This window comes from Nocardia abscessus NBRC 100374 (genome assembly GCF_000308455.1).
GTDB lineage: Bacteria > Actinomycetota > Actinomycetes > Mycobacteriales > Mycobacteriaceae > Nocardia > Nocardia abscessus.
In genome coordinates this window covers 1-57,671 of record NZ_BAFP01000062.1, presented here as the reverse complement: position 1 = coordinate 57,671, position 57,671 = coordinate 1, and the positions used below count along the sequence as shown (strand labels likewise).

Annotated in this window: 51 protein-coding genes (1 of these 51 running past the window's edge); 24 read left to right on the top strand and 27 right to left on the bottom strand. The window is 68.3% G+C overall.

Annotated features, from left to right (window positions below; genetic code table 11):
* On the top strand, window positions 1–352 hold the 3' portion of the coding sequence (locus ON19_RS11765; RefSeq protein ID WP_043690110.1) for a DinB family protein. It extends 170 nt beyond the left edge of the window; the window shows 352 of its 522 coding nt (coding positions 171–522); its start codon lies off the left edge, out of view; it ends in the stop codon at window positions 350–352.
* 135 nt (window positions 353–487) lie between these two features.
* On the opposite strand, the gene ON19_RS11760 is transcribed toward ON19_RS11765, so the two are convergent.
* A complete protein-coding gene (locus ON19_RS11760) occupies window positions 488–2,251 on the bottom strand; it encodes a 2-isopropylmalate synthase (RefSeq protein WP_083899308.1) in 1,764 nt (587 codons plus the stop codon).
* A 169-nt stretch (window positions 2,252–2,420) separates the two neighbouring features.
* Here ON19_RS11760 and ON19_RS11755 point away from each other — a divergent pair, with 169 nt between their 5' ends.
* The 3 genes from ON19_RS11755 to ON19_RS11745 all read left to right on the top strand — a co-directional run bounded on the left by ON19_RS11755 (window position 2,421) and on the right by ON19_RS11745 (window position 4,608).
* Entirely contained in the window at window positions 2,421–3,092 is a 672-nt protein-coding gene (locus tag ON19_RS11755) for a FadR/GntR family transcriptional regulator (protein ID WP_043690109.1), read from the top strand.
* Entirely contained in the window at window positions 3,089–3,895 is an 807-nt protein-coding gene (locus ON19_RS11750) for an ABC transporter ATP-binding protein (protein WP_043690107.1), read from the top strand. Before ON19_RS11755 ends, ON19_RS11750 begins: the two co-directional genes overlap by 4 nt.
* Before the next feature lie 215 nt (window positions 3,896–4,110).
* On the top strand, window positions 4,111–4,608 hold the full coding sequence (locus tag ON19_RS11745; protein ID WP_043690105.1) for a hypothetical protein: 498 nt from the start codon (window positions 4,111–4,113) through the stop codon (window positions 4,606–4,608).
* A gap of 122 nt (window positions 4,609–4,730) precedes the next feature.
* On the opposite strand, the gene ON19_RS11740 is transcribed toward ON19_RS11745, so the two are convergent.
* Together ON19_RS11740 and ON19_RS11735 are read right to left on the bottom strand one after the other, a co-directional pair.
* On the bottom strand, window positions 4,731–5,252 hold the full coding sequence (locus ON19_RS11740; protein WP_043690104.1) for an SRPBCC family protein: 522 nt from the start codon (window positions 5,250–5,252) through the stop codon (window positions 4,731–4,733).
* Window positions 5,249–5,614 (bottom strand): hypothetical protein, encoded by a 366-nt coding sequence (locus ON19_RS11735; protein ID WP_043690102.1) that lies wholly within the window; start codon window positions 5,612–5,614, stop codon window positions 5,249–5,251. The genes ON19_RS11740 and ON19_RS11735 overlap by 4 nt, the downstream gene beginning before the upstream one ends.
* A 21-nt stretch (window positions 5,615–5,635) precedes the next feature.
* On the opposite strand from ON19_RS11735, the gene ON19_RS11730 reads away from it, so the two are divergent.
* Window positions 5,636–6,229, top strand: coding sequence for a TetR/AcrR family transcriptional regulator (locus ON19_RS11730; protein WP_043690100.1), 594 nt, complete (start codon window positions 5,636–5,638; stop codon window positions 6,227–6,229).
* A 24-nt stretch (window positions 6,230–6,253) separates the two neighbouring features.
* Here ON19_RS11730 and ON19_RS11725 read toward each other — a convergent pair whose 3' ends face one another.
* Window positions 6,254–6,904 carry an HAD family hydrolase gene (locus ON19_RS11725; RefSeq protein WP_043690098.1) on the bottom strand — a complete coding sequence of 217 codons (651 nt, stop codon included), beginning with the start codon at window positions 6,902–6,904 and terminating at the stop codon, window positions 6,254–6,256.
* Between the two features lie 201 nt (window positions 6,905–7,105).
* Here ON19_RS11725 and ON19_RS11720 point away from each other — a divergent pair, with 201 nt between their 5' ends.
* Window positions 7,106–7,783, top strand: coding sequence for a PaaI family thioesterase (locus ON19_RS11720; RefSeq protein WP_043690095.1), 678 nt, complete (start codon window positions 7,106–7,108; stop codon window positions 7,781–7,783).
* Between the two features lie 216 nt (window positions 7,784–7,999).
* On the opposite strand, the gene ON19_RS11715 is transcribed toward ON19_RS11720, so the two are convergent.
* From ON19_RS11715 to ON19_RS11705, 3 genes are read right to left on the bottom strand one after another with little or no spacing between them, the layout of a single operon-like run.
* The gene (locus ON19_RS11715; RefSeq protein WP_043690093.1) at window positions 8,000–9,169 is read right to left on the bottom strand and encodes a sulfotransferase family protein; all 1,170 of its coding nucleotides are present in this window, start codon (window positions 9,167–9,169) and stop codon (window positions 8,000–8,002) included.
* 3 nt (window positions 9,170–9,172) lie between these two features.
* A complete protein-coding gene (locus tag ON19_RS11710; RefSeq protein WP_043690091.1) occupies window positions 9,173–9,949 on the bottom strand; it encodes an SDR family oxidoreductase in 777 nt (258 codons plus the stop codon).
* Window positions 9,949–11,112 (bottom strand): hypothetical protein, encoded by a 1,164-nt coding sequence (locus ON19_RS11705; protein ID WP_043690089.1) that lies wholly within the window; start codon window positions 11,110–11,112, stop codon window positions 9,949–9,951. The genes ON19_RS11710 and ON19_RS11705 overlap by 1 nt, the downstream gene beginning before the upstream one ends.
* An 84-nt stretch (window positions 11,113–11,196) precedes the next feature.
* Here ON19_RS11705 and ON19_RS11700 point away from each other — a divergent pair, with 84 nt between their 5' ends.
* The 4 genes from ON19_RS11700 (at window position 11,197) to ON19_RS11685 (ending at window position 15,640) form a co-directional block, all read left to right on the top strand.
* Window positions 11,197–12,096: a helix-turn-helix domain-containing protein gene (locus ON19_RS11700; protein WP_043690088.1), complete on the top strand. Its 900-nt coding sequence runs from the start codon at window positions 11,197–11,199 to the stop codon at window positions 12,094–12,096.
* A 9-nt stretch (window positions 12,097–12,105) separates the two neighbouring features.
* Entirely contained in the window at window positions 12,106–13,038 is a 933-nt protein-coding gene (gene cysD / locus ON19_RS11695; RefSeq protein WP_043690087.1) for a sulfate adenylyltransferase subunit CysD, read from the top strand.
* Complete coding sequence (gene cysC, locus ON19_RS11690) at window positions 13,038–14,873, top strand: adenylyl-sulfate kinase (RefSeq protein WP_043690086.1); 1,836 nt, start codon at window positions 13,038–13,040, stop codon at window positions 14,871–14,873. Before cysD ends, cysC begins: the two co-directional genes overlap by 1 nt.
* Before the next feature lie 263 nt (window positions 14,874–15,136).
* On the top strand, window positions 15,137–15,640 hold the full coding sequence (locus ON19_RS11685) for a helix-turn-helix domain-containing protein (protein WP_157229674.1): 504 nt from the start codon (window positions 15,137–15,139) through the stop codon (window positions 15,638–15,640).
* 16 nt (window positions 15,641–15,656) lie between these two features.
* Here the strand turns inward: ON19_RS11685 and ON19_RS11680 are convergent, their stop codons facing one another.
* From ON19_RS11680 to ON19_RS11655, 6 genes are all read right to left on the bottom strand, one after another.
* Window positions 15,657–16,646, bottom strand: a complete 990-nt coding sequence (locus tag ON19_RS11680) for an FAD-dependent oxidoreductase (protein ID WP_157229673.1) — start codon at window positions 16,644–16,646, stop codon at window positions 15,657–15,659.
* Window positions 16,647–16,650: 4 nt separating this feature from the next.
* Window positions 16,651–17,787: a hypothetical protein gene (locus ON19_RS11675; protein ID WP_043690079.1), complete on the bottom strand. Its 1,137-nt coding sequence runs from the start codon at window positions 17,785–17,787 to the stop codon at window positions 16,651–16,653.
* Window positions 17,784–18,212, bottom strand: a complete 429-nt coding sequence (locus ON19_RS11670) for a hypothetical protein (RefSeq protein ID WP_157229672.1) — start codon at window positions 18,210–18,212, stop codon at window positions 17,784–17,786. Before ON19_RS11670 ends, ON19_RS11675 begins: the two co-directional genes overlap by 4 nt.
* A gap of 486 nt (window positions 18,213–18,698) precedes the next feature.
* Window positions 18,699–19,634, bottom strand: a complete 936-nt coding sequence (locus ON19_RS11665) for an NAD-dependent epimerase/dehydratase family protein (RefSeq protein ID WP_043690075.1) — start codon at window positions 19,632–19,634, stop codon at window positions 18,699–18,701.
* A 4-nt stretch (window positions 19,635–19,638) separates the two neighbouring features.
* A complete protein-coding gene (locus tag ON19_RS11660; RefSeq protein WP_043690072.1) occupies window positions 19,639–20,028 on the bottom strand; it encodes a hypothetical protein in 390 nt (129 codons plus the stop codon).
* Window positions 20,029–20,211: 183 nt separating this feature from the next.
* Entirely contained in the window at window positions 20,212–21,153 is a 942-nt protein-coding gene (locus ON19_RS11655; protein ID WP_051168760.1) for a LysR family transcriptional regulator, read from the bottom strand.
* Between the two features lie 75 nt (window positions 21,154–21,228).
* Here ON19_RS11655 and ON19_RS11650 point away from each other — a divergent pair, with 75 nt between their 5' ends.
* Window positions 21,229–22,770, top strand: coding sequence for an MFS transporter (locus tag ON19_RS11650; RefSeq protein ID WP_051168759.1), 1,542 nt, complete (start codon window positions 21,229–21,231; stop codon window positions 22,768–22,770).
* A gap of 96 nt (window positions 22,771–22,866) precedes the next feature.
* Here the strand turns inward: ON19_RS11650 and ON19_RS11645 are convergent, their stop codons facing one another.
* A complete protein-coding gene (locus ON19_RS11645) occupies window positions 22,867–23,217 on the bottom strand; it encodes a hypothetical protein (RefSeq protein WP_157229671.1) in 351 nt (116 codons plus the stop codon).
* Between the two features lie 481 nt (window positions 23,218–23,698).
* Window positions 23,699–24,040 (bottom strand): hypothetical protein, encoded by a 342-nt coding sequence (locus tag ON19_RS11640; RefSeq protein ID WP_043690064.1) that lies wholly within the window; start codon window positions 24,038–24,040, stop codon window positions 23,699–23,701.
* A gap of 198 nt (window positions 24,041–24,238) precedes the next feature.
* Between ON19_RS11640 and ON19_RS11635 the strand changes: the two genes are divergently transcribed.
* Entirely contained in the window at window positions 24,239–25,462 is a 1,224-nt protein-coding gene (locus ON19_RS11635; RefSeq protein ID WP_306307042.1) for a helix-turn-helix domain-containing protein, read from the top strand.
* Between the two features lie 84 nt (window positions 25,463–25,546).
* Here ON19_RS11635 and ON19_RS11630 read toward each other — a convergent pair whose 3' ends face one another.
* The 10 genes from ON19_RS11630 to ON19_RS11585 form a co-directional block, all read right to left on the bottom strand.
* Window positions 25,547–26,128: an NUDIX hydrolase gene (locus ON19_RS11630; RefSeq protein ID WP_043690145.1), complete on the bottom strand. Its 582-nt coding sequence runs from the start codon at window positions 26,126–26,128 to the stop codon at window positions 25,547–25,549.
* Window positions 26,129–26,458: 330 nt separating this feature from the next.
* The gene (locus ON19_RS11625; RefSeq protein WP_051168758.1) at window positions 26,459–28,537 is read right to left on the bottom strand and encodes an AAA family ATPase; all 2,079 of its coding nucleotides are present in this window, start codon (window positions 28,535–28,537) and stop codon (window positions 26,459–26,461) included.
* Entirely contained in the window at window positions 28,534–29,781 is a 1,248-nt protein-coding gene (locus tag ON19_RS11620) for a hypothetical protein (protein ID WP_043690062.1), read from the bottom strand. The genes ON19_RS11625 and ON19_RS11620 overlap by 4 nt, the downstream gene beginning before the upstream one ends.
* Entirely contained in the window at window positions 29,778–30,419 is a 642-nt protein-coding gene (locus tag ON19_RS11615; RefSeq protein WP_043690059.1) for a 4Fe-4S single cluster domain-containing protein, read from the bottom strand. The genes ON19_RS11620 and ON19_RS11615 overlap by 4 nt, the downstream gene beginning before the upstream one ends.
* Window positions 30,416–31,699, bottom strand: a complete 1,284-nt coding sequence (locus ON19_RS11610) for a protein kinase domain-containing protein (RefSeq protein WP_043690057.1) — start codon at window positions 31,697–31,699, stop codon at window positions 30,416–30,418. Before ON19_RS11610 ends, ON19_RS11615 begins: the two co-directional genes overlap by 4 nt.
* Window positions 31,696–32,553, bottom strand: coding sequence for a PP2C family serine/threonine-protein phosphatase (locus ON19_RS11605; protein WP_157229670.1), 858 nt, complete (start codon window positions 32,551–32,553; stop codon window positions 31,696–31,698). Before ON19_RS11605 ends, ON19_RS11610 begins: the two co-directional genes overlap by 4 nt.
* A 17-nt stretch (window positions 32,554–32,570) precedes the next feature.
* Window positions 32,571–33,341, bottom strand: coding sequence for a vWA domain-containing protein (locus ON19_RS11600; protein ID WP_043690053.1), 771 nt, complete (start codon window positions 33,339–33,341; stop codon window positions 32,571–32,573).
* A gap of 38 nt (window positions 33,342–33,379) precedes the next feature.
* On the bottom strand, window positions 33,380–34,288 hold the full coding sequence (locus ON19_RS11595) for a hypothetical protein (RefSeq protein WP_043690050.1): 909 nt from the start codon (window positions 34,286–34,288) through the stop codon (window positions 33,380–33,382).
* Between the two features lie 642 nt (window positions 34,289–34,930).
* The gene (locus ON19_RS11590) at window positions 34,931–35,674 is read right to left on the bottom strand and encodes a hypothetical protein (protein WP_051168757.1); all 744 of its coding nucleotides are present in this window, start codon (window positions 35,672–35,674) and stop codon (window positions 34,931–34,933) included.
* On the bottom strand, window positions 35,671–35,865 hold the full coding sequence (locus ON19_RS11585) for a hypothetical protein (protein WP_157229668.1): 195 nt from the start codon (window positions 35,863–35,865) through the stop codon (window positions 35,671–35,673). The genes ON19_RS11590 and ON19_RS11585 overlap by 4 nt, the downstream gene beginning before the upstream one ends.
* Before the next feature lie 150 nt (window positions 35,866–36,015).
* Between ON19_RS11585 and ON19_RS11580 the strand changes: the two genes are divergently transcribed.
* Window positions 36,016–40,902, top strand: a complete 4,887-nt coding sequence (locus ON19_RS11580) for a CHAT domain-containing protein (protein WP_043690047.1) — start codon at window positions 36,016–36,018, stop codon at window positions 40,900–40,902.
* Window position 40,903: 1 nt separating this feature from the next.
* Here the strand turns inward: ON19_RS11580 and ON19_RS11575 are convergent, their stop codons facing one another.
* Window positions 40,904–42,061: an epoxide hydrolase family protein gene (locus ON19_RS11575; RefSeq protein ID WP_043690044.1), complete on the bottom strand. Its 1,158-nt coding sequence runs from the start codon at window positions 42,059–42,061 to the stop codon at window positions 40,904–40,906.
* Window positions 42,062–42,241: 180 nt separating this feature from the next.
* On the opposite strand from ON19_RS11575, the gene ON19_RS11570 reads away from it, so the two are divergent.
* From ON19_RS11570 to ON19_RS11520, 11 genes are all read left to right on the top strand, one after another.
* Entirely contained in the window at window positions 42,242–45,079 is a 2,838-nt protein-coding gene (locus ON19_RS11570; protein ID WP_043690041.1) for a helix-turn-helix transcriptional regulator, read from the top strand.
* Between the two features lie 208 nt (window positions 45,080–45,287).
* Entirely contained in the window at window positions 45,288–47,081 is a 1,794-nt protein-coding gene (locus tag ON19_RS11565; RefSeq protein WP_043690039.1) for an acyl-CoA dehydrogenase, read from the top strand.
* Window positions 47,082–47,127: 46 nt separating this feature from the next.
* Window positions 47,128–47,739, top strand: coding sequence for a QsdR family transcriptional regulator (locus tag ON19_RS11560; RefSeq protein WP_227954877.1), 612 nt, complete (start codon window positions 47,128–47,130; stop codon window positions 47,737–47,739).
* Window positions 47,736–48,731 carry a 1-aminocyclopropane-1-carboxylate deaminase/D-cysteine desulfhydrase gene (locus ON19_RS11555; protein ID WP_043690034.1) on the top strand — a complete coding sequence of 332 codons (996 nt, stop codon included), beginning with the start codon at window positions 47,736–47,738 and terminating at the stop codon, window positions 48,729–48,731. The genes ON19_RS11560 and ON19_RS11555 overlap by 4 nt, the downstream gene beginning before the upstream one ends.
* A gap of 236 nt (window positions 48,732–48,967) precedes the next feature.
* Window positions 48,968–49,723, top strand: a complete 756-nt coding sequence (locus tag ON19_RS11550) for a GntR family transcriptional regulator (protein WP_043690139.1) — start codon at window positions 48,968–48,970, stop codon at window positions 49,721–49,723.
* On the top strand, window positions 49,724–49,951 hold the full coding sequence (locus tag ON19_RS11545) for a 4Fe-4S dicluster domain-containing protein (protein ID WP_043690033.1): 228 nt from the start codon (window positions 49,724–49,726) through the stop codon (window positions 49,949–49,951). It begins immediately after the preceding gene.
* A 12-nt stretch (window positions 49,952–49,963) separates the two neighbouring features.
* A complete protein-coding gene (locus tag ON19_RS11540) occupies window positions 49,964–51,388 on the top strand; it encodes an ABC transporter substrate-binding protein (protein ID WP_043690027.1) in 1,425 nt (474 codons plus the stop codon).
* On the top strand, window positions 51,385–52,242 hold the full coding sequence (locus ON19_RS11535; RefSeq protein WP_043690025.1) for an ABC transporter permease: 858 nt from the start codon (window positions 51,385–51,387) through the stop codon (window positions 52,240–52,242). The genes ON19_RS11540 and ON19_RS11535 overlap by 4 nt, the downstream gene beginning before the upstream one ends.
* Entirely contained in the window at window positions 52,239–52,979 is a 741-nt protein-coding gene (locus tag ON19_RS11530; protein ID WP_051168755.1) for an ABC transporter ATP-binding protein, read from the top strand. The genes ON19_RS11535 and ON19_RS11530 overlap by 4 nt, the downstream gene beginning before the upstream one ends.
* Entirely contained in the window at window positions 52,976–55,684 is a 2,709-nt protein-coding gene (locus ON19_RS11525; RefSeq protein ID WP_043690023.1) for a fumarate reductase/succinate dehydrogenase flavoprotein subunit, read from the top strand. Before ON19_RS11530 ends, ON19_RS11525 begins: the two co-directional genes overlap by 4 nt.
* 142 nt (window positions 55,685–55,826) lie before the next feature.
* Window positions 55,827–56,972, top strand: a complete 1,146-nt coding sequence (locus tag ON19_RS11520) for a MarP family serine protease (RefSeq protein ID WP_051168754.1) — start codon at window positions 55,827–55,829, stop codon at window positions 56,970–56,972.
* Between the two features lie 6 nt (window positions 56,973–56,978).
* Here ON19_RS11520 and ON19_RS11515 read toward each other — a convergent pair.
* On the bottom strand, window positions 56,979–57,671 hold a 693-nt coding region (locus tag ON19_RS11515; protein WP_306307041.1), incomplete at its 5' end, for an NAD-dependent epimerase/dehydratase family protein.

The window sequence follows — 57,671 nt, the reverse complement described above, 5'->3', positions numbered from 1 at the left end:
GCTGCTCGGCCTCGTCCGGCACATGACCGAGGTCGAGCGCGGCTGGTTCCGCTGTGCCGCCACCGGCCAGGATCTCGCCTACGTCTACTGCTCCGAGGACAACCCGGACGGCGATTTCGCCGACATCGCCGACGCCGACCCGGAGGCGACCTTCGCCGCCTTCCGAGCCGAGATCGCCCAGGCCGACGCAGCCGTCGCGGCCTTGCCACTGGACCACACCTTCCGCCACCGCTGGCGCGCCGACGACTACAGCCTGCGCTGGGTGTACCTGCACATGATCGAGGAGTACGCGCGGCACAACGGTCACGCGGATCTGTTGCGCGAGCGGATCGACGGTTTCACCGGCGACTGACGACGCCCAGGCCCGGTCCCACCCGGGTTCTCCGTGTCCGGTCGCGGTCGTCGCTACCGGCCCGATCGAGGTGCCGGACCGGCCGGGCACCCCGATCGCGCGATCAGCGCCGTGTGCAGCCGCACCGTGGCGGGATCACCGCCGCGCCACGCGTCCGGCGGCGCGCACGACCGCAGCCAGCGTGGCCGCGAGTACGGAATCGCTTCGCCCGCAGGACCAACCGGTGTGCCTGCCGCTGCGATATTCCAGATATGTGATCGCGGCGCCGTCGCTGCCCGGCTCGATCGACTGCTGGGTCAGGCCCAGCACCTCGATCGGATATCCCGCTTCGGCCAGTGCCTCGGTCAGCGCCGCGACAGGACCGCCGTGGCGCCGCGTACGGTGGGTGACCCCGTCGACGGTCAGCGTGATCTCGGTACACGCCTGCGCGCCGTCGCCGCTGGTGCGCCAGTCCTTCAAGTCCAGCCACGACGGATCCTCGAAGTAGATCGCCTCGAACAGATCACGCAGTTCGGCGGCGGTGATCTCGACGCCGGTGTCATCGGCGCGCGCCTGGACGTGCGCGGCGAAGTCGATCTGCAGTCGTCGCGGCAGGTCCATGCCGTATTCGCGGTGCAGCAGGTAGGCGATGCCGCCCTTGCCGGACTGGGAATTGACCCGGATCACCGCCTCGTAGCCGCGGCCGAGGTCGCCGGGATCGATCGGCAGATACGGCACGTGCCAGTCGAGTTCCCGTTCGGCGACGCCCGTCGCGGTGGCTCGGGCGCGATGCTCGGCCAATCCCTTCTTGATCGCGTCTTGATGGGTGCCGGAGAACGCGGTGTGCACCAGGTCGCCGACGTACGGGTGCCGTTCGTGGATCGGCATGCCCGTGCAGTATTCGACGGTGCGGCGGATCTCATCGATGTCGGAGAAGCCGATCATCGGATCCACGCCTTGCGCGTGCAGATTCAGGGCCAGCGTGGCGATGTCGACATTGCCGGTGCGCTCGCCGTTGCCGAAGACGCAGCCCTCGACGCGTTGCGCGCCCGCGAGCACCGCCAGCTCGGCACACGCGATGCCGGTGCCGCGATCGTTGTGCGGGTGCACCGACAGGATGACGCTGTCGCGGCGGGCCAGATTGCGGTGCATGTACTCGATCTGGTCGGCATAGACGTTCGGGGTGGCGACCTCGACGGTGGCAGGCAGGTTCAGGAGGACCGGCCGCCGCACGGTGGCGTCCCACAACGTCGTCATCCGGTCGCAGATGTCGAGCACGTAATCGGGCTCGGTCAGGTTGAACACCTCGGGCGAGAATTCGAACCGCACGTTCGGCAGGTCCCCGGCGGCCGCGAGCACGGTGCGGCCGCCGTCGAGGATCAGCTCGCGCAGCGCCGCGCGGTCCTTGCCGAGCACGATGTCACGCCAAGCGGGAGCCGTGGCGGTGTACATGTGGATCACGACGTCGTTGCGGATGCCGCGGATCGATGCGACGGTGCGCTCGATCAAATCTCGCCGCGCGGGGGTGAACACGACGATCGTCACGTCCTCGGGCGCGAGATCGTCCTCGGCGATGAGCCGGACGAAGTCGAAATCGGTCTGGGAGGCCGACGGATAGCCGACCTCGATCTCCTTGTACCCCATAGCGATCAGGAGTTCGAAGAAGCGCCGCTTGCGCGCCGGGTCCATCGGCTCGGCGAGCGCCTGGTTGCCGTCGCGCAGGTCGACCGGCACCCACAGGGGCGCCTGGGTGATCCTGGCCTCGGGCCAATACCGCTGGGTGAGCGGCACTTCCACGCGCTGGTAGACCTCGCGGTAGCGATGCGAGGGCATCTGGGAACGCCGCTGGCGATTCCATGCCGGAGCACGGTCCGGTACGTCGCCCGCGGGAGTGTCGATGGTGGGGAATGCGGTGGTCATGGGTCTGCTTCCTGGCCGAACGGGCCGTCACGACGAAAAGTGACCGGCCACGACGAAGCCCCACGGCGGGAGGCCGGTCGTTCAGGCCCCGCCGTGGCGGCTGAGCAGAAGCATGGTGCGCATGATGGCTAGACTGTACACGACTCCTCAGACAAGTAGAGAGGTTGCGATGCTTTCCCAGGTACGGCGCCATCCACTGGCCGCGCAGACGGCCGAAGTGCTGCTGGCCCGCATCCGCGCGGGCGAATGGCCGCTCGGTCACCGCCTGCCGGGCGAGACCACGCTGGCCGCGCAGCTGGGCGTCGGACGCTCGACGCTGCGGGAGGCGATCCGTGAGCTGGCGGGCAAAGGGGTGCTGGACAGCCGTCAGGGCGCCGGTGTCTTCGTGACCGCCCTCGACGTGACCGAGGAATGGGACGCCGTGCTGCGCCGCGCCACCATCGCCGCGGTGATCGAAGCGCGCATCGCCATCGAGGCCGAGGCCGCGGCACTGGCCGCCCAGCGGCGAAGCCCGGCCGACCTGCGCCTGATTCGTCGTGCGCTGGCCGCGCGCCAGGCACATGGCGAGCCGATCGCCGAGCACGTCGACGCCGATATGGCATTCCACCGCGCAGTCATCGTGGCCGCCCACAACGACGTGCTGACCCAGCTGTTCGACAGCTTCCTCCCTCGGCTGCGCCTGGCGATGATCGACATGCTGAAGATCCGCCCGGTGCCCTCGGAGTCCGCGGATCACGCCGCGCATCAGCGGCTGGCCGACGCGATCGCCGCCCGCGACGCCACCGCCGCGGCGGAATACAGCCGCGCCCACCTGACCACCCTGAAAGGGGCTTTCACGTGACCGATCCGGTGCTCGAGTTGACCGACGTGACATTCCGCCGGGACGGCAAGAAGATCATCAACGGCATCTCGCTGACGGTGCGCGCGGGCGAACGCTGGGCGCTGCTGGGCCCCAACGGCGCGGGCAAGAGCACGCTGCTCGGCTTCTGCGGGGCGGTCACCTTCCCGACCTCGGGGTCGGTGCGGGTGCTCGGCGCCGAACTCGGCCGCGTCGAATTGCAGCAACTGCGCCGTGGCATCGGCCAGATCAACCCGCGCCATCCCCTGCGCTCCGCACTGACCATCCGCGAGGTCGTGCTGACCGGCCTGACCGCGACCATCGACACCCCGATGCGCTGGACACCGACGCCCGGCCAGCTCGACCGGGCCGACGCGATGATCGACACCGTGGGCCTGACCGGAAAGACGAACGAACTCTGGCCCACGCTGAGCCAGGGCGAGCGCGGCCGCACGCTCATCGCCCGCGCGCTGATCGCGGAGCCGCGACTGCTGCTGTTCGACGAACCGTCCACCGGCTTGGACGTCGCCGCCCGCGAACAACTCCTGGACACCCTCGACATGCTGGACCGGACCCACCCCGACGTCGCCTCCATCCTGGTCACCCACCACTTGGAGGAACTGCCCAGCACGACGACGCACGCCTTGCTGATCGCGGACGGCCACGCCGTCGCGGCGGGCCCCGCTCTGGAAACGATCACCACCGAGAACATCACCGCCGCCTTCACACACCCGGTGGAGGTCCGTCACGACGACGGTCGCTGGACCGCGCGGGCGGCGCGCAAACCCTCCGCCTGGCCGCAGTAGACAGCCCACCACCACACCGGATCTGCATCGAGGGTTACTCGAGCAGCTGACTCGGCCGGGCACCCCCTGCGGTGTCCGAACTGCTCTATGTTGCGCCCAGATCGACTTCCCTCCGACTCGACCGCACCACGGTGGTAACGCCGCTGTAATCGCCACACCGCAATCGCGTGTGAGCATGCAACGAAATCCACTATCACCGAAGGGAATACGGCTACGTGTGGCAGCTCTATCGAGCAGTACTCCGCACCGACGACCATCTCGTGCTCGGCTACGTGGACGCGGGCGCGAAGCTCATGGACCACGCCAGGATCGGCCACCACCTCGTGCAAGGGATCGAACGACTGCTCACGACGCCCGCACGGGTCACCTGGGCCGGACGAGACGCGCCGCGTTCAAGGCGCGGCGAAAATCTTTATCGAACAGCGGGTTTCGTGGCAGCACTGGTACCGTCGGAACACGGTGCCGTCGGCCGGTACCTGCTCAACCACGACCTGCGGATCTTCGTGGACAAAGCGACCGTGCTGGAGAACGAGGCTCGTCACCGCATGCATCCGTTGCCCTTGCTCACCGCCGAACCCGCGCCGGACCACGGCCGGATCGCGGGCGACCACACCGTCCTCGGCTCCTGGGCGCACGCCCTGATCTCGGTGCGCGACACCGTGCCGGAGGGATTCGAGCAACGGAAGTTCGACCTGGTGGAGCGCCCACGCTGAGCGTCGTCCGGTCGAACCACCGTCACGCTCGGGTCGAGATCGGCGCCGGGAAGCAGAGGGCCCCTGCGTCGTGCGGCCCTCGGTGAGCGGCCACCGCGCCCACACGGTGCCGATACGGCGCGTCAGCGTTGCGATCGCCCTGGGGCGGCCGCCGAGCCGGTGCGGTGTTCGGCCTCGGCGAGTTCCTTCAGCGTCAGCAGTTGCTTGCGCATCATGAGCACGTCGCCGATCGCCATCGCCACGGCGACGAGTTTCGGTCCGCCGAAGCGTATCCGGACCACGAGCCGGGTTCCCGTGCCGACGGGACGCACCGCGTAGGTGACGCACACGTTGCCCGCGATCAGGGTGATGTGCCTGCCCAGGACGAAGGACACCAGCTCGAACTGGGACATGAACCGTTGCCCCACCTCGAGTTCGGTGAGCTTCGGATCGCGCAGGCGCGGGCTGCGTTTGCCGAAGTTGTCCAGCAGGTCGTAGCTGTAGGGACCGACGCGCAACTGGCACAACCAGGCGTAGACGAGAGCGGGCGGCGCATCGATGCCGATCGCCCGATCAGCCTGGAACCCGCCGGGCTGCCGCTCGTCGCACGGCAGAGGCGCCTCGCGCTCGGCCTCGGTGGCGCCCCACACCGTCCCCGGGATCATGCCGCCGCCGCGATCCGGCGCAGCATCCGGCGCACCACCAAGCGGTGACCGCCGGTCCCGATCACCAGCGCGCGATAGATCCGGCCGTGCGGACCGGGAAAATCACCATAGCTGCGCGCGCGGACCCGAGTCCGGCTCGGGCCATCCTCGTCCAGTTCGAAGATCAGCGCGTACTTCGAGAACCAGTGCTGCCCGCGCAGCGCCAGGCGGTGCGGTTCCGCGACGGATTCGAAAACGAACCCGGCCGGCGCCTTGGGTTCGCGCGGGTCGCGGCACATGACTTTCAGCACCGCCTTCCACGCCCGATCGCGGTTCGCGTCGACAGATCTGGCATGCTCATCAATATAGGACAAACGCTCCATATAGAAGGAACGTACTAGTAGATGGCGCCACCCCGCAAGCACGACACCGACGTGATCCTCGACGCAACGCGCACACTGGTGCTCGCCGAGGGCCCTCGCGCGGCCAGCGTGTCGGCGATCGCCGAGGCCAGCGGCGCTCCGGTAGGCACCCTGTACCACCGGTTCGGCAACCGCAACGGTGTGCTCACCGCGGCTTGGCTGCGCGCGCTGCGCCGCTTCCAGGACGGCACCCTGGCCGCGGCCGAGGAACCGGACGCGATCGAGGCCGGTGTCGCGATGGTGCGGGCCGCCCTCCGGTTCGGGCGCGAACTCCCCGAGGACGCCAAGCTGTTGCTCAACCTGCGTCCCAGCGACCTGCTCGACGGCGGGCCGGACGCCGACTTCCGGGCCACTCTGGCCACCATGAACGCGCCGCTGATCGAGCATCTGCGCCGCATCGCGCGTGCTCTGTTCGACCGGGACGGCGAGCGTGAGATAGATGCGGTCAGCCGCGCGATCGTCGATCTGCCCTACGCGGCGCTGCGCCGCCACGTGTACGCTCCGACGCTGCCCGACTGGCTGGAGGACGACCTGACCGCCGCCGCCCGGGCCCTGCTGACTTCCTACCGTCACTGACCGGGCCGGTATGCGGCCGGCGGCTCAACCGGCGATCAGTGCGGGAATGAGTTCGTCGAGGCCGGAGATGACCTTCGCGGCCAGCGCCAGCGCGTCGGGAGCAGGTGGGTATTCCGGGCGGGGCGCCGCGATCACCCGCATCCCCGCCGCGTGCGCCGAGCGCAGGCCGTTGCTCGAATCCTCCACGGCCACACAGTCCGACGGCTGCTTGCGCAGGAACGTCGCGACCGTCGAGTAGACGTCCGGCGCCGGTTTGCCCCGATCGACCTCTTCGGTGGAGAAGGTGACGGTGAAGTATTCGATCAGGCCTGTCCGCCCCAGCACCGTGTCGATGAGCGCGCGGGGCGACGAGCTGGCCAGCCCGAGCGGCCAGCGCTCGCTGATCCGCTGCACGGCGTCGACGGCGCCCGGCAGCAGCGGCACCGCCTCGTCGTAGCGCGCGGACATCCGCTCGATCACCTCCCGCGCGACGGTCTGCGGCGGCGCGCCCACACCGAGTTCGCCGCTCAGGTAGGCCGACCACTCACCGGTGCTCATGCCCATCAGCCGCTGCTGAGAGTCGGGCAGCCACCGCCCGCCCTGCTCCGCGACGTAGCCGCGCCGCACCGATTCCCAGACCGGCTCGGAGTCGATCAGTACGCCGTCCATGTCGAAGACGACCGCGGTGATACCCATGCGCACAGAGCCTTTCGCCAGCCGAAAGCGGTCAGAGGTCGATCGCGGCCGGGTCGGACATCCGGCCACCGAAACCGTGCCGGCGCCCCCGGTGCAGAGGCGATCTCCGGTCGCGCACCAGCCTATGCTGTGACAGCCCGCGACGGCGCAACGCGGCACCCGCCCGGCGAGCATTCAGCAGGCAACCGATAACTTGTTCTCATGAACGAACCGCAGGCCGGCGACTCGCTGCCGAGCAAGGAGCACCACGAGGGCGGGTTCCGGCCGATGACCGAGCTGATCGCCGCGCACGAGGCCGCCAAGGACGACATCTCCCGCGGCGGGCCGCACTACGGGCAGTTCATCGAGCAGGTGCGCGGTCTGATGGACCGGGTCCGGCTGGCCTCGCCCTCCGACGAGCTGGCGGTGGACGCGATCGGCATCCTGAAGGAGCTCAACGACAAGCTCGACGCCGCCGCGGTGGACGAGTGGTCGACGCCCAACTGGACCCGCTTCGACCTGCCCGCCCGCGGCAACATCACCCTGCCGCCGTTCTTCATCGATCATGTCGATCGCAGGCAGGGCGTCGACGCGCGCATCACCTTCCGCACCTTCCACCTCGGCGGCAACAGCGCCGCCCACGGCGGCCAGATCGCCATCGCCTTCGACGACCTGCTCGGCATGGCCGCGGCGGTGCACTCGGGCTCGGTGACCAGGACCGCGTCGCTCACCGTCGACTACCGTTCCATCACGCCGCTGAACACCGAACTGAAGGTGCGGGCGTGGGCGGAACGTCAGGAGGGGCGCAAGGTCTACGTGCGAGCCACCCTGCACGACGGTGACCGGCTGTGCGCGGAGGCGAACGGCTTGTTCATCGTGCTGAAGCCCGGGCAGCCCTGAGGCGGCGCGGCGAGCACGGTCCCGGATGGCATGCTGTGCACGAATGCACGAAATGTCATGCCGTCCAGGCGAATTCGATAAGCGCAGGTAGGCGGGACGCACACTCGCCGGGCGCGGCCGCGCGTGCACTCGATGCAGATCGGCTCGCAATGCCTTCGCGATAGCGGTGTTCCGGTGCTCGCCGCTCGTACTTGCCGACCGGCGAGCACCGATTGATCACCTCCCCGGGAAATGCGCTTCCCGGTATGCGCCGAACCGGGCGTCCACCTGATCGGCGGTCAGACCGAAGTCGGCGAGGGTGTAGCGGTGCGCCGGACGCGCGGCGCCCGAAGTGCTTTCCGCATGCAAGGCGGTCATCGCCGCGCTCGCCTCGCCGGTCAGCGGCAGCCCGAAGTGCCGGTAGATCGACTCGACGGTGCCGATCGGGTCGGCGACGAACTCGTCGTAGTCGACATCGCAGAACTGCGCTGCGTCGTGGCGCTTGCGGTCGGCGAGGAACCGCTCCGCGCCGCGCGCCCACAGATCCAGCTGCGTCGCGCCCACCACCGGCCCGCGGAACTTCTCCGACCAGCCCGCCGACGCCTGCTCGTTCAAGCTGCACACCGACGCGATGATGGTGCGCGGATCGCGGTGCATCTGGATGACCAGCGCGTCCGGATAGACCTCGAAAATGGCGTCCGATGCGAACAAGTGGCTGGGGTTCTTCAGCACCCAGCGTTTACCCACGTCCGGCAGCCCGATCAGCTGGAGATTGCGCCGGTGCCTGCGGTAGGCGGGCGTCCAATCCCGATCGCGCAACCATTCGGAATAGGTGGGCAGATAGGCCAGGCACTCGTAGGACACCGACATGGCCGACTGCCGCAGCAGCTGCCAGCACTCCTCCACCTGATCGGCCGAGATATGGTGCACGCCCATGAATTCCGGGTGCTCCACGTGATGCTTCTCGTAGGCGGCGGCCAGACGCTGGTAGACCGGATTGCTCGCCCAGGTCTCGCGAGGCGGGCGCGGCTGCGGCATCTCGGTCAGCCACATCTCCAGCCCCTGGTGCGCCGGGTCGGCGTTGAGCAGGCGGTGCACCGCCGTCGTGCCCGAGCGCGGCAGACCGGTCACGAAGATCGGCCGTTCGACGGCCACGTCGGCGTGCTGCGGGAACTGCTGCCAGGCGGCCTCGCTGAGCAGCCGGGCGATCAGCGCGCCACGCAGGAAGGCGCGGTTGACCTTGTTGCCGAAGGGCGTGAGTTCGGCATCCTCGGCATAGGACTCGAGCAACACCTCGAGGCCCTCGCGATAGTCGTCGGTCCCGAAATCGTCCAGCCCGACCACCTTCGTCGCCGAGGCGTGCAGATCGTCGATGGTCCCGACGTCGTCCCTACCGATCACGGTCATCTCCTAGTGGTGGTATTCGCCGGCGTTGACGTCCAGGCACGCGCCGGTGATCGCGCGGGCCATCGCGGACGCGAAGAACACGACCGCGTCGGCGATCTCGTCGGGTTCGGGCAGTTTGCGCAGGTCGGTGGTCTTCGCGGTCTCGGCGTAGACCTCCTCGGGGGTGATCCCCCGCTGCTGGGCCAAGTAGTTGAAGTACCACTTCAGGTTGTCGGCCCAGATGTAACCGGGCGCGACCGAATTCACCCGGATGCCCTTCGGTCCGAGTTCGGTGGCCAGGCTCTGCGCCAGCGCGAGCAGGCTGGCCTTGGCCATCTTGTACGGCCCGAAGGTCCGCCGCGAGTGGCGCAGAACGGCCGAGTTGATCATCACCACCGAACCCTTGGTTTCGGCGAGGGCGGGCACGAACAGCCTGGTCAGGCGCAACGCGGCCAGCACGTTCGTCTCGAAGCCCGCGCGCACCTGGTCCAGGTCGACGTCGGCGAGATCGACGATGGGCGGGATGGCGAAGGCGTTGTTCACCAGCGCGTCGACCTTGCCGAACGCGCTGTGCGCGGTCTCCACCAGGTTGGCCGCCGCGGCCTCGTCGTTGATGTCGGTCGGCACGACCACCGCGCGCCTGCCGAGTTCGGTGATCTCCTTGGCCACCTCGGTCAGCCGTGACTCGGTCCGGGAGGCGAGCACCACGTCGGCCCCCGCTTTCGCGCTCTGCACGGCGATCGCACGCCCGAGTCCCGGCCCGACGCCGGAGACGACGACCACTTTGTCCCGCAACAACATCAGCCCAGCATCCTCTCCGCGACGGCGATCTGCCGCGCCGCGATCCGGTCCCGCCACTGCTTCGGCGTGACGCGCGCCTGCTCGTAGTACGGCAAGCGGGCGGGCAGGTCGGCGACCGCCACCAGCTCCACGGTCGGGCCGTCGTCCGGTTTCATCTCCCGCGACAGCCGCTGCCAGCGGAACTGCAGGTATCCCCTGGCGTGCCCGGTGCGCTCGATCCAGTTGGTCAGACCTGGGTCGTGCTCGCTGACCACCAGGCGGATCATCCCGTCCGGGTCCACGTGCGCCTGGTCGGCGGTGAGGCTGGTCTGGTGGTTGATGTAGTCCAGCGACAGGTACCACATGCTGCCGAGCTGGAAGCCCTGATAGGGGGCGTCGGATTTCGGCACCGTGATGATCATGGCCTGGTCGTCGTCCAGCTCGTAGTGACCGACCGAGGAGAACTGCGTGCTCAGCCCGCCCGGCGTCGGCCTTGGCTCGGTCAGCGTGTTCACCGGCAGGTTCAGGTAGAACCACTCGGGGAAGGCGAGGAAGGTCTTCAGCCGCGACACCAGCATCTTCCCCGCTACGTCGTACCGCTTGGTCAGCACGTCCTTGGTCAGCGGCGGCGGCGCGTCACCGATGCGATCCGCCCGATGGATGCGGATCGTGCCCGCCTTGTCGGTCGCCCAATCGCTGTGCACCTCGCGAACCACGAGCATCGCCGCGTCGGCGCCCAGGTGCACGTAACCGGGGCGCGCCTCGCCCGGCCCGAACCGGATCTCGTAGGTACCGTCCGGGCGGATGTCGAGCTCGCGGTCGTCGAAGGCGGTGAGACTGTCGGGCACGTCCACCGGCGAATAGTTGCCGTTGAGCACCTGGAAGCTCAGGTCGCGGGTGGTGCCGCGGGTGCCGGTCACCACGTATTCCGCGTCCGGCCGCAGATAGGAGTGGAAGTAGAGGGTGTCGGGGTTGTCCAGGCCCATCTTGGTGTAGGGACCGGTGGACATCACGAAGAACGGGAAGTCCCGCTCGTAGGCCCAGGCCATCTGCAACGACGCGCGGATGCTGCCCGCCAGATAGTCGTAGCCCTCAACAAGGTCCTGTTCGGTGCGGATGTGCGCGGCTCCGGTGATGATCTGCTCGGCGGCGGCGATGGCGTCCGCGAACGGCTGTGTCAGCAAGAGGCTCTCTCCGGTGTTCCAAATATGTACCACTCTGGTACATTTCTATAGAGAAAAGATTAGAACGTGTTCTAGGAGTGGTCAATGGTCGGCCGTCGGTCCGCACCCACCGCACGAGTGGTTCAGGTCCTGGATTTCTTCGTCGAACAGCGCGGGAAACGCTTCGGACTCTCCGAGCTCGCCCGCGAGCTCGACCTGGCCAAACCGACCTGCCTGGGCATCCTCACCGAGCTGACCTCGAGCGGCTACCTGATCCGCGACGCCGATACCCGCACCTACGGGCTCGGACCGGCGCTGATCGCGGCCGGGCGGGTGGCGCAGGACAGCTTCGCCATCTCCGCGCTCGCCCGCGTCGAGCTGGAGAAACTCTCCACGCGCTACCACACGACCTGCACGGCGTCGGCGGTGGTCGGCGAGCAGATCATGGTGCTGGAAAGCACCGGCCCAGGCCTGGTGAAGGTGGGCGCGGCCTACCACTTCGCGCCGCCGGTCGGCCTGATGTACGTGCTCTGGGACACCGACGCGGCGTTCGACGCCTGGCTCGCCAAGCCGCCCGCCGTGCCGCTACGTCAGGACGAAGCGCGCTTGCGCCAGGTCGTGGCCGAATGCCGGGAGCGCGGATTCCTGGTGGAGAGCATGACCACGGCCGGGCGGCGGCTGTACTCGCTGCTGGCCGGGGTCGCCGACCGTGATCTACCTCCCGAGCTGCGCGAACTGGTCGGCGAGCTGGTGACCAGCCTCGGCGAGCGGGTGTACCTGGGCTCGGACCTGCGGCCGCGCAAAGAACACGCGGTGAGCCTGCTCGCCGCTCCGACCTACGACGGCGACGGCAGGCAGAACATGGTGCTCACGATGTACGTCGGCCGCTCGGTCACCGGTGCCGAGATCGCCCGCCGCGGCAGCGAGCTGATAGCCGCCGCCGACGCGGTGACGGCGAACTCCGGCGGACACAAGCCATTGACCGACAACCGAAACGTGTTCTAGTTTTGCGGTGTGAGCCAGTACGCGAAGTCGACGGCGAGCACCTACGAGCTGCCCCATCTGGACGCACTCGAGGCCGAGTCGGCGCACATATTCCGTGAAGTGGCAGCGACCTTCGAGCGCCCGGTGTTGCTGTTCTCCGGCGGCAAGGACTCGGTGGTGATGCTGCACCTGGCGGCGAAGGCCTTCTGGCCCGCGCCGCTGCCGTTCCCGGTGCTGCACATCGACACCGGGCACAATTTCGACGAGGTGATCGCCTACCGCGACGAGACGGTGACGCGCCTGAGCCTGCGCCTGGTCGTCGGGCGGGTGCAGGACGACATCGATGCGGGACGGGCGGTCGAGGAAACCGGGCCACGCGCCTCCCGCAACCGGTTGCAGACGACGACGCTGCTGCGCTCGATCCAGGAAGGAGCCTTCGACGCGGTCTTCGGCGGCGCGCGGCGTGACGAGGAGAAGGCCCGCGCCAAGGAACGGGTGTTCAGCTTCCGCGACGAGTACGGCCAGTGGGACCCGCGCAGGCAGCGCCCCGAGCTGTGGAACCTCTACAACGGCAGGCACCGGGCCGGCGAGCACATCCGGGTGTTCCCGTTGTCGAACTGGACCGAGCTGGACATCTGGAGCTACATCGCCGCCGAGGGCATCGAACTGCCCCCGCTCTACTACGCGCACCGCAGGCAGGTGGTACAGCGCGACGGAATGCTGTTGGCGCACACCCGTTTTCTCCACCTGCTCGACGGCGAGCAGCCCTACGAGGCCACCGTACGGTTCCGCACGGTCGGCGACGCGACCTGCACCGGCTGCGTCGAATCCACCGCGGCCACACCCGCGGAGGTGGTCGCCGAGGTCGCCGCGGCGCGGGTCACCGAGCGCGGGGCCACCCGCGCCGACGACCGCATCTCCGAGGCAGGCATGGAAGACCGCAAACGCGAAGGCTACTTCTGATGACGACCACACTGTTGCGCCTGGCTACCGCGGGCAGCGTCGACGACGGCAAGTCGACGCTGATCGGCAGGCTGCTGTTCGACTCCAAGACGCTGTTCACCGATCAGCTCGCCGCGGTGGAGCGCACCAGCCGCGACCGCGGCGACGACTATCCCAACCTGGCTCTGCTCACCGACGGCCTGCGCGCCGAACGCGAACAGGGCATCACCATCGACGTGGCACATCGCTATTTCGCCACGCCCAGACGGAAATTCATCATCGCGGACACGCCGGGGCACGTGCAGTACACGCGCAACATGGTGACCGGCGCCTCGACCGCCGACCTGGCGCTGATCCTGGTGGACGCCCGCAAAGGCGTGGTGGAGCAGACCCGTCGGCACGCGTTCCTGGCCGGTCTGCTCGGCATTCCGCACCTGGTGCTGTGCGTGAACAAGATGGACCTGGTGGACTGGTCGCAGGAGCGGTTCGAGGAGATCCGTGCGGAGTTCGCGCGGTGGGCCTCCAAACTGGAGGTCTCCGACCTGACCTTCGTGCCCGTGTCGGCGCTGCACGGCGACAACATCGTGCACCGTGGCGCGAGCATGCCGTGGTACGAGGGCACTCCCCTGCTGCACCATCTGGAAGAGGTGCACATCGCCTCCGACCGCAACCTGATCGACGCACGTTTCCCGGTGCAGTACGTCACCCGCAGCCACGCGCAGGATTTCCGCGGTTACGCGGGCACCGTCGCGGGTGGGGTCTTCAAACCGGGCGACGAAGTGGCGGTGCTGCCGTCGGGTTTCACCACCACGGTGGAGGCGATCTGGGGTCCGGGCGGCGCGCCGGTCGCGGAAGCCTTTCCGCCGCAGGCGGTCACCATCCAGCTCGCCGACGAGCTGGACATCTCCCGCGGTGATCTGATCTGCCGTCCGAACAATCGCCCGAACACCGACCGCGATCTCGACGCGATGGTGTGCTGGTTCGCCGAAGACGCTCAGCTGACCCCGGGCGCTACCTACACCATCCGGCACACCACCCGCGCGGTCACCGCCGAAGTGCGCTCCCTGGACTACCGGCTGGACGTCAACACCCTGCATCGCGACGAACACGCGGCGTCGTTGTCGCTCAACGAGATCGGCCGCGTCCAGCTGCGCACCCGCCAACCCTTGCTGTTCGACCCCTACCGGCGCAACCGCGCCACGGGCAGCTTCATCCTCGTCGACGACACCACCAACAACACCGTCGCCGCGGGCATGATCACCGGCCCGAGCCTGCCGTCCTCCCGGGTGGTCTGGCACTCCACCGCCGTCGAGCGCGACGAGCGCGCCACCCGTGGCCTGACGGTCTGGCTGACCGGCCTGTCCGGCTCCGGCAAGTCCACCGTAGCCGTGGAACTGGAGCGCAGATTGGTGGCCGCGGGCCGCCCGGCATTCCTCCTCGACGGCGACAACCTGCGCCACGGCCTCAACTCGGATCTCGGCTTCAGCCCCGCCGACCGGGAAGAGAACGTCCGCCGCGTCGGCGAAGTGGCGAAACTGTTCGCCGACTCCGGTGTGGTCGCGGTGGTTTCGCTGATCAGTCCCTACCGCGCCGACCGTGACCGCGTCCGCGCCGCACACGAAGCGGCGGGTATCCCGTTCCTGGAAGTGTTCGTCGACACGCCACTGGCGGTCTGCGAAGCCCGCGACCCCAAGGGCATGTACGCCAAGGCCCGCGCGGGCGAGATCCGCGGCTTCACCGGCATCGATCACCCCTACGAAGCGCCGACCGAAGCCGAAATAGTGCTACGCCCCGACCATGGCGACCCGGCATCGATGGCGGCGACGATCATCGCGCGCCTGACCCGGTTGGAGTGATCCGAGGTCACGATCACGCGCTGAGTTGCCTGCGCGGTCGTGCGAAACGTCAACGCCGGCTTCGTGGATCGGCTATCCCCTCCACAGTCGATACACGAAGCCGGCTCTCGGTGACATCTCCGTAATCGGTTCGGATACGAGCGTAGAGCGATAGGATCCGATTGTAAAGCGCTAGATTTCTAGCCGGTGCGCTCGGATCCTTTATTGCCGGTTACCATGCTTGCACGGGGACGGGCCGAACCAGGAGGTTGGTGGCACAGGGCGTGTCTGACGACGGAGATGACATCAGCGGTGAGCCGACGGAGGACGCCGGTCCCATCGCGCGGCAGCTCAATCGGGTGATCGCCGCCGCCCAGCAGCGGGATGCACGGGGCTACTCCAACAAGGACATCGCCGAGCGCTCGACCGCGCTGGGCTATCCACTGAGTCCGGCCCAGGTCTCGCACATCCGGCTCGGACGCGTCCGCAATCCCAGTTTCCGCACCATCGAGGGGATTTCCGTGGCACTGGGCGTCGACGTGCGCGAATTCCTGGACGGCGCCGCCGCACAGCAGGCCGGTATCGAATCGCGGCTGGCCGCGGAGCTGTCCGAGGCGGGCGTGGAGGCGATCGGCTTCCGCCTGTCCGAACTGAGCACTTTGAACGAGCTCGGCAGGTCGACGTTCGGCACCATTGTCGGCAACATCCTGCGCGATCTCCAGCAGCACGAACTCTACCGCCGACCGGCTGCTACGGGGGACGAGGAAGAGCCCGGTCCCCCTGACTGATCCACTATCGCGCGTATCAGAGTTGCAGATCCGCCGCCGAAACTCGCGGCGCAGGTCCCGGGCGATAGGTCGCTTGCGCTATCGGACGACGAACTTCCGTATAGGACTCCAGGGCCGCGGCAATGGAGTCCGCACTGCGCAGCGTCTTCGCCAAGACGATCGCATCCTCGATGGCGGAGGTCGCGCCCCGCCCTGCCGCCGGTGACACCGCGTGCGCCGCATCGCCGATCAGGACGGTATCCGCGTTGTGCCAGCTCCCCTCGGGTTCGAGTTCGTACAGTGCGATCGGTGCGCTCACCACGGAACGCTCCAGCACCTCGACCACCGGGGTGGCCCGCAGTGCCCCGAGGAACACGTCGGCGTCGACCGCCGCGGCCGCCGGCGCGACGGTTCGCCTGCTGAACCAGAACGATCCATCGCGGTCGTCCCCCACATACCCCGCTACCCCCTCCGGGTGCGACCAGAAGTGCAGCACGTTCGTCGGTAGCCCAGGCACCGGAACCGGGCAATGTCCGTATCGGATCAGTTGGCCCGTGTAGGTGGGCTCTCGGGAATCGCCGAGCATGCGCCGAGTGACCGAACGAGCACCGTCCGCGCCGACCAGCAGATCGCCCGTGCGCTCGCCCGGATCCGCCCGAGTTCCGTAGTCGCATGGAATATCCGCTTGTGCCAAACCTTCTCGCAACAAGGCCAGCAGGTCCTTGCGCCACACGTGGGTGCTGGACCAGCGATGACCGGGCTCGGTGCGGGCGAAGGAGCCTGTCCGCCCGGTGAGCATGTCGACCGTGCTGACGCTGACTACCGGGAATCCGGCCGCCCTGACCTTCTCGCCCAGACCGATCTGATCGAGCGCGGTCGACGCCGCGGGGCCGAGGGTGACCCACCCGCCCACCTCGGCGGTGCGCGGCGCGGTCTCATAGACCTGGACGCGGGCACCGACTTTCGCCATCGCCAGAGCCGCGCATGCCCCTCCGATACCGCAACCGATGACCTCCGCTCGAAACATCTGGTCACACCTTCGCCGTGGGCCGAACCCAATTACGACGCACCCGAACCATGTTCTCCCCCAGGTCGGCCGCCAAGGCCACGAGCAGTTTTCGGTCCGCATCGAACGTATCAGCCTTGTCCACGGCCGCGCGGTGCGGCTCGCCGTACAGCACCGGCCGCTCGTGATTGGCCGCGGCGACGCGTTGCAGCTCGCGCGCGTACCCGGAGACCGTTGCGGTCGACCTGGGGTCGATCTGGGGGCTGAGCAGCATCAGGGCATCACGAATGTCGACCATCATCGCCTGACGCCGTTCCATGATGGCCGCCAGAGGCTCCCGGACACGGAAACCGGGCATCCGCCGTTCGGGAAGAAACCGGGTGATCACGCCGACCGCGAAACGCCACAGCCGCCACAGCAACAGAACGTCGCGCAATGCCCCGAGGCCGAGGACCACAGCTCGGATACGCATCACCAAGCCATACCAGGACACACCCAGGAGGAAGATGAGCTGCCCGAGATAGACCTCCCACCGCCCCAGCACGACGAGCGCTCGCGGTGGCCGCGCCGACGCCGCGTAATACCCGAGCTGCACGGTGAAGGTCACGGTGGCGGCGAGCATCAACACCGCGCCTATCGCCGCGAGCATGATTCCGTGCGCCGGCGTCCCCGACAGCAATCGCAGATAGGCGAAGCAGTAGAAAACGATCAGCATCCCGGTCGGCAACGTGATCACTTTCTCCCCGAGATTGAACCCGACCACGGCCGGGTCGGCGAAGCCATAGGGTTTCGCGTCGGGGCCCGCGACGACAGCGCACACGGCCAGGACGACGATCGACGCGACCAGCGGAATACCGAGGGCGAGCAGGATCTTCCTCGTCTGCGCGGTGCGCCGTGAGGCCAGCACGAAGAACGCTACGACGCACACCTTGGACCCGATCAGCAGGACGGTGCCGACGAATTCGTATCCCATCGCGGTCAGCAACCACGGATCGGACCGGTCCTGGACGTACTCGCCGAAGGCATATCCCGATGCGAGGAAGAAGAAGGCCCCCACCACCGCGAGCAGAGCAACGTCCTTGTTCCGGCGGTACTGACTCGCCTTCCAGAGCATGGCCGCGGCGAACGCCGCGATGAGCCAGCCGTGCGGAATGTAGATCACAGCCAGCCCATTCTCTCCTGCAGCGGCAGCGAAAGATCCTCGGCCCGCTGCAAGGGACGGAGCGCACGCTGCCGATCGAGCACCCTGCCCACCTGATACGCCCACCGCGCGAGCAGGTTCGCCGTGTACTCCGCCTCCCACTCCATCTTCGGCGACATCGCCGAATGACGATGCACGCTTTCGGCCTCGTAGTGCCCGGCGATGATGTGGCCGAACTCGTGCCCGATCCCGTGGTCCTGATGCCACGCCGGCGTCGCCTTCTGATACGCGATGACATAGGTGTCGGGCGGCGCCGAGAGCTTCAGCGTGATCGCGAAGAAGCAATCGACCGGCAGCAACTTCTCTTGCAGAAGCACCGTCGCGCCGGTGAATTCGCAATAGCGCTCGATCAGCTGGCGCATGGTCAGCAACTCGCGCACCTGCATGCGTTGCAGCAGCAGCCGGGTGCGATGTTCGATCTCACGCACCATCGCAGGGTTCGGGACGAAGCGAGTTCCTCCCTCTCGCGAGCTTCCCGCGTACTCCGCCGTGTCGTCAACGGCGCGTCTCGCGCGCCCGCGCCATACGGAACCCATCAGACGTCACACTCCGCAACCCGCCCCACCGTCCGACCGTCGGCAACCGGTCTGTCGAACAGCACGAAAACGATGCCGAGCGCCGCGCCTGACCGATCGTTGCGGTCAGAGAACCCCCGTGCCCGGCCGGTTCGGCGTTCAAAGTACCATCACCGCCGCCGAACAGCATCGAATCACAATGGGAGAACGTGGCGTTCGCGTCGACTCGGTCGTCATGCCTGACGTCGCCTCGTCGGACGCGACCCAGCGTCACTCGACCGAGCGAGCCTGCGAGGTTTCGCTCCATCAGCGTTGACGCGGTCGGGCGTTCGCCGGGCACTGGCGTGAGGCGCCGGATCAGCGTTCGGCCGGGTCGGGTGCGGCGCGGAGAGCGGACAGGCCCTCGCGATATGTCGGGTAGGCCGGGGTCCAGCCGAGCTCGCGCTCGGCCTTGCCCGTGTCCAGCCGGATACGGCTGCCCACCAGCAGGGCGTGCAGATAGGGTGTCGCCCGCAGCAGCCATCCCGGGATACGGCGCGGGAGCGGGGCATCGGCCACGGCCGCGAGAGTATCGAGGTAGTCGCCCATATCGACCGGCTCCCGGTCGGCGATGTTGTATGCCTCGCCGGACCGGCCGCGCGCCAAGGCCGCGAGCGTCGCGGAGGCGGCGTCGGCGATGTGGATCGGGTGCAGTGTCCCGGGTTCGCGCGGTACCGGCAGCCTGCGGCGGCGGAGGCTGTCCATCATCCCGAAGGTCGCCGGTTCCGGCCCGTAGAACAGGCCGTAGCGCAGTGCGATACCGCCGTATCCGAGCACCTGTTCCTCGTTGGAGCGCAGCGAGCGCATATGGGTCTCGAATGGGCCGTGACCGAGGGGCGCGAAAGGACGCTCCTCGCTGAGCGGAGCGGGGCCGTGGTCGCACCAGCCGTAGCCGAGGAAGAACGACTGTGTCACGAATTGCCGGGCGCCGACGGTCTCCGCTGCCAGCAGCAGATTGCGAGTGCCCTTGTCGCGCAGCGCATCGGTGGCGTACAGGTCCCGATGCCGGGTCGGTGTCCGGGTGAGCGCGGTGGCCTGGTGGACCACCGCGTCCGCACGCAGACCCGCGACGGCGGTGCGTAGCGCACCGGCATCCAGGATGTCCGCGATCACCGGACGGACACCGGACGCGGCGAGCCGTCGAGCACCTGCGGCGGTTCGGGTGAGGCCGAGCACGGTATGGCCGGCCGACAGCAGCTGCGGGATCAAAGCGGAGCTGATCGTGCCGGTCGCGCCGGCGAGCAGGATTCTCACGGTTTCACCTCGAGACCGTGGCGGATGTCTTCCGCGTACGCAGTTCACGCAGGCGGATGACGAGGCCCACGGCGGCGATTGCCGAGAACAGCAGCAGGAGCCAGGTATCGGAGGCATGCCCGCCGCCCTCGTCGACGGCGTGGTTCACCGCGTGCAGGGAGTTGGTGACAACGAATCCGCCCAACACCACGGACACGACATCGCGCCACGCCAGGGCGGCGATCATCATCAGCCCGATGCCGATCTGGAAGACGCCCGCGTCGTGCAGGAAATGCTCGTGCTCGGGCCAATTGGCCCATTCGGCGAAACCGGCCGGGTCGATGCGGCACCAGATTCCGATACCCAGCATCGATGCCCCTGCCACCAGCGTGACGACGGTGACCGAGCGCTTCATGGTTGCCTCCTTCTCAGGCCGCGAACGCGGTACTGAACTGGAGACGAGGAAGGCTGGCGGGATGTGATGGGTAGTCGCGTGTGATCTGAGCGACATATCGCCGGAGAAAGCTGTTCGGAGGTATAGCGGTGGGCGTCGGCCCGGGGCTGAGCGGGATCCGGCCTGATCAGCTGCGACGCATCCTCATTCGGCCGAGCGCTCAGACCCGCCGGGGCTGTCGACGGACGGCGCGCAGAGTGTGTTCCGGATCGTCTCGCGTAACCAGCGCTGTGCCGGGTCGGCATCCAGCCGCGCGTGCCAGAGCAGTCGCACTTCGAGTTCCGGTAGGGCCGCGGGGATGGGAAACCAGCGAACGCCCAGGGTCCGGCCGTACTGGTCGGCGAGGCGCTGCGGGACGAGTCCGACATAACGGCTGGAGGAGACCAGCAGCGCCGCGACGGCGAAGGTCGGCACGACGGCGGCGACGTGGCGTTGCAGGCCCGCCGCGTCGAGCGCATCGTCGAGTGGTCCGCGCGCGCGGCCACGGCGGGAGGCCGAGACATGCGGATGCCCGCACAGCTGCCGCAACGTCGGGCGGCGGCGCCTGCCCAGCGCGCTATCCGCGCGGACGATGCCGACCATCCGTTCGCGATACAGCACGGCCGTCCGGATATCGGGAGCCGCGACGTCGCCGACGCCGATGTCGAGATCCACCGAACCGTCGCGGAGAGCCTCGGCGCTTTCGCTGCCCTCTGTCACGAAGCGCAGGACCACGCCGGGTGCGGCGGCGGCCGTGGCCTCCACCGCCGCCGTCGCCAGCGTCGCCGCCACGCCGTCGTTGATACGAATCGTGAAGGTGCGCTCGAGTTCGGCGATCGCGACCTCGCGGTCGGCGCTGATCAGTGCCGACGCTTCGTCGAGCAGCGACCGCACGCGCGGCGCGGTGCGCAGCGCGAACGGTGTCGGAGCCATCCCCCGACCGGCACGCACCAGGATCGGGTCGCTCATCGCTCGGCGTAACCGGCCCAGCGCCCGGCTGGTCGCGGGGATCGACAGATGCAGGCGCTCGGACGCCGCCGTCACACTGCCTTCTCGCAGCAGCGCGTCGAACACGCGCAGCAGATTCAGGTCGAGCTGCTCGGGCATAGTTGCATTGTAGGCAAGTACGGATTGTTGAAGTTGCGTGGCACGGAAGGCAACGAGGTACCTACCGTCGGGGCCATGCCATTCAATGTCCTGACACGCGATCGCGATCCGTCGTCACGAGACCTCTCACCCCGTCCCGCCGCACCGAGCGGCCTGCTCGCACTCATGTGTGCCTGCGTCGTGCTCGTCGTGGGGATGGTGGCCGCGATCAACCTCGCCGTCCCGATGCTCGCCGCGAGCGCACTGCACCCGTCCGCGTCGGCGCTGGTCTGGATCGTCGACACCTATGTGATCGTCTTCGCCTGCCTCGTCATCCCGGGCGGAGCCGCCGGTGACCGCTTCGGGCGCAAAGGAGTTCTGCTGGTCGGTCTGGCGCTGTTCGCGGTGGGTGCGCTGATCTCGGCGATCGCGCCGAACGTCGCTCTGCTCCTGGCGGGCCGTGCGATCACGGGTGTCGGCGCTGCCGCCGTGCTACCCAATACCCTTTCCGTCCTGCTGCACGCCGTTCCCGCCGAACGCAAAGGTGCGACGATCGCCACGTGGGCGTCGATGACGGGCATCGGCGGAGTCGTCGGCAACGTCGGCGGTGGGGCGATCCTGTCCGGCGGGTCATGGCGTTGGCTGTTCGCCGCCGCCGCGCCGATCGCGCTGGTTCTCGCCGCGCTCGTAGGACGGGTCGCGCCGGTGTCGCCGCGCCATGACCGCCGACTGGACCCACTCGGCGCGGCGCTGCTCATCGGCGCGTCGGTCGCGCTGCTGCTGGGCATCGTCCAGGGACCGGAAGCGGGCTGGAACAGCGCGGTCGTCATCGCCGGGTTCGTCTGCGCCGCTGCGCTGTTCATCGTCTGGACGGTTGTCGAACTGAAAGTCGAGCATCCGCTGCTCGATCCCCGGTTGTTCCGGCTCCCTGGCCTGCGCAGCGCCTGTCTGGGCATGACGACGGTCTTCTTCGGCATGTTCGCGCTGTTCTATGTCAACGCGTCGTTCCTGCAATACGGCAAAGGATTCGGCGTCCTGCTGACCGGCCTCGGCGTCGTCCCACTTACCGTCCCGATCATCCTCGGCGCACGACACGTCGGACGCCTGTCGCAGCGCATCGGCCTCGACGCGACCATCGGACTGGCGTTCGGGTTCGTCGGCTGCGGACTGCTCGGACTGTCCACGAGCGGCACCCAGACGCCCTACCTCGCATACGCCGCATGGCTTGTCGTGACCGGAATCGGTGTGACGCTGGCGCTACCGACGCTGTCCGGAGCCATCGCCGGTTCGCTGCCGCCCGATCAGGCCGGAGTCGGAGCCGGATTGCAGGCCACCACCCGCGAATTCGGTAGCGCCTTGGGCGTCGCCGTGATCGGCACGGTGCTCACCGCACGGTTCGTCGCCGCGCTACCGCCGGACATCCGCGCGAGCCACGACCCGCACACCGTGGCCCACGCCCTGGCCACCACCGCACCTGACCGCGCCCACGACGTCGTCACCGCGTTCGTCTCGGGCACGGAGGCCGGATTGCGGATGGTCGGCGTGACCGTGCTCGTCCTCGGTGCACTCGTCGTACTGCAGTCACTGCTGTCCCGGCGCGCGAAGGCTTCACCTGATCCAGCCGATCACACCGGGTGACGCGCCGGGTGCGAGCAGCCACGGTTTCCGATGCCCGGCGCGAATGCGAGACCGTGGCCGTCCGATCGCCACGGCACCGCCGTAGGCGTTCGCTGATCAGTGGACGATATCCGCGCTGGGAACGACGTATCGCATGCGATCGGTATTGTGCGCTTCCGTTTTCAGGTCGATGACCGTCCCGTCACCGAGTCGCTCGACGAGGTCCACGCCGATCTCGGCCGGCACGGGATAAACCGAATCCGGACCCAGGTCGTCGGGTACGCCGAAGATCGGCAGCTTGTCGATCAAACTGTGCGTCACACCGTCGACGTCGGTGAACTCGACCTCGATGACGCCCGGCTGATAGTCCGACACCCATCGAACGGCTCTCCCCCAAATAATGGCCATCTCATCAGCATGCCAGCGATCCGGTGCCGCACCCATGATCTGATTCGAAACCTCGGCCACCGCTGCTACTACGACTGATCCGCGAGGTCTCGATGCCGATACCTGCCAACTGTAATTCGAGTGCGGTCCGGGTGGTCCATTCAGCGATGTCCGAGTGGGTGGCCCTATTCACGAGGTCGCGACCGACCCGGCAGACGCGGGTGCTTGCTCGGTCGCATCCGACCGGCGATACGTAAAGCCTCGACCGCTGCACATTTCCATGAGCACTCATCCGCGTCGCACTCTCGATGCACTTGCATGAGCGTGTGTGCGTCGCCGGGGCTGAACTCCGGGCCCTCCATTGGCTCTACCGCAGGCCAGCCCAATGGTGGCCAGCCCAGCAGGCACAGCTGCTCGTGGCCTACTCGTTCGGCGATGTGATAGACGCTCGGGCCGCGCAACGGCTTTCGCCACCATCTGCTCGCCGCGAAGACCGTCAGCAGCACAGCGACCGCCGCCGTCCCCGCCACCAGAGCAGTGTTGAGCTCGGACCAGTCGGACATCAAGCACTCACCCCGCTCTCCGGTGATCCGAACGGCGGCCACCGGTGGCCGCGCTCCCAAACTTGCTCAGGCACAACCACGATCACAGTCACTTCCTCGGTCAATCCGCGCCTGGCAACCCAGATGTGCTCCCGAGTCGGAGCGATCACAACCGAAGCGCCGACCCGGCGGACAGCCTGCACGAGCAGTAGCGTCGGCATCAGCGCGTCGCGATCGACCACCAGCACTTCCGGATCGGGATAACCCTTCCGCTCGGCTAGCGCCCGGACCGCGCGCTCCTCGTCCGCGTGATCACTGCCGGATTGATCCAGCCGGATGTAGCCGAGCGCGATTTCCGCCATGTCCGCCCCTTTTCGGTCGTGTGGTGTGGCACCCGGCGCCGAGGATCCCCCGGACCCTGGCGACGTTGTCGCTCTTGATGGCGTGCCATGCGGAGGGAAGTGCTCACCCAGCGCCGGGGCCGGAACAAACTGTGGCGCAGAGACAACACTGCGAAGCGGCAAAAGTTTTGTCACCCTGGAGATAAGTAAGTCTGTGGAATGGGATCCGTGATGACGATGACCCAGGAATCCGGTGTCGGCGACAAAGTACGTATCGCCAGGAAGCTAGCGGGCTGGAGCCAGGAGAAGCTCGCGCGGGAAGCCAACTTCTCGGCAAGTTTGGTCCGCAAGGTCGAGCGCGGTCGCGCGCCCGCCTCTCCGGCTTTCGTCGCGGCATGCGCCCGCGCTCTTCGAGTGAACCTGGCCGACCTGCTCGAGCAGCCCTACCCGCGACAGAGTCGCGACGAACGACAGGTTCACGCCGGAGTAGCCGAGATCCGACGGGAACTGGCCGCGTACAAGATCGAGCCGGACGACACCATGAACGCACGGCCCGAGCGCGAACTCGCGGCTGACGTCGCAAAGGCTTCCAGATTGCGCCACTCCGTCAACCTTGGCGACTTGGGTACGCTCCTGCCCGGCCTGCTCTCAGAGCTCCGCGTCGCATGGCATTCCGCGACCGGAGCCGAGCGCGAACGCATCTTCGGGCTTCTCGCCGAAGCGTTCGCCGCGACCGGGCAACTCGTGTACAAGCTCGGCTATATCGACCTTTCCTCGCTGTGCGTCGAACGATACGAATGGGCGGCCGCACAGTCCGGCGATCAGCTAGCCGTCCTCGCGGGCGATTATCAGCGCGCGGGCGAGCTGATCTGCACAGCCGACTGGTCGACCGCCCTGCGTTTTCTCGAATCCAGTCGCGCCACTATCGAGTCCGATATCAGCGGCAGCGATCCGGCTGTGCTCAGCATGTGGGGCAATCTCCACTTGAAATCCGGTCTCGCCGCCGCCCGCGCGGGTCGGCGCGACCTCGCTGACGAACACCTCGCCGAAGCGCGGGAGACCGCCCACCGCATCGGCGGGGATCGTGACGATTACCGGCTGTGCTTCGGCGTCACGAATGTCGGCATCTGGTCGGTCGGGCTGGCTGTCGAGATGATGGACGGCACCGAAGCGGTGAAGCGCGCGGCGCGCGTATATTTCCCGACTACGACGCCCCGTGAACGCGCGGGCCACCACTACATCGACTTGGCCCGTGGGTACCTGCTCCACGGCGACCGCACGAAAGCCCTTCACTCCCTGCGCAAAGCGAAGGAGATCGCGGCGACGCAAACCCGCTACCACCCCATGGTTCACGAGACCATCCGCATCCTCGCCCGCGACGACGCGAGGAGCAACGAAAGCGTGCGTGGGTTTGCCGCCTGGTGCGGCATCGATCGCGCTTGATCGGATTCGGCTGTCGTCGGCACGACCCACCCTCGCAATCGAACTGAGTTTTTCGGAGCCGCACCACCCTCCGTCGCGCGCGGGTCAGCGCACGTCGCGAAGTTCCGAGCTGCGATGCTGCGATCGCTGAGCCGAGAGGCTGAGCGCTCGGTAGACCGCGACCACCGTTGCGGCTCCGATAATCTCGCCGCGCTGGATCATCCGTTTCGCTTCCTCGAGCGGGATCCAGCGTATGTCCTCGGCCTCGTTGATATCCGGTTGGGAGTCGGTCAAACGCGCGCCGCGGGCGAGGTAGATCTCCTGCGGTTGATCCAGCGTGCCGATGGCCGGTTGATATGTGACCAGATGCTCCATGTTGTTCGGTCGCCAACCGGTCTCCTCTTCGACCTCCCGCGCCGCCGCGGCCGCTACATCCTCGGCTCCGTCGACGTAACCACCGGGAAGTTCCCACACCCAGCGGTCGATTATGAATCGGTGCCGGTACATGAGCAGCGCCTCGCGCTTGTCATTCAAAACCAACGTCATTGCGCATCGCGGCAGACGCGCAACGTATTGCGTGAACTTGACTCCGTCGGGCAGCTCGACATCCACCGTCGACAATCTGATATGGCGGTTCTCGTCCACGACACGCTCGCCGTGGATAGTCCACTGAGTGGTGCGATTCACCTGCTCGACGGTATCGCAACTCGAGAAAGTGCCCACGACCAGTGGCGGGCCGTGCCATGGCATAGGGAGGCGGTGACCACTTCCCGTACCGGGAGACCGAGCATTCATGCCGCCCTCGCGGCCCAGCGTGTCAGGTCGAGATCTTTCGCAGCGCAGCGCATACCCGGCCCACCAAGCTGGGCGGCGGGGCGCCAGATCGACGGCCCGGTAGCGGCTGGTCAGACGGTTCTTCAGTCCCGCGTACGCGTCAGCGACGGACTGCTTCCGTCTCCGTCAAGCCGGACGCGGTGCCCATCGCTACGGCTGTCGCGGTGGTGGCCAGAGCCATGATCAGCCCTCCTCGCTGAGTGCTTCCACGACGAATGGTGGACCGCCGGTGCCGTTGCCCACCCGGATGCGGGTTCCGGGTGGGGGATTGTGCTGGATGATCCAGCGATTGAGTGGATGGCGAAGCCACTGTTCCAGCAGTGGATTTCGGATCTGTCTGGCTCCCAGGGCTGAACCGGATCGGGCGAGTTCCTCCGTCACCGCCCTTGCGATCGACTCTTGGTCGAAAACCACCTGATAGCCGCGATTAGCGGCGGAGGCGGCGAGTTGGCCGAGGAACTTCGCGACGATCGAACCGATCACTTCGGGTCGCAGGATGTCGAAGACCACTATCCCGCCGCCCAGTCTTCCGAGCAGCTCCGGGCGGCCGAGCTTGGTGGACATGTAGTCGGCTACGGCGTTCTCGAAATGCTCCCGGACCTCGTCATAAGACCGCTGGGACGTCGATGGGCCGCTCGGCCGCGCGGGATTCTCACCGAGAGACTTCTGTGCGAGGGGGCCCTGCCCGTCGGGACTCTGTCCGAGGGAACGCTGTCCCAGGGCGCCCTGTCCGAGCGAACTCTGTCCGAGCAGGCTCTTTCCGATCGGACTTCTGCCGATCGAGGCGGGTCTGTTCAGGGTGTCCGCGCCCAAGTTGGACGTGAAGATCACCACCGATTGGGAGAAGTAGGCCGTTCGCCCCTGGCCGTCTGTGAGCCTGCCGTCATCGATGATCTGCAAGAACTTGTCGAAGATCCGGGGGTTCGCCTTCTCGATCTCGTCGAAGAGCACCACGCTGAACGGTCTTTCGATGATCCAGTTGGTCAGCGCGCCGCCGTTCTCGTGACCGATGTAACCGGGCGGGGCGCCGGTGAGGCGCTCGCTGGCATGGTCCTGGCTGAATTCGCTCATGTCGAATCGCCGCAGTGCGGTCTCGTCGTCGAACACCAATTGCGCGATCGCCTTGGCCAGCTCGGTCTTTCCGACCCCCGTCGGGCCGACGAAGAAGAACACTCCCTTCGGGCGGGAAGCAGGACCGTCCGGATCGGCGACGAAATCGATGCCGATGCGGGCGTCGACCAGCATGTCCGCCACCGCGCGCACGGCGGCGCCCTGCCCCATCACCCGGTCGGACAGAATCTTCTCCGCGTTCAGGATCTTCGCACTGTCGAGTTGCTCCCACGGGTCGTCGCGCACGCCGAAGCGGTGGCGCATCACGAGCCGTCGCGGCGCGGCCGGGGCGATCCGGGCCAGGTGCGATGTCGGGCCCAACGCCGCGATGTCGCGCAGCGTCATGCCGTCGGTGAGGCTGGTCAGTGACTTGACGGCGGCGTCGACTCGCTCGGGTTCCAGGGCTGCGTCACTGTAATAGGTACCGATATTCCGACGCAGGAAGATCTCGCGTTCCGCGGAAGTCGGCGGCGGGATCTCGAAGGTCGCGACGTGAGGATTGCCCAGGTGCACCCAATCCGGCAGTGTGCCGACGCGTTTGGCCAGCAGGACCAGGATGTTACGCAGCTGACCGTCCCTGGCGCCGGGAGCGTAGTGCTCCTCGGTGAGCATTTTCCGCAACCACGCCAAGTTCAGCTGGTAGCCCTCCTCGGCGGCGGCTTCCCGCCCGAAGATGAGGTCGGCCTGGTCGACGATCACCGCGCAGGCGCGGTTGCGCTGCACCACCAGCGATCTGGTCGCGGCGAGCAGATCAGCCGGCGTCCGCACGGCGGGCCCACCGGTCGAATCCGCGCGGGCGCGCAGGCGTTGCTCGGCGGCGCTGATCCGGCGGCCGCGCGCGGAATCCTCGGCCGCGTCCGGAGCCGATGCCTGCGGTGCCGGGACGGCCGGTGTGGTGTCCAGGCGCGAGAGGACGAAACTCCTGCTGGTCTCATCGGCGTAGGACAACCCGTCGACCAGGTCGTAGCGTGTCGTCGCGGTGTAACCCGCCCATCCCAGGAAGCTGGGGAACGCGATATCCACCGGGTGGAATTCGTCGTCCCACAGCACGAGGTCGTCCACGTTTCCGTGCAAGACGAGGTGACGACCACGGCGGACCTCGTGGAAGACTCGGGCGAACCAGGTCGCCACCGGTTGCGTCGGCGCGGTCACGACGACCTTCCCGCCTGCCGCGTGTTCTCCTCGGCCGCTCCTCGCCGCGCGGCGCCCGGCGTCCGAGGCGATCCGCCGTCATCCCAGGACACCACACTGGTATCGAAGCCGTTGTGCCGCAACGACGAATTCAGCGCCTCCGCGAGATCGCGCAAGCTCCCGCAGGAGCGGCCGTCGAGTGCGATCTCTTCGTCGGCTCCCTCCCGGATGTAGTTGACGCGATGTTCCCGCTGCTCGTCGTCTTGCACGACCACGAGCAGCGGATCGCCACGACGAGGCTGGGCACGCAGCGCCACACTGCCGTCCGCACCCGATTCCAGCGACGAGGAATCGACGGCGAAGCCGAGTCCGGGCAGGGCCTCGAGGATCGCGCCGAGCATCTCGCGGCGCTCGGTGAAGCGTTCGATGGCGGCATCGAGGTCGCGCTCGACCGCCACCAGACGCCCCGTCAACCGATCGGCGAGCTCCGCGGCCCGGTCGGGTTCGTCCCGGTCCAGATACGCCCGGACCTCTGCCAGCGCCTCCCCCGCCATGGTGATGTCCTGCGACGGGATTCGCGCTGCGGCCGCCTCACCTGCGAGAGCGCGGATGCGCCCGGCCAACTGGTGCTCGGCGGCACTCGCTGCGCGGACCTGTTCCGCGTGCGCGGCCGCACGCTGGGTGACCGCCGAATGGTGGGCTCGGACTGTGGCGATGGCCGTGCCGGCTACCGCGAGGAACGACGCGAGGTCGTCACGCTGAAGAAATCCACTCAATTCGGCGACGGCCGCCTCGCTGCGCGTCGCACCGTCCGAGTCGAACCGCTGACGCTGCCGAGTATCGTTCTGATTCAGCATCTCCCGCAACGTCTCCAGTTGTTCGGCGCCGGTCCGCCTGCCGCGCTGGAGAATCTCCGCGGATGTGGAGGCACGCAGTACTTCGGCGGCGGTGACCGCTTGATCGGCCTTGTCGAGCTTTTTCATCGTGCTCGCGGCGGCCAGGAGTGACCTAGCACGATCCAGGGCGGCATTCACCGGCGCGACATCCGATGCTTCCGCGCCGGGTTCCTCCCCCAATGCCGCACAGGCGTCGGCCAGCGTCGCCAGTCGCCGCGCCGTCTGGGCCCGTGCCGCGTCCAACGCCTCCTCGGCCCGTCGCGCCTGCTCGGCCTGTCGCGCGCGTTCGCGCTCCTGTCGTTCGCGTTCCAGCCGACGCTGCCGTTCGGCATCGGCCGTGACCGTGCTGTATTTCGGCGACCTGCTCACCGGGCTCTCTCGCTTCCTTCGTGCAACGGCGCCATCTTCAGCGCATGTTCGAATCGGCTGCGGAAGTCCGCTACCGCGGGCACTCCGAGCCACTGGACGGTCCCGTCACCGAGGACCTCGATTTGCAGCCCCGCGCTGCGGTCGGGGCCGTCGAGATCGGCCGCGTGGCGCGCGGTCAGCTGACGGATCCGCTGATTGGCGGACCCGCGCCAGCGCAGATCCCCGTGTTCGGCCGCGACGTACGGCCCGTCGACGAGCAAATCGATCTGACCGAGAAGCTCCTCGACGGCGCTGTCGCCCCTGTTGCGGAGGTGCCGCAGGGTGAAGCCGGTGAAGCACATGACCGACAGGTCGCGTTCCCGGCGCACCGCCCGGATCAGCGCGGCCAGTGCCGCCGCTTGAGCGAACGGCTCGCCACCCGAGAGCGTCAATCCGTCAGCCCCGGAAGCGACGATGTCGGCGGCGAGATCGGCCACGGCCACGCGGCTGCCGCCCTCGAACGGTATCCACTGCGGGCTGACGCACCCCGGACAGGACAGTGGGCAACCCTGTACCCAGACCGCGAATCGCGTCCCCGGTCCCAGCGTTCGGCACGCAGGGTGGGTCTCGGCCACCACGACGAACTCGGCGGTGCTCATCGATACGACGCGATCGCGATAGCGACCAGAAGGACCGCCAGAGCGAAGAGCATCACCTTCGCGGCCAGGCCCAATGCTGTGGAACCGGAACTCGGCGCAGAAGGTACGGTCGGTCGAGGCTTCGGTGTGCTGGTCGGGTCCGGTGCGGGCGGGCGCGGGCGAGGTCGTGGCGGCTTCGCGGTCGGCGCGATCTTGACCGACGGTCGCTGCGTGGTCGGACTGACGATCGGCGCAGTGGGAGGCGGGATGACGACTTTCGGAATCCCCGCTGCCGGATAGTGTTCCCCGAAGCCGGCCCGGCTTATGCCGCACCAGACGCATTCCGACAGCGAGCTGTGGTACACGTGCCGCTCGTTCTCCCGGCACCCCATCAACTGGAAGCCCGCTCGGTCGAGCGCGTCCGCCCACGCCTGCGCGGTCGGCCGCGCCGTTGGGTCTCGGTGGCCGTTGCCGAAGCAGGCCATGGCCAGCTCCCGCACCTCGGGCGGCAGTAGTTCCACCGGTGCGGCGCCGGGTACGGTGACGAACCGCTCCGGGAAGAGGAGGCGGTTGTTCTGCTGCTGAATATTCTCCGCGGCCGCGAAGTCGGGCGTATCCGGGTCGACGGGCACCCCTTCGAAGGGATGGTCGCCTTCCATCAGCAACTGGCACACCAGAACCGCGAGACCGAAGTTGTCGTGGCTCGGTGTGAGCGTCTGCCCGTTCGCCGCCATGGGCGGTGCGTATTCCGGCGTGACCTTCGTGCACCGGAACAATTCACCGCTGCGTGGATCGGTGAATTGCACGGCGTCGCAATCGATCAGCGTCACGTGGCCGGATCGGGACACCAACATGTTCGTCGGGCTCACGTCTCCGACGACGATCCCCACCCCGTGCAGCATCGCCAACAGCCGCGCGGCCCGGGCCGCCACCGCGACCAGTACCCGCCAGGTGGGATCGTCGACGGCCTCGATCCGCTGACCGGGATCGAACAACGTGGTCAGCGACTTACCTTGGACCAGCGGCATCAGGAAGCCCGCGGTAGCGCCCGCGTGGTCGTGGAGCACTTCGCGAGGCCATGCCACGTGCAGGTGCTCGGCGTTGTCACCTTCCCAGGCCGCCGGGATGGTTCGGCGCAGGGCGGCGAGCTTGCGCGCCCTGGTGGGTTCGCCTTGGTCGAGGTAGATCTTGGCGCACAAATCCGAGGTACCGTCGAGCCCGTACACGAGGCCCTCGGCGCCGCCGCCGAAGTTGTTCGGCTGCAGCGTGACCCGGCGTCCGCCGGGAATGAAGAAACTCACTGTCCCACCTGCGCATCGTCGTGCACGTCGACCCGCTGCGAGCAAGCGGACCGCCGCACGGCCAGCACGACTGTCTTGTCGTCGGTGGAGGTCACGGCGAACTGCGCTGACTTCAGATAGCTCTCCAGCTCACCGTCGGCTGCGCCAGGGCGGCCGAAATATTCGAAGTATCGGCGAAAATCCGGAGGGGCCTGGTAGTGCAGACCGCCGGCGATCTCGAGCATCCCCTCCTGCAGCCCGTCGGAGCATACGGCCATCGCGGTGATGCGGTCATCCACGAGCACGTGACTCTGGAGGCGGTCCTCTCGGTTCGCCGAGGTGAGGAAGGTTGTCATACCGGTGTTCTCGCGTTCGCGCTCGGTCACGACGAGCCGCGGGCCGCCCGGCCTGCGGTCGACGACCAGGAAGCAGTCGCCGACGCTGACGTACAGGAAGTACGGCGGCTGCGCGACTACCGCCAGCAAGGTGGTCGCGAAGGACGCGCGGATCTCCGCTTGGGACTCTTCCGGATGCTCGGCGTGAATCCGCTGCGTTGTCTCGGCCACGCTGCGATCGAAACGGTCCAGGCACTCGGCCTGGAAGATCGGCAGCGCCGCGGACCAAGCGCTGAATCCGCTCGGCATCCCGGCGCCGAAGACATACTGCGCCGCGTCCGACGCCGCACCGACGGCGAACTCCGCGCCTTGGTCCGAACGGCGACGCGAACCTGCTCCATCCGCGACCGCGAACACCGAACACCCCGGGTTGATCGAGCGGACCAGGTGCCGATCTTGATTGGGCAGTCCGTCCTTCACGTGGCCCGGCCCGGTCACCGTCGAGGTGACGGCGGTCCATATCGTCCCCGCCCCCCGCATGCATTCACTTCGCATGGTCAGCCCTGATTCTGGATCCAGCTATCGATCCGGGACATCTTGGTCGCCTGCTCGTTGGCGCGGGCGTACACCGTCTCGGCCGGCTCCGACCTGGACGCTCCGGCGGCGGACTCGATGCTGGAGGAGACGAACCGGAGAATCTCGGTGAAACTGACATCCGCGAGGTAGCGCCAGGAGTTGGGCGCGAGGCCGGCCAGCACGTCCTGGTCGGCGCCCGCTACGCCGAGGGCGAAGAAGAGCAGGTGCTTGCCGTTCTCCTGCTGCCGGATCGCGGGCGCGAGATCGCGCCACCGTTCCGTTCGGTGCCCGGCGCTGTCGGTGGGGACGCCATCCGTGATCATGTACACCATGGGCCTGCTGCTCAGCGGATGCCCGCTCAGGCGCAGTTCCTGCCTGCGGGCGGCCATCAGCTGGAACGCGTACTGCAGCCCCTCCACCATCGGCGTGACGCCACCGGCTTTCAGTGGCGCAGGGCTGAATTGCGCCACCGGCACATAAGGTTGGGGCGCCGCACCGGCGGTCCGGCCGCTCGGGTCGACCGCCTGAACCCCTCCGTCGCCGAAGGTGATCAAAGCGATTTCGCCCTGTCTGCGGACGTGATCGTCCTTCAGCAGTTCGGTCCGCCAGGTCGCCAGGGCCTGGTTCAGTTCGCCGATGCGGTTCTCCTCGATCATCGAATACGACGTATCCACGACCAGGGTGATCAGGATCCTGCTCTTCGCAGGCTGCACCGGCAGCGCATCGATTCCGGAGCCAGGGGGTTGGGTCATGACATTAACCTCGGTTTTTCAAGGGATGGGTACTTGCGTCAGCGCCGGAATGCGTTTCGCGCCACCGGAATCACCTGCACGACGTCGCCCGGTACGCCGGTGACGGAATCCGGGCGGGCATTGTCGACCCAGAGGACCAACTCACCGAACTCGGCATAGCCGCCGGCGGCGTCGATATGGGTGCGGGCGGTGCCCCGGTGGCCGCCTTCGGCGAAGAGCTCCGCTATCTCGGGTAGGCCGGAGGCGTCCACATGGACCGGGACAACGGCGCGGGGCGCCTCTCGCGTGGCAGGAAGGTCCGCCGTGCGCGGCGCGTGTGGGGCAGGTAGATCCGCCGTGCGCACGGCGTGCGCGGTCGGCGGCGGATGCACCGCTTGCCTGCCCTTCAGCCATGGTGTCGCTTGCGGTTCGGGGCCGACCTCCGTCGAGCGGCGACCGTTGGGGGCTGCGCCGTGCCCGCCGCCGGACCGTGGCTCGATCCCGCGCTCACCGGCCACCCGCCGGGTACTGGAGTGACCTGCGTGCACTCGCACCCACTCGGCACCGAAATACACGAGCGCCACGACGAGCGGTATCAAGAATGCGGTGCCCAGGGCGGGCCACCAGCCGAAGTCTCGCCGGGTGATCGTCACGTGGTAGAGGCGGTCTCCGTGTGGACCGATCGCCACGGAGCCGTCACCGGCCGCCCACGAGCCGAGCGGCTGATAGTAAGCCGCGGGCGGACAGAGCAGAGGCGGGAAGCACTGCGGCTCAGCCACGACCAGAATCGGCCCCGAGAAGTTCATTTCCTGCCGGAGCTGTTCGTCGAGATCAAGGTGGGCGCCTTCGTCGCGTAGACCGACGACCAGAACCGTGGAGGTGTGCTCGGTCGTGGTTTTCCAGCCGACCAGGAGGGGCGCCGACAGTAGGAGAACGACGGCCGGCCACAGCAGATGGACCCACCGCACCCGCCACCCTCGCGCGGCACGCGATCCTTGAATACGTTGCATCGACAATTCTCGTCACTTTGAATGGCTCGACGCCGAGCATGCGGCGGCGCGAAGCACGAAAATAAACCGGGAAACATCCCGGGCAGTATGTTGAAACTGATCTCCCCGAATGACTGTGCCACCCGCTACCGCGAGAGAAGCACGAAGCAATCGTACCCCAGCCTGACACGACTCCCGCAATTTCACGGAAAACCGATCGGGCAATTAACGACCCATTCTTCCCGGGGGTGGAAACCATCGGACAGTTTGCTTTCCACCTTAGGTGGCACCTTTCCCAACCGACCGGTGTGCATGCAATTTACCCACCCATCAGTGACCTGCCGGCGATCGATCAGCACACAATCGGCGGCAGCGGAAGCAGAACCTGCCTCGATTCATCTCGGCGGTGCTCGATTTCGCGAAAATCTGCGATGCCGGGTCGAATCATGCGGCGATCGCCGGATCGCGTACCAGATCTTGCCGACAGGCCGATGTGCGAGCGATCCACTCGGAAGCGTTCAGCCATAGCACTTTTCATCCGCTTGCGCGTCACGTGACATCGGCTGCGGGAGGTTCTTGTCCACCCAGAACGGGTTTCTCGCCTTCGCGGTGGACGACGCTCTACGCGTCGGCAGCCGCCATGGTCGCGGTAGGACCCCCGCCGACCAGTTGCTCGACGGCTCGAGGTTTCGGCTGTTCAGCGGGCTTGCTGTCCACCGTGGCGATCAGGTACGCGCACGCCCCGGCCCCCGCGATCAGGACAGCGATGAGTGTGTGAATGCGCGCTCTGCGCAACAGATGCCGGACGTGCCAAGCGTGGATCAAAGCCAACAACCTGGTCCGGAGCCCACGGTAGTAGGCGATATTGGCCCTGGCGTCCTGCAACGCGAGTTCCAGCAGGGCACGCTCGTGCGGCCTGTCCTCGACGGCCATCGCACGGGCGACCTCGCCGGCGATGCGTTGATGCAGTTCGGACTGCTGCTGCAGGTCCGCCACGCGCGTTCCGTTCGGGCCGAAGAAATTCTCGGGCGACCGCGCGATGAGCCGGACCAGCCCGGCCAGGTGCGTCATCTCGCGATCGTCCAAGTCCATCAACGTGCTGACCGGCGGCGTCAGCGCGTCGCTGGTCACCCAGATCGCCCAGCACACGGCCATCAGCGCGATGGCGAGCCCCACCACCGCCGCGGTGATATGCCACGTCCCGTGCAGTCTGCCCAGTGCGGCGAGCGGCGCCGTGCCGATCAGCAACGCTCCGATGGCGGCGGCCGCACCCACCGTCCATCGGGCGACCGCGCGCATGTCGGCGATCGCGTCGAGGGGCGAGGGCAATCGGTCAGCAGACGCACCGCCGTCGGTGCCGGTCATCTGGAGGACTCGGTGCCATCGCGGGCGTCGTCCAGCGACTTCGTCACCTCGATCGGGCCGAGATCGGGAACCTGACCGTAGGGAATCCAGTTGGAATCCACCGTCGCGTCGGCCCCGTCGGGCAAGTAATAGACTTGGCCGCGAATAATTCTCACCGATTGGGCCGGACCGTCCATGGGATCATTGGGCACTCGAAGAGTGTGACACGGCGGCGCGGTCCGCGATACATAGTTGCGGCGATGAAACGTTCATCCCGAGCAATGCGATGGAGAACATGGCAGCGCGGCATGACTGTGTGTCGAGCCGTTCGGCCGCAATTGATTCACGGAGGGGGCGGCACGATGTCGGTCGAGTCGAGCAGCCGGGCGAATTCCGTCTCACGGGCAGCGGCTGTCCTGCGGATCGAAGATTCGTTCGTCCAATTGGATACCGGCAATGCGACTTTTCGGCACAGTGTCGGCGGCCTGACCCTCGAGGCGGCTTCGTTGCTGGCCGAACTGACCGAGCAACGCGCCCGGCACTCGGTCCGTCCCAGCCTGATCCATGAGGTCGGCACGGCGCTGGGTGAGTCGTTCCTGGACGGACAGGCCGGGGTGGCGCTGGCGGCGACGCTCGCCGAGGCGGCGACGCTCGGCCACGAGTTCCATTTGTCGATCGAGACGGAATCGGCTCGGCTCAGCCATCTTCCCTGGGAAGCCCTCGTCCTGCCGGACGCCGCCGAGCGCCATACGCCACGCGAGCCGTTGGGGTTGCACCCGGGGGTATTCGTGCACCGTGGTGTGACGCGCACGACGCCCGCGGCGGTGGCGGACGCGGAGACATCGAGCGTGGACCGGCCGACCCGCTTTCGAATCGTGGTGGCGATCGCCTCACCGGAGAACGGGCGGGGATCGTTGCTGAACTACGAAGCCGAGCTGGAGCACGTGCTGGCCGCCTTGTCCCCGGCGATCGACTCCGGTGCGATCGATGTCGAGATTCTCAATTGGGGGACGGCAGACGCGATCCGCGCGGCACTGGCCGAGCGGCCGACAGACATTCTGCATATCTCCTCGCACGGCATCCCGGGGTATCTGTGTCTGGAGACCGCGACCGGCGATGACGACCTGATCGACGCCGACGGTGTCATCGCCCGCATCCTGCCCGAAGGCCGGGCGGTGCCCTTCTTGATGCTGTCGGCCTGTCATACCGGACGCGCGGCGCGCACGGTCGGCGCCGATGCTTCGGACGCGGCGTCCGCGCTGGCGGCCTCGTTGGTCGCGCACGGCGCGCCGGGCGCCGTAGCCATGACCGACGAGGTGTCGGATCGGTTTTCCACCGCGCTGGCGCACCAGTTCTACCGCGCGGTGGCCGCGGATCCCACCGGCGATCCGGTGGACACCTTCTGTCGGACGCGACGAGAACTCGCCCAGCGATTCGCCGACGACCCCGCGAACGCACGGCTGGCCGCGGAGTGGGTCATCCCGACGGTCTTCGCGCCACACGATACGAGTCGTCCACGCCGAAGCTTGTTGCTGGCGAAAGCGACGCAGACCCGTCCCGGTACGGTGGGCGGTCGCCCTGACTTCGTCGGGCGCCGTGCGGAACTCCGTGGACTGGTGGGCATAGTGACGTCGCCCCACCCTTGGGTGGTGGTGTCCGGCTTGAGTGGAATCGGCAAGACGGCACTCGCTCGTGAGACCGTTCGCCTCCTCGGCACCGACGCCGGCCATGTCGCCTGGGTCACCGACCATCACTCCCCCGACCGGATCCTCGACTCCATCTGGGGCCAATTGTGTAGCGGACCGCACCGGGAAGCCTTCATCTCCTGGGCCCGGGACGACGATCCGACGGACGGCTGGCGCAGGAGGCTCGGCGGCATGCAGTCCAAAGTCCTTTCGCGACAGCGGATTACCCTGGTACTCGACGGTGTGGATGCGAACCTGACCGAAGACGCGAGTTCGGACTTCCGCTTGGATGCCGAAACATCGGAATTCATCGAGCATTGGACGAGCTGCGGTAGAAATGCCGGCTTGATCATCACCAGCCGTAAGGCTCTGTCCGCGGCCGCCGGATCGTTCGTGCGGCTGCACCAGCGGTTCCTGGGCCCACTGTCGAACGCCGAGACCGCCAAACTGATCCTCGATCTGCCCGCCATCGCCGAGGCGCTGGCTCGCAACCCGAGAAACCGCGCGTCCATCGACTGGGTCGGTGGACACGCCGGTGCGCTGCGGCGGATCGACGAATTCCTCGCGAGTTCCGAGGTGTCGGTCGACGAAGCGGTGGATCTGGCACTTCGGCAAGTCGGTGTGGACAGCGAGCTCGACCGGGTGGTGGCGCGGTGGACCGCGGACGACCCGGTCGGCCGACTGGTGCACGGCCTCACGGTCTATCGGATGCCGGTGGACCGAGTCGGTCTGAATTGGCAGGCAGCGGAGGATGCCCCGGAGACGGTCGATGACGTCCTCCTCACGGCGGAGCGGCCGCACGCGCATACGGTCACGATGACGCAGCCCGCCGCCGGTAGGCGCACGCCGCTGGAGCAGCAGCGCGAGCGAGCGCTCCGAACAGCGCTCAGCTGGAGTCTGGTCTACAGCGGTTTCGATCCGGACGGCGACAACCAGGTGTATTCGGTGCCGAATGCCGTGAAGGTGTTTCTCACGGAGGCGAGCAACCAGGGCGTCCGGCGCGCGCACCTTCGTGCGGCCAACTATTGGCGGTGGCGGGAAGATCGGCGGATGGACGAGGACGACTTCGAGTTGTCCGACGCGACCTGCGTCGATGAGATTCACTACCATCTCTTGTGCGGTGACAGCCCGGACGCGGCGTCCAAGGTGGTGGACGAACTCGTCCTCGCGTTGTTCAGCGTAGGAACCCCGGATGCCGCGGAGAAGGTGATCCTGCTGACCCGGGACTTGATTCGCCGGGCCGGCACCCCCGCCACGGAACGGTGCGGAGCACTCCTGTCCGCCAGTACCGCGTACAGCATCTTGCGCAGGCCGCAGGAAGCCGTTGCCCAAGGCCGCCGCGCGATCGAGGTAGCGCGAGAAACCGGCGATCCGATTCTCGAAGCGGTCTGCTCCTTGGTCGTCGCCGCCTACCTCCAGCGCGCCGGTGACCACGCGGCGGCGATCGAACTGATCGAGGACAGCCTCGCCCAGAACGAGGGCGAACAAGACCTCGTCCTGCAGGCCTACGGATGTGCGCTGGCGAGCACGGTGGCCGGGGAGGCCGGCGATTTCGACGGAGTCTTGCGGTTGGCCGGTCAGGCATTGGAATTGGCCGGGCGAGCGGACACCTCGCGTCGATCGGCGTCGGGATTGCAACGCGTGCAGTCGCTCGCCCAGACGGTCGCTTACGGGGCCGATTCCAGGTCGAGGGCACTCCCGGAGTCGAGGGGATTCCTCGAGATCGTCGGCGCGGAAGCCGAACTCATGGCGGTGCTTCAGCTCGGCTCCGTGCACCTGATGCGCGGCAACACGGCCGACGCGGAGCGGGCTGCCCGACGCGCGACAGAGCTGTCGAGCGATTTCCCGATGCCGTTCTATGTAGCGGCGGCGACCTTTCTCACCGGTAGCGTCGAGCTGGTAGGCGGGAAGATCGACCTCGCCGAAGAGACGCTGCGCCGGGCACGGCTACAGGCCGCGAGAATCGGTGACGGTATGACGGAAACTCGTAGCTTGCTCCTGCTCGGAGACCTGTCGAAGCAGCGAGGGGACTTTCGCGGAGCAACCGGATGGTATCGCCGCGCATTGGATATGGCCGAGCTGATCGGCAGCGACACCTTGTCCGCGTTTCTCTGCCTTTCCCTGGCCATGCAGTCGTTCGCCGATGCGGACGACGTTCCCGCCGGAGAATGGGTCGCCCGGGCGGAGAGGTACGGAAACAGCGCGGCCCACCCCGCGGTGCAGGCGGTCAAGCTTTTCGTCGCGGGTGTGGAGCTCAACTTCCAGGGCGACACCTTCGAGGCGGCCCGGGTGTTACAGACCGCACTAGACCTGCTCGCCTCGACGGGCGGGAGTGCCCTGTTCGAGGGGGAGATCCTGCGCCTCATGGCGATCAACGCGATCGAGGGTGATGATCACGACGCATTCCTGTCCACTCTCCAAGCGCTGTCGGACATCGTGGACAAGACGGGCAATCTGCCCTCGCGCGGCATGTTGCTGTTCTTCACCGCGCTCCATATGGGCGACGAAGCCGAAACGCCGGAAGATCGCGCGCAGGTGCGAGATCAACTCGACGAGGCTCGCGCGATCTTCGAGAGCATCCAAGCGCACGCGCTCGCGGCCTTGGTGCTGCAATCCACCCTCGCGTTCTCCGAAGAACTCGAGTTGACCAGTTCGGATACCTCGGAACGGGCGCAACGCATGCAGAATCTCGCTCGGGTCATCGGTGAGGGCGATTTCGTCGTCGACGCGGTGGAGCACGAAATCACGCGGGCGCTCGAGGACGACCGGGTGCCCGACGCCCGTGCGCTGCTCGACGATCTGCTCAACCGTCGCCTGCGGAGGCTGGATTCGCCTTACCGGGTCGATGTCTTGATCGGCCGCGTGCTGCACGCGGAAGGCGACCTGTCGAACGCGTGGGACCACTTTCACCGGGCACACGAGGAATCAGTGGAGCGCGAGCACTGGGGCGCGGCCGTGGAAACCGCTGTCGCCCTCGCGGACCTGGCCACCGAGGCGCAGGAACCCCGCCTTGCCATGGAAGCGGGAATCCGAGCATTCGTGATCAACGCACAACGGGACAACTATCCCATGACGCTCAGGTTGGTCGACGCACTCGCGGATCTGTCCGACCGGTACGCACAGGTGGATGAATCCTGGAGCTGGAGTCAAGGATTGGAACTCGCGGCGCGGGAATGCCCGTCGACGTTCGAGAGCGCGATCTGCTACCGCAAGCTCGGCGGCGACGCCCTCGAGCGCGAGGAGGGCGACGCCGCCGAGACTTGGCTGCTCCATTCGCTTTCGCTCAACGAAGGTTCCTCCCCCGCACACGATCTGGAGCGGCACTTTGCCCGGTCCACCCTGGCGGGACTGCTGCTGCAGCAGGAACGGCACCCCGAACTGGTCGAGGTCCTGGCAAGGGATATCGAGGAGTACGACGACGGCGACATGACCGTGATGAGCGGTGTCCGGGCGTTGCTGCCGGACGACCAGTTCCTCGAGATAGTGCGCCGGACCGTTGGCGACGCCACCTACCAACGGATCGCGAACGAGACGGAGACGCCGTGGTGGGAGCGGCGAGACTGATTCAGCAGAGCGTGCGGAAGAACTCGCGGACGTCGCCGACCAGCAGGTCCGGCGCCTCCAGCGCCGGGAAATGCCCGCCGGAGTAGAACTCCGACCAGTGGGTGATGGTGTGTGCCCGCTCGGCGAAGCGGCGGATGGCGTAGTCGCCGTCCTTGAACACCGCCACGCCGGTCGGCACGGTGCCCTTCGGCTTCGGGGCGAACATGGTCGCATCGTGGAAGCGCTCGTAGTAGAGGTTCGCGACGCTGCGGGCGGTATCGGTGAACCAATAGATGCTCACCGTGGTCAGCAGGCGATCGATGTCGACGGCCTGTTCGGGCAGGTCGTGGGATTGATCGGTCCACTCGCGGTACTTCTCCACGATCCAGCCGAGCTGGCCGGCCGGGGAATCGGCGAGCAACTGGGCGATGGTGTTCGGACGTGAGCCCTTCAGATTCATGTAGGCCGAGCCGTCGTCCTGGAACTTCTTCATCGCGCCGAGGCGGGCCTTCTCCGCGTCGGTGAGCGCGGCCATGTCGGCGGGATCCCCGGTCGGGAAGGTGACCAGCGCGTTGACGTGCACACCGAGTACGTGCTCGGTGTCGATCCGCCCCAGGGCCGGGGCGATGAAGGCGCCGTGGTCGCCGCCGTGCACGCCGTAGCGGTCGTAGCCGAGGCGGGCCATGAGCTCGGCGAGCGCTGCGGCGATCCGGCCGTCGTTCCAGCCGGGCTCGGTGAGCGGACCGGAGAAACCGTGGCCGGGCAGCGACGGGATGACCAGGTGGAAGGCGGGGGCGTCCGGGTTGCCGTGGGCGGCCGGGTCGGTGAGCGGACCGATCACATCGCGGAAGTCGGCCACCGAACTGGGCCAACCGTGCAGCAGCAGCAACGGGGTGGCGTCGTCCTGTGCCGAGCGCACATGCAGGAAGTGCACGTTCTGTCCGGCGATGGTGGTGGTGAACTGCGGATAGGCGTTCAGCTCGGCCTCCGCCGCGCGCCAGTCGAACTTCTCGGCCCAGTAGCCGGCCAGACCCTTCAGGTAGGCAGTCGGCACACCACGTTCCCAGCCGGTACCGGCCAGATCGTCGATCCAACGGGTGCGGGCCAGGCGCAGGCGCAGATCGTCCAGGTCAGCCTGCCGGATGTCGATACGGAAGGGTCGAATCTCGGTGTTCGTCATACCCTCGATACTTCGGGTAAAGAGGCGGCCGCCGAATCACGAGAATTCGTTATTCCGCACACGGCTCCACCGGCACCGAACCCGCGAGTGGCACACCACTGCGGCATCGGCCGAGAAGAGCTCTCCGTGGTGTGCCACTCGCGGCTGGCGCCGAGCGCTCGGTACGGGCATGATCGCGCCGTGGTCAGCCTTCCCGTATGCGGCGCCTTCGTGGGGCGGGCCGCCGAACTCGCGGCATTGCAGGACGCCTATCGGGATCCGGCGGTGCATACCGTGCTGGTCGGCGGTGAAGCGGGCATCGGCAAGTCCCGGCTGGTCGCGGAGTTCACGACGCGGCTCGGCGCCCGCACGGCGGTATTGTCCGGACGGTGTCCGGAGTTCGGCGCGAAGGGGCTGCCGTTCACACCGTTCGTGGCGGTCATGCGGGCACTGCTGCGAGAGCAGGGCGTGGAACGACTCGCGGCGCTGCTTCCGGTCTCCGAACCCGCGCTGGCGCGCTGGCTTCCCGAACTGGCCGCACGGGCGGGCGCGGCGGAGCCCGAAACCGACCGGATCCGGTTGTTCGGTGAGATCCTGACCGTGCTGGAACAGTTCTCGATGACAAAACCCCTGGTGGTGGTGCTGGAAGATCTGCATTGGGCCGACGAGGCCGGCCTGGAACTGCTCGCTTTCCTGGTGGCAAACCTCGCCGGAGGAGATTTGTTCTTGGTCGGCACCTACCGGCCTGCCGATTCCGGACCGCTGCGCAAGCTGATCGCGGGCCTGCGCCGCGACCAGGGTGTCCGCCTGCTTACTCCGCCGCCACTGACCAGGCACGAGGTGGGCAGGCAGCTGGCCGCGCTGCGCGGCGGGGAGCCGGAACCAGGGACGATCGCGCGAGTCTTCGAGCGCAGCAAGGGCATTCCGCTGTTCGTCGAGGCACTCGGTCCCGCACCCGAGGCCACGCCCGCCGAGCTGTCGGAGCTTCTGCTCGGGTATCTGTCCGACCTGCCCGATCAGGCCGCGTCGGTGTTGCGGCTCGCGGCGGCGGCAGGGTCACCGGTCCGGCACTCCCTGCTGGCTGCCGCCTCCGATCTCGGCGAGGACGCGCTCACCGCAGCCTTGCACAAGCTGGTCGGCCAGCAGCTACTGGTGCCCACCGACACCGGCTACGAGTTCCGGCACGTCCTCATCCGCGATGCCGTTTACGGCGACCTCCTACCGGCCGAACGAAAAAGACTGCACACCACACTTTCCCGCGCATTGCTCGCGTGCCGGAACCGCGACTCGGACCACTGCCCCTCCGGCGAGCTGGCCTACCACGCGTATGCCGCCGGTGAGCTGCCGCTGGCACTCGAGGCCGCGTGGGATGCGGCGGCGAACGCGGAGAGCGTCGGCGCACAACGCGTGCAGGTGCGGCACCTGGACCAGGTACTCGAACTGTGGGATCGAGTGCCGGAAGCGGCGCGCCGAGTGGACGCCGACCGGATCGATGTCGTAGAAGCAGTCGTGGCGGCGTGCTACCGCGGCGGCGTCGTCGAGCGGGGGATCACGGCGGCGGACGAGGCGCTGTCGGCCCTCGATGCGGCCACCGACCCGGAGCGCGCCGCCCGGCTGCATCACTACCGCGCCGGACTGCGCAATCAGAGCAGCAGCGGTGGCGAAGACGACCTGCTCGCGGCGCTGGCATACCTCCCGCCGGACCGGCCGAGCCTGCTGCGCGGCGAGGTGCTCGCCGAACTCGCCGCGACGCGCGTGTTCAGCGGTGCGGCGGCTGCCGCCGAGAACGATGCGCGCGCCGCCGTCGAGGTGGCCGAACAGCTGGGGGCCGAGCCGCTGGCCGCGCGCGCTTACGCGTATCTCGGGCTGGCCACCGCGGATCGTCGGGAAGTCGCCATGGCGCATTTCGAACGGGCGCACGCCGCCGCGAAGGCCGCGGGAGATCCGGTGACGCTGCTGACCGTGGTGCTGTGGGAGTCGGCGCTGCTGGTGTCGGCAGGCGCCAACGAGGCCGCCATCGCCGCGATCCAGCAGGGGCTGCGGGCCGCGCACGAGACCTATCGATTCGCCGAGGCCGCACCGATCCTGCTGGTCAAATGGGCTCAGGCGCTCACCGCCCTCGGTCGCTGGAACGAGGCACTCGATCTCATCGACGAATCGCTGACCGAGCGGTTGCCGCCGTTGAGCACCGCCGCGCTGCTGCTGTGCCATGCCGAAATCATGCTGGCGCGGGGTGACGCGGACGCCGCGGCGACGAGCGCGGCGACCGCGCAGCCCTTGCTCGGAGATCGCAAGTGGGCCAGGCAATACCAGATCCGGCTGCACACCGTGCAATCCGAGATCGCCCGCGCGGCGGGCAACCCGCAGCGCGCCGCCGAGATCGGCGCGGCGACGTTGGCCGCCGACGATCTGGGCGCGCACCATCACGAGGCGTGGGCGCTGGCCGACGCGGTCGCCCGAACGCGTTGCGCCCCGATGGTTCTCGGTTCCGTCACGGCAAAGCTGCCGGTGACCACCGCGGTCGACGCCGCATACCGAAATTCCTGCCACGCGGTGCGCAGTGGCCGTGCCGCCGACTGGGCCGCGGCGGTCTCTTCCTGGCGCACCCTGCGTCAGCCGTACGAGCTGGCGCGCAGTCTGCTCGAATCCGGGGAAGCGGAACTTGCCGCGGGCGATCGCACGGCAGCGCGCGACGCACTGCGATCCGTTCTCGAGCTGGCGGACGAATTGGCGGCGGCGCCACTCGCCGAGCAAGCCAGGCAGCTTGCCGACCGCGCCGGGATCGTGCTCGCCGACGCCGGGGACCGGCCGGCCACGGCCCAACCCGCGAGCACCGCGGGCCTCACTCCGCGGGAACTCGAGGTGCTACGGCTGGTGTCAACAGGCGCGAGCAACCGTCGGATCGGGGCCGAGCTGTTCATCAGCGCCAACACCGCGGGCGTGCACATCTCGCGCATCCTCACCAAGCTCGGCGCGTCCAGCCGCACCGAGGCGGCGGCGATCGCGCGGGAACGCGGATTGCTGGGGACCGCGGGATGACAGTCGATCGCGGAGCACCGGGCGCCGCGGTCACGCTGGAGTTCGGCCTGTCGGTGGCACGACCGAAGCGGTGTGCGATGCGCTCGGCGGTTCCGGCAAGATCTCGCCGAGTGACCTCGGCCTGCATCAGGCGGGGAATACCGGTCCTACGCCCGGCGTCCGATCCGTAAGATACAGTAAGTCGAACATGTCTCGAAAGGACGGGCTGATGCGGTCGACCTTGCTGTCCCGGCGCGATCTCGATTTCCTGCTCTACGAATGGCTGGACGTCGAGGGGCTCACCAAGCGCGCGCGGTATGCCGAGCACTCGCGGGAAACCTTCGACGCCGTGCTCGACCTCAGCGAGCAGCTCGCCACCAAGTACTTCGCGCCGCACAACAAGCTCAACGACGCCAACGAACCCACCTTCGACGGCGAACGGGTGACCATCATCCCGGAGGTCGGGCAGGCGCTGGCCGCCTTCGCCAAAGCGGGACTGCCCTCGGCTGCAATGGATTACGAGCTCGGCGGCGCACAGCTGCCCGCGACCGTCGCGCAGGCGAGCTACGCCTGGTTCCAGGCGGCCAACCCGGGTACCGCGGGCTACCCGTTCCTCACCGTGGCCAACGCGAATCTGCTCATCGCCCATGGCCCGGAGCATGTCGAGAAGTTCGTCGAGCCCATGCTCGCGGGCCGCTTCTTCGGCACCATGTGCCTGTCGGAGCCCCAGGCCGGTTCGTCGCTGGCCGACATCGTCACCCGCGCCGAACCGCAGGGCGACGGCACGTATCGCCTGTTCGGCACCAAGATGTGGATCTCGGGCGGCGATCACGAACTCGGCGAGAACATCGTGCACCTGGTGCTGGCCAAGATTCCCGGCGGACCGGCGGGCACCAAGGGCATCTCGCTGTTCGTCGTGCCCCGCTTCCTGGTCGGCGACGACGGCGCGATCGGCGAACGCAACGACGTCGCCCTGGCCGGGCTCAACCACAAGATGGGCTTCCGCGGCACGGTCAACACCGTGCTGAATTTCGGCGAGGGCCGCTGGACGCCGGGCGGCGCGCCCGGCGCGGTCGGCTACCTGGTCGGCGAGCCGCATCGCGGGTTGACCTACATGTTCCACATGATGAACGAGGCGCGCATCGGCGTCGGCCTGGTCGCCACCGCGCTCGGCTACACCGGATACCTCGAGTCGCTCGACTACGCCCGCACGCGCACGCAGGGCCGCGCCAAGCTCCCCGCCGACCCGTCCGCACCGCAGCGGCCGATCATCGAGCACGCCGACGTGAAGCGCATGTTGCTGGCGCAGAAGTCCTATGCCGAAGGCGCCCTGGCGCTGGTGCTCTATTGCGCGCGACTGGTCGACGAGCAGCGCACCGCCGACTCCGAGGAGGACCGCCGTGCGATCACCCTGCTGCTGGATATCCTGACCCCGATCGCCAAGAGCTGGCCCTCACAGTGGTGCCTGGAGGCCAACAGCCTCGCGATCCAGGTGCTCGGCGGCTACGGCTACACCCGCGAATACAACGTCGAGCAGCACTACCGGGACAACCGGCTCAACCCGATCCACGAGGGCACGCACGGCATTCAGGGCCTGGACCTGCTGGGACGCAAAGTGACCCAGCAGGGCGGCGCCGGCTTGCTCGCACTCGGTGCCAGGGTCGACGCCACCATCACCGCCGCGCGGGCGGCGGGCGGCGAGGCCGCCGAACTTGCCGCACAACTGGATTCGGCGTGGCGGCGGCTGGTCGAGGTGACCGCGGGGCTGTTCGCCTCCGGCGACATCGAGGCCGCGCTGGCCAACAGCTCGGTGTACCTGGAAGCGTTCGGGCATACCGTCCTGGCCTGGATCTGGCTCGAACAGTTCCGCGCCGCCGCGAACCATACCGGCGACTTCTACGACGGCAAGCGGCACGCGGCCCGATACTTCTACCGTTTCGAATTGCCCAAGACCGCACCGGCACTGGATCTGCTCGCCAGACTGGACACGACTACCCTGCAGATGCAGGACGCCTGGTTCTGAACACAGCCCGTTTCGATACACCGCACCGAAGATGTATCATTCTGCGGTGATCGATTCCAGTCAGCGGACCACCCGCCCTCCCGGCCGACCGGCCTCCGCGACCAGGGAACAGGTCATCGAGCTCGCTCGCCGGGCGTTCCTGTCCGGTGAGCGCGTGGACATCCAGGCGATCGCCGGGCAGCTCGGGCTCAGCCGCGCGTCGGTCTACCGCTGGTTCGGCTCCCGCGACGGGGTGCTCGGTGCGGTCCTGGCCGGGGAGTTCGAGGCGCTGCTCACCCGCGCGGACGCCCGCCGCCGTTCCACCGGCGGGCGCCGCATCCTGGACGTGCTGTACCGGGTGAACCGCTGGATGACCGACAACGAACCGTTCCGGCGCTACTTCGAGAACGAGCCGCTGTCCGGGTTGCGCATCCTGACCGCGAGCGACGGTCCGGTCCAGCCGCTGGTCGTCGGCACGGTCCGGGAGCTGATCGTCCGCGCCACGGAGGAGGACGGCTACGCCCCGCCGCTGGAACCGGCGCTGCTGGCCTACGCACTGGTCCGGCTCGGCGAGGCGTTCCTGTACAACGACAACGTCGCCGGCATCCGCGGCGACGTCGACCGGCTGCACGAGGTCCAGGCGGCGCTGCTGGGCATCCCCGAGGCGATCACGCCGTGACCGGCGCGCTGCTGCACGAGCGTTTTCCCGAGGTAGCCGACGCGCTGCCGTTCGTCCGCCTCGGCACCGCCCCGACGCCCGTACGCCGCTGCGACCTCGGCACCACGGCCGAGCTGTGGTGCAAGGACGAGAGCGGATACGGCGACGGCGGATGGGGCGGCAACAAGGTCCGCAAGCTGGAATGGCTGCTGCCGGAGGCGCGGCGACGCGGTGCGCGCACCATCCTCACGGTCGGTGGCACCGGAACCAACTGGGGACTCGCCACGGCCTTGTACGGCCGCGCCCACGGCATCGAAACCGCGCTCGCCCTGGTCGACCAGCCGGTCGACGACCACGTGCGCGCGCAGCTGCGGCGGCTGGAGAACTCCGGCGCCACTTTGTATTTCACACACAGCAAACTGCGCACGATCCTCGCGGCACCGTGGCTGTATCTGCGCCGCATCAGTGCGGGCAAGCGCCCGTACCTGCTGCCCGCGGGCGGGTCGTCGCCGGTCGGTGCCCTGGGCTACGTCGAGGCGGCGTGTGAACTCGCGACCCAGGTCGCCGCGGGTGAACTCCCCGAGCCCCGGCACATCGTCACCGCCGTCGGATCCGGCGGCACCGCCGCCGGCCTCGCACTCGGCCTGCGGCTGGCCGGGCTGCGCACGCGCGTCGTCGGCGTCGTCGTCAACGACGCGCTCCCCCTCGACGCACAGCACATCGTCCGCCTCGCCGGACGGACCGAGCGCCTGCTGCGCGCCCGCGGAGCGCGCTTCGCGCCGACCGGGCTGCGGCCCGAGGACGTCACGATGACCACCGACTGGCTCGGCCCCGGCTACGGCCACACCACACCCGCCGCCCGCGAAGCCGAGCAGCGCGCCGCACAGGCCGGACTACACCTGGAGACCGTCTACACCGCCAAAGCGCTCGCCGCGCTGCTCTCGCTGGACCAGGCAGGCGTCTTCGGCGCAGGGCCGGTGCTGTTCCTCAATACTTACGGTCCGCGCCCGTAGATTCGCACCGCGCGGGCCGCGCGACCCCGCTTTCGAATCGCTGTGATCGAAATTCGGCCGCCCGCGTCCTATGTGGCGTATTGGCCGGACCGCCGCGCATATCGCCAGGTCGGGCCGCGAAGCACACGGCGCAATAACATCCCCTGATTTTCGTCGGTGCCGACGCCGGCAAATCCACGGCCGCAATCCCGTTATCGTCGCTATTCGTGCAGGTCAGCGACAGTAAGGCGGAGAAAGTGGCAGCGGAACCCACGCCGGTGCGGCAATTGCGCGCCGATCAGGCGCGGCGGGTGGCCGACATCTTGCGCCACCAACTGCACGCGGGCGCCTTCGACGGAGCGCTGCCGAGTGAACAGGAACTCGCCGCCGAATACGGTGCCTCGCGCAATACCGTCCGCGACGCCTTGGCGCTGTTGAAGGACGAGGGCTTGATCGACCGGGCGCCCAAGGTGGGCACCCGGGTAGCCACCCGCAAGTACGACCACGGCCTGGACGCGCTGCTGGGCTTGCAGGAGACCTTCAAGGGCCACGGCACCGTGCGCAACGAGGTGCGCGCGGCGATGCACGTCGCCGCACCGCCCGCCGTCGCCCGCAGGCTCGGTCTCGCACCGGGCGAGCGCGTGGTCTACCTGGAGCGCCTGCGCTACCTCGCAGATCTGCCGCTGAGCCTCGACCTGACCTACCTCGTGCCCGACATCGGCACCGAGGTACTCGGCCACGACCTCGAGCACACCGACGTCTTCGTCCTGCTGGAACGCATCAGCGGCCATTCGCTCGGCTCGGCCGACCTCGCCTTGGAAGCGGTGCCCGCCGACCCGCACACCGCCTCCACCCTCGACGTCCCCGGCGGCGCGCCGCTGCTGATGCTGGAACGACTGACCCGGCTCGACGACGGCCGCCCGGTCGACCTGGAGTACATCCGCATGCGCGGCGACCGCATCACCATGCGCGGCAGCCTCACCCGCAGCACTCCCGAATGGAAGGTCCTCTAGATGGCACTCGTGAACCAGCGCGCCGACATCCCCGTCACCATCGACGAGTCGCTGTGTATCCAGGGATGCACGCTGTGCGTCGAGATCTGCCCGCTCGACTCGCTGGCCATCAACCCCGACAACGGCAAGGCCTTCATGCACGTGGACGAGTGCTGGTACTGCGGTCCGTGCGCGGCCCGCTGCCCCACCGGCGCCGTCACCGTCAATATGCCCTACTTGCTCCGCTGATCTGGAAGACCGATGAAAGCAAAACTCGTCCCCGTCCTGCTCGCCGCCGCCCTCGCGCTGACCGGGTGCTCGCTGGAGCAGACCGACGCCACCCCCGCCGGCACCGTCAAGGTGGTCGTCGGCTACCAGTCCAAGACCATCAACACCGTCACCGCGGGAACCCTGTTGCGCGCGCAGGGCTACCTCGAGCAGCGCCTACAGAAGATCACCGACAACGGCGGCGCGAAGTACCAGGTCGAGTGGCAGGACTACGACACCGGCGCGCCGATCACCGCGCAAATGGTGGCCGAGAAGATCGACATCGGATCGATGGGCGACTACCCGTTGCTGATCAACGGCTCCCGCACCCAAGCCAACGAGCGCGCGCGCACCGAACTGGTGTCGGTCACCGGGTACAACCCCAAGGGCGCGCTGAACATGGTGGTCGTGCCGAACGATTCGGCCGCCACCGGCATCGGCGACCTGGCCGGGCAGAAGATCTCGGCCAGCGTGGGCTCGGCCGGGCACGGCACGCTGGTGCAGGCGCTGTCGCGGGCCGGGATCGATCCGGCCAAGGGCATGGAGGTGCTGAACCAGCAGCCGCAGGTCGGCGCGACCGCCCTGGAGTCCCGCCAGGTGGGCGCGCTGTCGCAGTTCGTCGCGTGGCCCGGTCTGGTCGTCTTCCAGAACAAGGCCAAGCTGCTCTACGACGGCGCCGAACTCGGCGTGCCGACCTTCCACGGCGTGGTGGCCCGGCGCGCGTACGCCGCCGATCACCCGGAGGTGCTCCAGGCGTTCCTCGGCGCACAACTGGACGCCACCCAGTTCCTGCAGGAGAAGCCGTTCGAGGCCGCGAAGATCGTCGCCGACGGGTCCGGACTGCCCCAGGAGGTGGTGTACCTCTACAACGGTCCCGGCGGAACGAGTTTCGACACCACGCTCAAGACGAGCCTGAGCGCGGCGCTCAAAGGTGATGTGGCGTACCTGAAGTCGATCGGCGACTTCGCGGAGCTGGACATCGACCGGTTCGTCGACGACGCCGCGCTGCGCAAGGCGTTCGCGGAGACCGGCCGCGACTACGACCGCGATCTGGCCTCCACCACCAACCCCACCCGGGTCACCGGCACCGACCCTGTCTGCGGCACCGCGGCGGAGAACCCCGTACTGGCCGGCGAACTCTGGCTGGACGGCGCGCCGAAGCCGCAACCGGCCGCGGACCCGACCTGCCTGCTGCGCGCGATCCAGGCCGCGAAAGCGCAGGGTAAGACGATCCGCGCCGCCTACATCCCGGATACCGAACTCGGCACGCGGTGGTTCGCCGACAAGTCGATCTGGCTGCGTGACGGCGCCGCCTACCTGCCCTTCACCACCGCTGCCGCCGCGCAGCGCTACCGGCAGGCGCATCCGTCCGCCATTCCGGTCACCTACGACCAGGCCGTCACGGAAGTACGCGGATGACCAGCGAACTCACCGCCCCGGCCGTGCGAGCCGCGGCGCAACCCGTCGCGACCCGAGCGGACGCCGCCCCGGCCCCGCGGTCGGCATGGCGCTCGCGCCTGCTGCGGGTCGCCTCGGTCGCCGTCGCGGTCGGTCTGTGGCAGCTGCTCACGGTCAACAACGTGCGGGCGGGCCTGCGGTTCGACACGCTGCCCACCGTCACCGAGATCGTCGCCGAATTCGGCACGCAGTTGCGCGCCGACCAGTACTACCTGGATATCGCGCAGTCGCTGCTGCGGATCGTCACCGGCTTCGGCCTGGCCGCGGTGGTCGGCGTGCTCGCGGGCATCGGCCTGGGCCGGTCGCGGATGCTCGCCGACACCTTCGGCCCGCTGGCCGAACTGGTCCGGCCGATTCCGGCTATCGCCTTGGTTCCGGTCGCGATCCTGCTGTTCCCCAGCGACGAGTCCGGCATCGTGTTCATCACCTTCACCGCGTCGCTGTTCCCGGTGCTGGTCAGCACCCGGCACGCGGTGCGGGCGCTGCCCACGATCTGGGAGGACGCGGTGCGCACGCTGGGCGCGTCCCGGCTGGACGTGCTCGCGCGCGTGGTGGTTCCCGGCATTCTGCCCGGCGTCTTCAGCGGACTGTCGGTCGGCGTCGGCGTGGCGTGGATCTGCCTGATCTCCGCCGAGATGATCTCCGGGCGCCTTGGCGTGGGCTACCGCACCTGGCAGGCGTACACCATCGTGGACTATCCGGCGGTGTTCGTCGGCATGATCACCATCGGCGTCCTCGGTTTCGCGACATCGGGGCTGGTCGAGCTGGCCGGCCGCCGCATCACCCGCTGGCTGCCCAGGGAGGTCGAAGCATGACCACGATGATCGACGCACCGGCATCGACCGGAATGCGTCTGAGCCTCACCGGCGTCCGGATCGCCTTCGGCGGCGAACCGGTGCTCGACGGACTGGACTTGGCGATCGCGCCGGGGGAAATCCTCGTCGTGGTCGGCAAATCCGGGTGCGGCAAGTCGACCTTGCTGCGCGCGATCGCCGGACTGCGCGTCCCGGAAGGGGGCGCCATCCTGGCCGACGGCGATCCCGTCACCGGCCCGGCGGCCGACCGCGCCCTGGTCTTCCAGGACGACGCGTTGCTGCCGTGGCGCACCGTGCGGCAGAACATCGAACTCGCCCTGCGCCTGCGCGGCACACCCCGCGCCCAGCGGCGCTCCACCGCCCTGCACTGGGTGGACGAGGTCGGGCTCACCGGATACGCCGACTACCTGCCCCGCGACCTGTCCGGCGGCATGCGCCAGCGCGTCCAGCTCGCGCGCAGCCTGGCCGCCGCGCCGCGCGCGGTGCTGATGGACGAGCCGTTCGGCGCACTGGACACCCAGACCAGAGAAACCATGCAGCGCCTGCTCATCCAGACCTGGCGCGCCCACCCCACCACCATCGTCTTCGTCACCCACGATCTCGACGAGGCCCTGCTGCTCGGCGACCGCATCGCGGTGCTCGGCGGCGGCACGCTGCGGGCGCTGGTGCCGGTGCCCAGCCCGCGGGACGCGATCGATCGGTCCGCGACGAAGGCCGAGATCTTGGAGAGACTGTGAACATTCCGCCGCTGTCGGAACGGATTCGGCTGGACTGCGACGTCCTCGTCATCGGCGGCGGCACCGCGGGCACGATGGCCGCGCTCACCGCGGCCGAGCAGGGCGCGAACGTGCTGCTGCTGGAGAAGGCGCACGTGCGGCACTCCGGTGCGCTGGCCATGGGCATGGACGGCGTGAACAACGCCGTGATCCCCGGCAAGGCCGAACCGGAGGACTACGTCGCCGAGATCACCAGGGCCAATGACGGCATAGTCGACCAGCGCACGGTGTACCAGACCGCGACGCGTGGTTTCGCCATGGTGCAGCGGCTCGAGCGCTACGGCGTGAAGTTCGAGAAGGACGAGTACGGCGAGTACGCGGTGCGCCGGGTGCACCGCTCCGGCTCGTACGTGCTGCCCATGCCCGAGGGCAAGGACGTCAAGAAGGCGCTGTATCGCGTGCTGCGCCAGCGCAAGATGCGCGAGCGGATCCGCATCGAGAACCGGCTCATGCCGGTGCGCGTGCTCACCGACAACGGACGCGCCGTCGGCGCCGCCGCCCTGCACACTCGCACCGGCGAATTCGTCGCCGTCGGCGCCAAGGCGGTGATCCTGGCGACCGGACCGTGCGGCAGGCTAGGGCTGCCCTCCAGTGGATACCTGTACGGCACCTACGAGAATCCGACGAACGCCGGCGACGGCTACTCGATGGCCTACCACGCGGGCGCCGAACTCAGCGGCATCGAGTGCTTCCAGATCAATCCGCTGATCAAGGACTACAACGGCCCGGCCTGCGCGTACGTCGCCAATCCCTTCGGCGGCTACCAGGTCAACGCCGACGGCGAACGCTTCGTCGACTCCGACTACTGGTCCGGCCAGATGATGGCCGAGGTCAAGCGGGAGATCGAATCCGCCCGAGGGCCCATCTACCTCAAGGTCTCACACCTCCCCGACGAGACGCTGAGCACCCTCGAAGGCATCCTGCACACCACCGAGCGCCCGACCCGCGGCACCTTCCACGCCAACCGCGGCCACGACTACCGCACCCACGACATCGAGATGCACATCTCCGAAATCGGCCTGTGCAGTGGACACTCCGCCTCCGGCGTGTGGGTCGACGAGCACGCGCGCACCACCGTGCCCGGCCTGTACGCGGCGGGCGATCTGGCGTGCGTGCCGCACAACTACATGATCGGCGCGTTCGTCTTCGGAGATCTCGCCGGCGCGCACGCGGCGTCCACGCTGGAGGAGGTCACGGCCCCGGCCGAGCTGCCCGAGGACCAGCTCACCGACGCGCACGAGCTGATCTACCGCCCGCTGCGCCATCCGGACGGGCCGCCGCAGCCGCAGGTCGAATACAAGCTACGCCGTTTCGTGAACGACTATGTGGCGCCGCCCAAGACGGCCACGAAGCTGGCCATCGCGGTGGAGACCTTCGACCGGATGCGGGGAGAGATCGAGGGCATCGGCGCGCGCACCCCGCACGAGCTGATGCGCGCGGTGGAGGTGTCGTTCATCCGCGACTGCGCCGAGATGGCCGCCCGCAGCTCACTGACCAGGACAGAATCCCGTTGGGGCCTCTACCACGAGCGCGCCGACCTACCCGAACGCGACGATGTCGAATGGCGATACCACCTCAACCTGCGCAAGAACCCCGACGGAACCATGGCGTTCCTGAAACGGCCGGTGGCGCCGTACCTGGTTCCGGTGCCCGGGCTCGACGACCTGCCCTCGGCCGATGCCGAAGCGGTGCCGGTGCACCAGCCGCACCACATCGCAGGCCGTGCGCCGCATACCGGCGTCGCCGCTGAGCAGGATCGGGCCGGAGCCGGTGCTGCACAGCCCGCGACTCCCCCATCGCCCAGGATCGTCGCGCTGCTCGCGCTCGACGAGCCCACCGTGGCGCAATTGTCGGCCTATCTGACGGATCCGGACGCCGGCGTACGAGCCGCGGCGATCTCGGTGCTCACCGAGCACACCCCCGAGGGTTTCGCGACCGCCCTCGGCGACGCCTTGGACGACGAGGCGGCCGCGGTCCGGCGCGCGGCCGCGGCGAGCCTGCGGGAACTCGTCGAGGTCTTGCCCTCCGCGATCGGGCTTTCCGACCGGCTCGGTTCGGCCGACCCGATCGTGCGATCCACCGTGCTCGATCTGTTGCGCGCCCTGCGGGCGGGCGACTCGGCGCAGTATCGCGCCGCACTGGCGGACACGGACCATCGCGTGCGCATCGAGGCGGTCCGCGCGCTGGTCTCGCTGAACGACCGCGACGGCGTCGCCACCGTAGCCGCCGACGCCAACCGGGAAGTGCGCATCGCCGTCGCCCAGGGCCTGGCCGCCATCGGCGACGGTGGCGTCGAGGCTCTCCGTCGCCTCGCCGACGACCAGGACCCGCTGGTTCGCGCCGCGGCGCTGACCGCGTTCGCCCAGTTGGGCGCCGGTTCGGCGGATGTCACGGCGCTGGCGGAGGCCTTGCGTCACTCGGCCTGGCAGATCCGGGTGGGTGCGGCGCGCGGGCTCGCAGGCGCCGACCCGGACCTCGCGGTGCCGATCCTGGCTGTGGCGCTGAACGATCCGCATCTCGACGTCCGAAAGGCGGCGGTATTGTCGCTGTCAGCGTGGCCGGAGCTGCCCGCCGCGCACGACGCGCTGCGCACCGCGATCGACGACTCCGATGCCGACGTGCGCGCGTATGCCCGGCGAGCGCTGGCCACCCAGCCCACGGCGTAGAGCAACATGGTTGCCGCAGCTCGAATAGCTGATTAGATTAGCGGCTCGACCGTTGCCGACTCGCTAGCCGGGTTATAGCCGGGCGGCGACGGTACGGCCGACGACGAGTCCGTCGCCGTTCTTCATCAGCAGCGACGGGAGTATGGCGTTGACCTTGCCGAACTGGCTGGATCTCGCCGTGCTCGGCACCCTCGTGGCCGCGGCGGTGCTCGGCTGGCGCCGCGGCGCGATCGTGGGACTGCCCGGTTTCGCGGGCGCCCTGGCAGGTGCGATTCTCGGCGCGGCGCTCTGCGCGACGGCTTTCGGCCACCTTTCCCCGGGCGCCGTAAGGCTACTGCTCGCGCTGACGGTGATCGTCGGATTGGTCGCGTTCGGCGCGATCGCCGGGCACCGGGCCGGACGCGCCGCGAGTGCGGCGGTTTCCGATCCCGTCACGCGACGCGCGGACGCGCTCTGCGGGTCCGTTCTGCATACGCTCGCGGTCCCCCTGGTGGTGTGGTTGTTCGCCGCGCCGATGGAATCCGCCACTCTGGTGCGCGATTCGGCGACCGTGCGGACCGTCGACGAGATCGCGCCGTTCTGGCTGTCCGGCCTGTCCGAGGTGCTCACCGCGCCGATCGTGGACGCCGGGCTCGCCCGGCCGCTCGCGCCACCCGACCCCGGCATCGTCGACGGGCCGCTGCCCGCCGAACTGCGCCCGAGCGTGCTTCGCGTCCAGGACCTGGCACCGACCTGCGGCGTGCGCCAATCCGGCTCCGGATTCGTCATCGCGCCGGAACGAGTGCTGACCAACGCCCACGTCGTCGCCGGATCCAGCAAGGTCTCCGTCGACGCCGCGAACGGGCCGCTCACCGCGATCGTCGTGCAGTTCGATCCGATCATGGACATCGCGGTGCTCGCCGTCCCGGGCCTCGCCGCGCCCGCCCTCACCGTCGCGCCCGAAGCCGCGGGGCCCGGCGCCGACGCGATCGCGCTCGGCTACCCGAGGGGCGGGTCCTACACCGCGTCCGCCACCCGGGTGCGCAGCCGGGCCGCGCGCCAGGTGCGCGACATCTACCGCACCGGTCTCGGTGAACGCGAGATCTACACGCTGGACGGCTCGATCCAGCACGGGAACTCGGGCGGACCGCTCGTCGACCGCGACGGCCGCGTGCTGGGCATCGTGTTCGGCGTCGACGAGAACAACAGCAGCGTCGGATTCGCCACGAGCCTGCCGGAGATTCTCGATCGTCTCGACCACTCGTGGCGATCCGACCGGGCCGTCGACACCGGCCCCTGCGCCTCCTGACCTGCGTCAGGACGCGTCGGCGACGATCACCACACCGCTCGACGCGTCGAGCAGCGGAATCGTCCGCTCCGCGGCATCGTCGACGTGCACACGCGGATGCGGGGGAAGTTCGGTCTGGTAATAGGTTCCCGGCCCGTAGAACTGGCCGTACTTCACCACCACGCCGTCGAAGTCGAGCACGGCCGCTTCGTGCTCCTGGATCACCGCGCCCCGCCCCGCGGGCGGCTCCCAGGCGATGCTCTGCGCCAGGAAGCGCTTGGCGTCGGCCGCCCGCGCGGCGGCGATCAAATTACGGGTGCCCTCGGTGCGGATACGCGCGTTCGCCTCGGCCCGCTCCGGCAGCAGCGCCGCGTCGTCCGGCAAGTCGGTGAGCTGATGCATCACCATTTCGGAGCCCCACCCGACCACCGCGGCGATCAGGGCATCCGCGTCGTAGACGTCGCACACCACCGGCTCCGCGCCCGCCGCCCGCAACTGGTCGACCTTCGCCGCCGACCGGGTCATCCCCGCGACCTCGTGCCCCGCCTCGATCAGCAGCGGAAGCAAGCGGACTCCGATTACGCCGGTCGCACCGGCCAGGAAGATGCGCACTGTATTGATTTTGCCGTGCCTGCGGCACGGCGTGTTCGCGGGGCTGTGTTTGTTTTTCCAGCGCCTGCGGCGCTGGGTGTTCGCGGCCCCCTTATGGCTCGCGTCCGA

Excerpts from the sequence above, each read along its gene's own strand:
- ON19_RS11760 (WP_083899308.1), bottom strand. The coding sequence starts at position 2,251 with ATGACCACCGCATTCCCCACCATCGACACTCCCGCGGGCGACGTACCG.
- ON19_RS11755 (WP_043690109.1), top strand. The coding sequence starts at position 2,421 with ATGCTTTCCCAGGTACGGCGCCATCCACTGGCCGCGCAGACGGCCGAA.
- ON19_RS11740 (WP_043690104.1), bottom strand. The coding sequence starts at position 5,252 with ATGATCCCGGGGACGGTGTGGGGCGCCACCGAGGCCGAGCGCGAGGCG.
- ON19_RS11735 (WP_043690102.1), bottom strand. The coding sequence starts at position 5,614 with ATGGAGCGTTTGTCCTATATTGATGAGCATGCCAGATCTGTCGACGCG.
- ON19_RS11730 (WP_043690100.1), top strand. The coding sequence starts at position 5,636 with ATGGCGCCACCCCGCAAGCACGACACCGACGTGATCCTCGACGCAACG.
- ON19_RS11725 (WP_043690098.1), bottom strand. The coding sequence starts at position 6,904 with ATGGGTATCACCGCGGTCGTCTTCGACATGGACGGCGTACTGATCGAC.
- ON19_RS11720 (WP_043690095.1), top strand. The coding sequence starts at position 7,106 with ATGAACGAACCGCAGGCCGGCGACTCGCTGCCGAGCAAGGAGCACCAC.
- ON19_RS11715 (WP_043690093.1), bottom strand. The coding sequence starts at position 9,169 with ATGACCGTGATCGGTAGGGACGACGTCGGGACCATCGACGATCTGCAC.
- ON19_RS11710 (WP_043690091.1), bottom strand. The coding sequence starts at position 9,949 with ATGTTGTTGCGGGACAAAGTGGTCGTCGTCTCCGGCGTCGGGCCGGGA.
- ON19_RS11700 (WP_043690088.1), top strand. The coding sequence starts at position 11,197 with ATGGTCGGCCGTCGGTCCGCACCCACCGCACGAGTGGTTCAGGTCCTG.
- cysC (WP_043690086.1), top strand. The coding sequence starts at position 13,038 with ATGACGACCACACTGTTGCGCCTGGCTACCGCGGGCAGCGTCGACGAC.
- ON19_RS11680 (WP_157229673.1), bottom strand. The coding sequence starts at position 16,646 with ATGTTTCGAGCGGAGGTCATCGGTTGCGGTATCGGAGGGGCATGCGCG.
- ON19_RS11670 (WP_157229672.1), bottom strand. The coding sequence starts at position 18,212 with ATGCAGGTGCGCGAGTTGCTGACCATGCGCCAGCTGATCGAGCGCTAT.
- ON19_RS11660 (WP_043690072.1), bottom strand. The coding sequence starts at position 20,028 with ATGAAGCGCTCGGTCACCGTCGTCACGCTGGTGGCAGGGGCATCGATG.
- ON19_RS11655 (WP_051168760.1), bottom strand. The coding sequence starts at position 21,153 with ATGCCCGAGCAGCTCGACCTGAATCTGCTGCGCGTGTTCGACGCGCTG.
- ON19_RS11650 (WP_051168759.1), top strand. The coding sequence starts at position 21,229 with ATGCCATTCAATGTCCTGACACGCGATCGCGATCCGTCGTCACGAGAC.
- ON19_RS11640 (WP_043690064.1), bottom strand. The coding sequence starts at position 24,040 with ATGGCGGAAATCGCGCTCGGCTACATCCGGCTGGATCAATCCGGCAGT.
- ON19_RS11635 (WP_306307042.1), top strand. The coding sequence starts at position 24,239 with ATGGGATCCGTGATGACGATGACCCAGGAATCCGGTGTCGGCGACAAA.
- ON19_RS11615 (WP_043690059.1), bottom strand. The coding sequence starts at position 30,419 with ATGAGCACCGCCGAGTTCGTCGTGGTGGCCGAGACCCACCCTGCGTGC.
- ON19_RS11605 (WP_157229670.1), bottom strand. The coding sequence starts at position 32,553 with ATGCGGGGGGCGGGGACGATATGGACCGCCGTCACCTCGACGGTGACC.
- ON19_RS11600 (WP_043690053.1), bottom strand. The coding sequence starts at position 33,341 with ATGACCCAACCCCCTGGCTCCGGAATCGATGCGCTGCCGGTGCAGCCT.
- ON19_RS11590 (WP_051168757.1), bottom strand. The coding sequence starts at position 35,674 with ATGACCGGCACCGACGGCGGTGCGTCTGCTGACCGATTGCCCTCGCCC.
- ON19_RS11580 (WP_043690047.1), top strand. The coding sequence starts at position 36,016 with ATGTCGGTCGAGTCGAGCAGCCGGGCGAATTCCGTCTCACGGGCAGCG.
- ON19_RS11575 (WP_043690044.1), bottom strand. The coding sequence starts at position 42,061 with ATGACGAACACCGAGATTCGACCCTTCCGTATCGACATCCGGCAGGCT.
- ON19_RS11565 (WP_043690039.1), top strand. The coding sequence starts at position 45,288 with ATGCGGTCGACCTTGCTGTCCCGGCGCGATCTCGATTTCCTGCTCTAC.
- ON19_RS11545 (WP_043690033.1), top strand. The coding sequence starts at position 49,724 with ATGGCACTCGTGAACCAGCGCGCCGACATCCCCGTCACCATCGACGAG.
- ON19_RS11540 (WP_043690027.1), top strand. The coding sequence starts at position 49,964 with ATGAAAGCAAAACTCGTCCCCGTCCTGCTCGCCGCCGCCCTCGCGCTG.
- ON19_RS11535 (WP_043690025.1), top strand. The coding sequence starts at position 51,385 with ATGACCAGCGAACTCACCGCCCCGGCCGTGCGAGCCGCGGCGCAACCC.
- ON19_RS11530 (WP_051168755.1), top strand. The coding sequence starts at position 52,239 with ATGACCACGATGATCGACGCACCGGCATCGACCGGAATGCGTCTGAGC.
- ON19_RS11520 (WP_051168754.1), top strand. The coding sequence starts at position 55,827 with ATGGCGTTGACCTTGCCGAACTGGCTGGATCTCGCCGTGCTCGGCACC.